Source organism: Nocardioides salsibiostraticola (genome assembly GCF_054783655.1).
The window spans coordinates 341537-399207 of sequence record NZ_BAAGQD010000026.1 but is presented as its reverse complement, the minus strand read 5'-3'; the positions used below and the strand labels follow the sequence as shown (position 1 = coordinate 399207).

The 57671-nt window shown below is 65.0% G+C and carries 31 protein-coding genes, 3 tRNA genes and 1 pseudogene (2 of these 35 running past the window's edge); 11 read left to right on the top strand and 24 right to left on the bottom strand.

Going from position 1 to position 57671, the window contains the following annotated elements:
• Positions 1 to 1204 carry the 5' portion of an ADP-ribosylglycohydrolase family protein gene (locus tag ACYVLV_RS16330; protein ID WP_460811464.1) on the bottom strand. 365 nt of this gene lie to the left of the window's left edge, so the window shows 1204 of its 1569 coding nt (coding positions 1–1204); the start codon lies at positions 1202 to 1204; its stop codon lies beyond the left edge, outside the window.
• Between the two features lie 49 nt (positions 1205 to 1253).
• Positions 1254 to 2102, bottom strand: a complete 849-nt coding sequence (locus ACYVLV_RS16325) for an ARPP-1 family domain-containing protein (RefSeq protein ID WP_460811463.1) — start codon at positions 2100 to 2102, stop codon at positions 1254 to 1256.
• A 204-nt stretch (positions 2103 to 2306) separates the two neighbouring features.
• Here ACYVLV_RS16325 and ACYVLV_RS16320 point away from each other — a divergent pair, with 204 nt between their 5' ends.
• Complete coding sequence (locus ACYVLV_RS16320) at positions 2307 to 3050, top strand: NrtR DNA-binding winged helix domain-containing protein (RefSeq protein WP_460811462.1); 744 nt, start codon at positions 2307 to 2309, stop codon at positions 3048 to 3050.
• 35 nt (positions 3051 to 3085) lie between these two features.
• On the top strand, positions 3086 to 4639 hold the full coding sequence (locus ACYVLV_RS16315) for an SIR2 family protein (protein ID WP_460811461.1): 1554 nt from the start codon (positions 3086 to 3088) through the stop codon (positions 4637 to 4639).
• An 84-nt stretch (positions 4640 to 4723) separates the two neighbouring features.
• Here the strand turns inward: ACYVLV_RS16315 and ACYVLV_RS16310 are convergent, their stop codons facing one another.
• From ACYVLV_RS16310 to ACYVLV_RS16265, 10 genes are all read right to left on the bottom strand, one after another.
• Positions 4724 to 6949 carry a 3'-5' exonuclease gene (locus tag ACYVLV_RS16310; RefSeq protein ID WP_460811460.1) on the bottom strand — a complete coding sequence of 742 codons (2226 nt, stop codon included), beginning with the start codon at positions 6947 to 6949 and terminating at the stop codon, positions 4724 to 4726.
• A complete protein-coding gene (locus tag ACYVLV_RS16305) occupies positions 6949 to 13281 on the bottom strand; it encodes a DEAD/DEAH box helicase (protein WP_460811459.1) in 6333 nt (2110 codons plus the stop codon). Before ACYVLV_RS16305 ends, ACYVLV_RS16310 begins: the two co-directional genes overlap by 1 nt.
• Positions 13274 to 14491, bottom strand: coding sequence for an McrC family protein (locus ACYVLV_RS16300; protein ID WP_460811458.1), 1218 nt, complete (start codon positions 14489 to 14491; stop codon positions 13274 to 13276). The genes ACYVLV_RS16305 and ACYVLV_RS16300 overlap by 8 nt, the downstream gene beginning before the upstream one ends.
• On the bottom strand, positions 14475 to 17345 hold the full coding sequence (locus ACYVLV_RS16295) for an McrB family protein (protein WP_460811457.1): 2871 nt from the start codon (positions 17343 to 17345) through the stop codon (positions 14475 to 14477). The genes ACYVLV_RS16300 and ACYVLV_RS16295 overlap by 17 nt, the downstream gene beginning before the upstream one ends.
• Complete coding sequence (locus tag ACYVLV_RS16290; RefSeq protein ID WP_460811456.1) at positions 17345 to 22198, bottom strand: class I SAM-dependent DNA methyltransferase; 4854 nt, start codon at positions 22196 to 22198, stop codon at positions 17345 to 17347. The genes ACYVLV_RS16295 and ACYVLV_RS16290 overlap by 1 nt, the downstream gene beginning before the upstream one ends.
• Entirely contained in the window at positions 22198 to 24789 is a 2592-nt protein-coding gene (locus tag ACYVLV_RS16285) for an SNF2-related protein (RefSeq protein WP_460811455.1), read from the bottom strand. Before ACYVLV_RS16285 ends, ACYVLV_RS16290 begins: the two co-directional genes overlap by 1 nt.
• A gap of 462 nt (positions 24790 to 25251) precedes the next feature.
• Positions 25252 to 30228: a DEAD/DEAH box helicase gene (locus ACYVLV_RS16280; RefSeq protein ID WP_460811454.1), complete on the bottom strand. Its 4977-nt coding sequence runs from the start codon at positions 30226 to 30228 to the stop codon at positions 25252 to 25254.
• Entirely contained in the window at positions 30225 to 33521 is a 3297-nt protein-coding gene (locus ACYVLV_RS16275; protein WP_460811453.1) for a hypothetical protein, read from the bottom strand. Before ACYVLV_RS16275 ends, ACYVLV_RS16280 begins: the two co-directional genes overlap by 4 nt.
• A gap of 379 nt (positions 33522 to 33900) precedes the next feature.
• On the bottom strand, positions 33901 to 37308 hold the full coding sequence (locus tag ACYVLV_RS16270; RefSeq protein ID WP_460811452.1) for a TM0106 family RecB-like putative nuclease: 3408 nt from the start codon (positions 37306 to 37308) through the stop codon (positions 33901 to 33903).
• A 331-nt stretch (positions 37309 to 37639) separates the two neighbouring features.
• Positions 37640 to 38524: a GIY-YIG nuclease family protein gene (locus ACYVLV_RS16265; RefSeq protein WP_460811451.1), complete on the bottom strand. Its 885-nt coding sequence runs from the start codon at positions 38522 to 38524 to the stop codon at positions 37640 to 37642.
• A gap of 202 nt (positions 38525 to 38726) precedes the next feature.
• Here ACYVLV_RS16265 and ACYVLV_RS16260 point away from each other — a divergent pair.
• Together ACYVLV_RS16260 and ACYVLV_RS16255 are read left to right on the top strand one after the other, a co-directional pair.
• Positions 38727 to 38978, top strand: a pseudogene (locus ACYVLV_RS16260) (DUF2510 domain-containing protein); the annotation flags it as partial.
• Positions 38979 to 39098: 120 nt separating this feature from the next.
• Complete coding sequence (locus ACYVLV_RS16255) at positions 39099 to 39782, top strand: LURP-one-related/scramblase family protein (RefSeq protein ID WP_460812237.1); 684 nt, start codon at positions 39099 to 39101, stop codon at positions 39780 to 39782.
• A gap of 26 nt (positions 39783 to 39808) precedes the next feature.
• Here ACYVLV_RS16255 and ACYVLV_RS16250 read toward each other — a convergent pair whose 3' ends face one another.
• The 4 genes from ACYVLV_RS16250 to ACYVLV_RS16235 form a co-directional block, all read right to left on the bottom strand.
• Positions 39809 to 41431: a DUF726 domain-containing protein gene (locus ACYVLV_RS16250; protein ID WP_460811450.1), complete on the bottom strand. Its 1623-nt coding sequence runs from the start codon at positions 41429 to 41431 to the stop codon at positions 39809 to 39811.
• Between the two features lie 36 nt (positions 41432 to 41467).
• Positions 41468 to 41878: a hypothetical protein gene (locus ACYVLV_RS16245; RefSeq protein WP_460811449.1), complete on the bottom strand. Its 411-nt coding sequence runs from the start codon at positions 41876 to 41878 to the stop codon at positions 41468 to 41470.
• A 190-nt stretch (positions 41879 to 42068) separates the two neighbouring features.
• Positions 42069 to 42791, bottom strand: coding sequence for a hypothetical protein (locus ACYVLV_RS16240; RefSeq protein ID WP_460811448.1), 723 nt, complete (start codon positions 42789 to 42791; stop codon positions 42069 to 42071).
• A gap of 707 nt (positions 42792 to 43498) precedes the next feature.
• Positions 43499 to 43571: transfer RNA gene (locus ACYVLV_RS16235), tRNA-Arg, on the bottom strand.
• A 207-nt stretch (positions 43572 to 43778) separates the two neighbouring features.
• Here ACYVLV_RS16235 and ACYVLV_RS16230 point away from each other — a divergent pair.
• From ACYVLV_RS16230 to ACYVLV_RS16220, 3 genes are all read left to right on the top strand, one after another.
• The gene (locus tag ACYVLV_RS16230) at positions 43779 to 45620 is read left to right on the top strand and encodes a phosphoenolpyruvate carboxykinase (GTP) (RefSeq protein WP_460811447.1); all 1842 of its coding nucleotides are present in this window, start codon (positions 43779 to 43781) and stop codon (positions 45618 to 45620) included.
• A gap of 341 nt (positions 45621 to 45961) precedes the next feature.
• Positions 45962 to 47803 carry a phosphoenolpyruvate carboxykinase (GTP) gene (locus ACYVLV_RS16225; protein ID WP_460811446.1) on the top strand — a complete coding sequence of 614 codons (1842 nt, stop codon included), beginning with the start codon at positions 45962 to 45964 and terminating at the stop codon, positions 47801 to 47803.
• Positions 47804 to 48021: 218 nt separating this feature from the next.
• A complete protein-coding gene (locus ACYVLV_RS16220) occupies positions 48022 to 49041 on the top strand; it encodes a LuxR family transcriptional regulator (RefSeq protein ID WP_460811445.1) in 1020 nt (339 codons plus the stop codon).
• A gap of 605 nt (positions 49042 to 49646) precedes the next feature.
• On the opposite strand, the gene ACYVLV_RS16215 is transcribed toward ACYVLV_RS16220, so the two are convergent.
• Together ACYVLV_RS16215 and ACYVLV_RS16210 are read right to left on the bottom strand one after the other, a co-directional pair.
• Positions 49647 to 49735 (bottom strand) — tRNA-Ser (locus ACYVLV_RS16215).
• Between the two features lie 90 nt (positions 49736 to 49825).
• The gene (locus tag ACYVLV_RS16210) at positions 49826 to 50299 is read right to left on the bottom strand and encodes a hypothetical protein (RefSeq protein ID WP_460811444.1); all 474 of its coding nucleotides are present in this window, start codon (positions 50297 to 50299) and stop codon (positions 49826 to 49828) included.
• A 111-nt stretch (positions 50300 to 50410) separates the two neighbouring features.
• On the opposite strand from ACYVLV_RS16210, the gene ACYVLV_RS16205 reads away from it, so the two are divergent.
• Positions 50411 to 50498: transfer RNA gene (locus tag ACYVLV_RS16205), tRNA-Ser, on the top strand.
• Positions 50499 to 50542: 44 nt separating this feature from the next.
• Here the strand turns inward: ACYVLV_RS16205 and ACYVLV_RS16200 are convergent.
• Positions 50543 to 51589 carry a hypothetical protein gene (locus tag ACYVLV_RS16200; protein WP_460811443.1) on the bottom strand — a complete coding sequence of 349 codons (1047 nt, stop codon included), beginning with the start codon at positions 51587 to 51589 and terminating at the stop codon, positions 50543 to 50545.
• 22 nt (positions 51590 to 51611) lie between these two features.
• Complete coding sequence (locus ACYVLV_RS16195) at positions 51612 to 52421, bottom strand: carbon-nitrogen hydrolase family protein (RefSeq protein ID WP_460811442.1); 810 nt, start codon at positions 52419 to 52421, stop codon at positions 51612 to 51614.
• A 55-nt stretch (positions 52422 to 52476) separates the two neighbouring features.
• Between ACYVLV_RS16195 and mobA the strand changes: the two genes are divergently transcribed.
• From mobA to ACYVLV_RS16180, 3 genes are all read left to right on the top strand, one after another.
• Positions 52477 to 53094, top strand: coding sequence for a molybdenum cofactor guanylyltransferase (gene mobA / locus ACYVLV_RS16190; RefSeq protein ID WP_460811441.1), 618 nt, complete (start codon positions 52477 to 52479; stop codon positions 53092 to 53094).
• Positions 53095 to 53161: 67 nt separating this feature from the next.
• On the top strand, positions 53162 to 54136 hold the full coding sequence (locus ACYVLV_RS16185; protein ID WP_460811440.1) for an NAD(P)H-quinone oxidoreductase: 975 nt from the start codon (positions 53162 to 53164) through the stop codon (positions 54134 to 54136).
• 71 nt (positions 54137 to 54207) lie between these two features.
• Entirely contained in the window at positions 54208 to 54840 is a 633-nt protein-coding gene (locus ACYVLV_RS16180) for a bacterial proteasome activator family protein (protein WP_460811439.1), read from the top strand.
• On the opposite strand, the gene ACYVLV_RS16175 is transcribed toward ACYVLV_RS16180, so the two are convergent.
• The 4 genes in view from ACYVLV_RS16175 to ACYVLV_RS16160 are tightly spaced (at most 37 nt apart) and all read right to left on the bottom strand, a layout consistent with a single transcriptional unit that may run on beyond the window.
• Positions 54837 to 55496: a hypothetical protein gene (locus ACYVLV_RS16175; RefSeq protein WP_460811438.1), complete on the bottom strand. Its 660-nt coding sequence runs from the start codon at positions 55494 to 55496 to the stop codon at positions 54837 to 54839. The two genes, ACYVLV_RS16180 and ACYVLV_RS16175, sit on opposite strands and share 4 nt — an antisense overlap.
• A 37-nt stretch (positions 55497 to 55533) precedes the next feature.
• Entirely contained in the window at positions 55534 to 56373 is an 840-nt protein-coding gene (locus tag ACYVLV_RS16170; protein ID WP_460811437.1) for an HAD hydrolase family protein, read from the bottom strand.
• The gene (locus ACYVLV_RS16165; protein WP_460811436.1) at positions 56366 to 56920 is read right to left on the bottom strand and encodes a GNAT family N-acetyltransferase; all 555 of its coding nucleotides are present in this window, start codon (positions 56918 to 56920) and stop codon (positions 56366 to 56368) included. The genes ACYVLV_RS16170 and ACYVLV_RS16165 overlap by 8 nt, the downstream gene beginning before the upstream one ends.
• Positions 56921 to 56923: 3 nt before the next feature.
• On the bottom strand, positions 56924 to 57671 hold the 3' portion of the coding sequence (locus ACYVLV_RS16160; protein WP_460811435.1) for an HAD family hydrolase. Its footprint extends 95 nt past the window's final position; the window shows 748 of its 843 coding nt (coding positions 96–843); its start codon lies beyond the right edge, outside the window; it ends in the stop codon at positions 56924 to 56926.

The following is a 57671-nucleotide window of genomic DNA, read 5'->3' as shown; positions in this document are numbered from 1 at the left end:
AGTTGATGTGCTGCATCTGCGTCGGCACCTGTGTGAGACCGGTCAAACAGAGCGACACCACGGCAGTGACGTCCCCGGGGATGGCGTCGAGTGCGGTGGCACCCGCGAGCCAGACACCGGGGTCGTGCGGGTGACGTGCCAGCGCAGGTTTGCCGTATTGCAGGCCGGTGTACTCGATGTGGTCCACGGTGGGCCAGCCGTACTTCCCCGGTCTTCCTTGGCGGACGATCAGGCACGCGAGCCGTTCCAGCTCCCTCCCGTCCAGCCCCGGGTAACCATGCAGAACGCGTCGCCATCCGGCGGGGATCGCGGACATCCCCCATCGCGCGCCGAGGAGTGCTCCCGCGATGGAGGCCACGGTGTCGGTGTCGTGCCCGATACGAATCGCCGTGCCCAGGGCGTCGACGAGGTGTTCGCACGCGTAGCGGTCATCCGACGACGGGACGGCGGTCTGACAGATCGAGGACCAGGCCGCCATCAGGGCAGCGACGGCTCCCCCGTTGGGGTTGAACGAGCTAGGGGGTGATCCCTCGGCCTCGTCCAGACGCTCCTGCCACTTGGCTTGAGACCGCTCGGGCAGGTGGCGTAGGCCCCGGCGAAGGTCGAAGTCGCCGTCCCACACTGCGTGGCGGATCCCGAGGCACCACAGGGCGCATGCCTCTTGGGCGTCGGTGTCGTAGTGGGTCAGCGCGCTGACCGCCATGGCTGCTTCCACCAGGCCCTTGGGGTTATTGAGGTAGGCCAAGGCGACAGGGGCGGTGCGCATCAGGGAGCCGTTTCCTCCCGTGCGGCCGGTGCGCTCTTCGCGGCTCTTCGCGGCCGTTGTCATCGCCGTGCCGCTCGGGTTCGGGCCAGCAGCGGAGAGCACGGCGCTGGTGTTGATCCCGATGTCGGGTGGGCGCGTTTCGTACCAGTCGCGGAAGTTCCGGGCGATCGCATCGAGCGCTGCGGGGGTGTGTAGGTCCACCCCGGTCGCGGCGACCTGGGCGATACCCCAGGTCATCGAGGTGTCGTCGGTCCACTCCCCCGGAGCGAAGTTGCCGAGCCCGCCGCCGATCATGGCGGGGACGAGGTCCTCGTCGACGTAGGCGAACTCGTACCCGGCCCCGAGCGCATCGCCAGCGGCTGCCCCCAGGAGTACGCCGCAGGCTCGGTCCAGCTGGGCCGCGGAGAGGCGAATGCGTTCATCTGATTGGTGTTCCATGAGGTCTGCGTTCTCTGCGCTAGTGATGGTCGGGTTGCTGTCGGACATCTCAGGCACCCACCAAGATGGGGTGCCGCAGGTAGGTGGCGCGCAGGTGAAGTCGTCGGTAGGACTGCTGCAGCGACATCACATCGAGTTCGGCGGTGCGGGCTCGTCCGAGTTTCGAGCGCTGGCCGATGTCCGGCTCGTGGTCGAGCGTGGTCCCTTCGAGACGCTCGACCAGCCGGCGGGCTCGGCGCCCCGGAGTCGGGAGGGCGGGGCGTCCCAGGGCGTCGAGGCAGGCGGCTCGAATGATGACCTCAAACTGCTCGTGCAGGGTCTGCGGGTGGTCGAAGACCTCCAAAGCGAGGGGTTGACCGCCGATGCCGACGATGACGCCAGTCTGGCCAGGGAGTGGCCGGACTCGCTTGAGCATCCACCCCGCCTGGTCATCAGGCGCTGAGAGCCGATCAGCCAACGACCCCGTCGCGGACGATCCTCCGTAGCGCTTGACTCGTGACCACACCTCCGACTGCTGTCCGACCTCGTCGTAGCCGTGGCGGACGTACGTCGTGGCTCGACGCCCCTTGGTGACCTGGGCTCGCTCCCCTCCCCAGCGGTGCTGCTCGACGCAGGCGACATCGAGCAGCGCTCGGGCACCTGCTCCGACCAGGGTGGAGCGAGTCGCCATCCGGTGCTGCCAACCTCCCTCGAAGAGTTGACCGTCCAACACCAGCACCGGCTTCGCCCCGGTGTTGGTCGCGACGAGTTGCGGCACGGTGGGTCCACCCTCGGCTTCTTCGATCTGCAGGGTCTCCGGGTTGGTGTCGTAGCGGCGTACGCCCGACGAGGTGCGGTTCTGCCAGACGGGGAAGACGGTGAGGCTTCCTACCGTGGTGCCTTGTCCTACGTGGAGCATGTGCTCCACCTCCTTGGGTGACTATGAGTGAATGTGCGCTAAGTGTGGTGCTGCAAAAGGAGCCGATATGTGCCTTGGCTCCCGAGATGCCAACACCTAGGGCTCGGGCCCAATTGTCCAAGCCGACCGACACGAACAACACTTTGTGATTATCTGCGATAAGGATACCACAAGATTGCGCACATTCGCGCTAAGATGCGGCTCGTGACGAATCTCGCCGACTATCCGCGCCCTCATCTAGCGATCGACCTGGTGATCCTCACTGTCGGCACCCCCCGCTCGGCTGACGAGCATCCATCGCTAGGGGTCGTAGTCCAACGGCGCGACGACGGCACAGCCGTGCTCCCCGGTCGCTTCGTCCGCGAGCGGCACACCGTCACGCAGACGGTGCGTGAACTGATGACCGAGAAGCTCTCCTATCAGCCCCGCGGCACGACCTACCTCGAGATGCTCGGGGTCTACGACGCACCTCATAGGGACGAGCGCGGCTGGGTGGTGTCGGTCAGCCACCTCACGACGCTGCGCCCCGAGGAGGTCGACCTCCTCTCCCCCGGCACCGTGGAGACTCTCCCGATCCGTGGCGACGCCAGTCGCGGTCGTCGCGTCACCCGCGAGGCACTCGCCTACGACCACGGCGAGATGGTGACCACCGCGGTACGTCGGACCCGGCGCCGCTACGAGCGCTCCCCGGATCCCCTCCACCTCATCCGACCGCCCTACACCCTCAGCCAACTGCGCAAGGTCCATGAGGCGGTCCTCGGGGAGCCCCTCAAACGCGACACCTTCAACCGTCGGATGCAGCCCTATCTGCAACCCGTCACCGACGCGCGCGGCGAGGTCCAACTATCCGACACCGGCGGGCGTCCCGCGCAGCTGTTTCAGCCTTTTAGGCGCAAGGACAGCGACCCGGAGGCGGGGCCCTTCCCGCTACCCCGCACCACGCGCTGAGTTCGAGGCCAGCCCAGCGGCGGCATAATCATCCGATGACCGAACCTGAGGGCCACCTCTTCATCGTCCACGGACGCATCGACTCGGTGATCCACGACGCCGCGCTGGTCCCGGTGGATCAGGCGTACCACTTCACTTCCGTCTGGACCTCCCTCGTCGGGCCTAACCCTCCCTTGCCTCTGAAGTGGAAGGAGCGCGGCTACGGCCGGATCAAGCCCGCACCGGACCGGGTCTGGGCCGTGAGCATCGGCAACGGCATGGACCCCTACGACCAGGTTCTCGAACGGATCATCGGAGCGCTGCGCCGGATCGAGATTCGACGAGATGCCTACCCACCCAAGCGCGGCCCAGATTCACTGCCACTGGTGGCCGTCCCCGTTATCGGCATAGGTCGCGGGGGTTACTCCGCCGACCGCGGCGACGTGCTGCGCATGCTCGTCGAGGGACTCACGGACGCAGCCCGCGAGCTGCGTCTCGATGTGGTGCTCGTGACCCCCGACCCGGCGGTCTTTGCCGCAGCCCAGTACGCCAGGCGTGGGCTCACCGTTACGCTCCCACCCCGGCTGGAGGAGTTAGCCCGAGAGTTGGGCACCGCAGCCCGGAACGGGCAGCTCGCCCTGCTCCTCGGTGCGGGCGTCAGCGCAGCGGCAGGGCTCCCCACCTGGCAGGGACTGCTGGACATGCTGGAGCAGGATCTGGAAATCAGCTATCCCGATAACAAGCCAAGTGAGATTGATCGAGCGGAATTGATCGAACGCAGGGACAAGGAAGGCTTCCAGCGACGCGTCGCAGAGCGGGCCCGAAAGGCCGACCACCCATCGCTGCTCCACGCTCTACTGGCAAGCCTGGACTGTCATGAGGTGGTCACCACTAACTACGACCTCCTTTACGAGCAGGCGGTCGAGGGCACCGGGCGAGAGATCGCGAGTGTGATGCCGTGGAACTCGGCACACGGCGCCGACCGCTGGATCCTCAAACTCCACGGAGATATCCACCCCGACCACGTGAAGCGCATCGTCCTGACCCGTCGCCACATGGTCAGGTATGACGCTGCCAACCGTCCCTCCGCCGCTGTCCTCCAGTCCCTTCTCCTCACCAGACGACTGTTGGCGGTAGGCGTCTCGATGACTGACGACAACGTCATCAGGTTGGCCCATGAGGTGCAGGCCTATCGCGAGGAACACCAAGGGGGAGAGCACGGAACCTACGGCACAGTCCTCGACACGGACGGGGACGACATCCGTGCGGCCCTCTGGGAAGGGCAGCTGGACTGGGTTCAGCTCGAAGCGGCCTCGGGGATGCCCGGTCGACGCGCGCAGGAACTTCTCTTAGATCGAGTGGCCGACCACGCGACACGCGACTCCTCGTGGCTGCTCGACCAACGGTTCGAAGGCCTGCTGGAAGTCGACGAAGATCGCCGCCTGGCCGCGGCTGTCCGTGACCTCTATGAACGCCTGCCCAACAGGCAAGGAAATAAGTGGACGCCACTAGTCCAAAGGTTGGAAGAGCTAGGGGCCACATCGGGCGGCGACTCGAGGGACCTCCTCGGGGACGAGTGCGCAAGCGATTATCGGCGAGACCGCTTCTGAAGCTCAGCCTCTGCGCGCTCTATCTGAAGAGCCCAACTCATTGCCCAAGAGGCACGGGTGGTCAGCAGTCCGCGGACACATCTCTCATTGGCTGGCTCTCGCTAGGAACTCACTGCTGTCCCCCGACCACATGACCACCAGCTCGTCCCTGGCCCGTGTAGCAGCAACGTAGAACAACGACCGCTCGCGCTGCAGCAGGTCCTCACGGTCACCTTCTGGCACGCCCTTCAGTAGATACGCCGCCGGAACCAAGTCGGCGTCGGCTCCGAAGATCAACACCCGGGAGAACTCCATACCCTTCGCCCGGTGCATGGTCATCACCTGAGGCGCCTTGGCTTCCCCCTGCTGTTTGGTGATCTGTCGGACCTGCACACCACGGTCCGACAATCCAGCTGTGATCTGGTTCGAGACCTGTTGGTCGCGAACCAGGATGCCGATCGTTTCGGGGACCACGTCGTTCGCCAGCCAGTCCTGGATGCGCGTCGCTGCCGCGTCCAACTCTTCGGTCAGCGACTTGGCCCCGATCTTCTCGGGTGCTGGCCCACTGCGCGCCGAGCGATATCCCTTGTCGTCGGTGTCCTCTTCCTCAAGACCCAGGTCGTGAAGTCCCTCAAGAACACTGGTCGCGAACTGGAGCACTTGCTGAGTGGTGCGGTAGTTGAGGGACAGCCGGCGAGAGCGACCGACGATGTTAATGCCAAGGCGACTGAAGACAACGCGTTGACCATAGATGCGCTGCTGTAGGTCCTCGGCGATGAACAGATCGTCTGGCCCCTCGGGAGCCAGCCCCCGCAGCATCTGCCATTGCGACGGTGCGAGGTCTTGGCCTTCGTCGACCAGCACATGGTCGGCCCTCGGGCCTGAGGCGGCGAGGAGTTCGGCCGCGATCGCCGCCACCTCGGGGAAGTCGACCACACCCTCTACTGCTGCTGAGGTTCGGAAGTGGCTAATTGTCTCCCACACTGCCTCACGGTGGCCCCGCGAGAGCGAAACCCCACGCCCGGTACGGCGAACCTTGAGGTATTGCTCCCGCGTGGTGATGCGGGCGGGCAATACGACCGCTGCGTACTCAGCCTCGAAGAAGCTTGGGTTGCGAAGATCAGCCGGCAGTTTCTCGCCCGTTGCCTCAATCGCCTCGCGCCAGCCGCTCGTGGTGGCATCCGGGCGTTTAGTGGCTCGGTTCCCGCCCACCCCTAGCACCTTTTCGACAGCGGCATCCCTCTCCGACGCCGATGCGAAGGCCAGGACCCGGCCGGCGGCAGCATCGACGCCCGTGACGTAGATGCCCGGTTCTCCCAATGCGTTGGCGATGGGGAGGTCCGGGTCGAGGAGCTTGAGGTTGCGACTCAGGTCAGCAGCGAGGTTCTTCGTATAGGTGGTGAGCACGATGCGTGACTTCGGACTGCGCTGCGCCAACTTTCGCGCCCGGTGCAGAAGCACCACTGTCTTTCCTGTGCCCGCCCCACCCGACAATCGGTAGGGGCCGTTCCAGGAACCATCCACATACTTGCGCTGCTCGGGGTGGAGGAACACGCGCCACTTGGCGAAGTCGCCCTCCTCGATGATCTCGCGCAGTTCTTCTTGGTCCTCGATGAAGGCGAACTGCATCTTGGCCGCGGGCGTCTTCATACCCTCGATCAGCTGGTCGTCCTCGTCCAAGCTGTCGTCGACGCCGGTTAGCTTGTCCAAGCCGAGGGTGGTTCGTGCTTCGTCGATCGTCTTGCCTGCCGCGAGGTCCAGCAGCGCCATGCCTTGCCATTCGACAACATGCTCGGCGATCTTCAGGATCTCGTCGTCCGAGGATGCTGCCATCGCTCGTGTTGCCAGGTCCGCGTCCAGGCCGAGGGCCTCGACGAGTGAGTCGACCGTCGTTCCTGCGCTCACCGACTCAAGCAGCGAGTGCTTGTCCTGTGGTGCTGGCGCCGTCGCAGGTTCAACCGAGAAGTCGTCTTCTTTCGGCTTGTCGAGCTCCGATTCAGATTGGATGAGCATCTCGGTGATGCCGTTGACCGGGTTGGACTTGAGGACAGCTGACTGGGCGATCGCGATCGCTTCGTCGTGTGGCCACACACCGGTGAATACGTAGTGGGCCTCGGGTCCTGAGCCTTGGACCTTGAACAGAACCGCCCGATACATATCGTTCACGCGCCCGGTTCTGACGCGGCTGTCTACCGAGTTCATGATGGGCTCGATGTGCAGACCGGGCTGGGCGTCGTTGACCCCCAGCTTGTAGAGAAAGCTCATCGTTTGTTTGTGGATCGACCCGTCGTGCTGGCCGTCCTTGACCGTCGTCAGAATCACTTGTGGCATCAGGTGGTACTTCCTTCCAAGGCGTCACGCAACTGGTCAATCTGGCCGGGGACGATGGTCCACCCGTGTGCTCGAACGTCTACGCGGTCCTCGTCTGTGAGATCAAGGTCAAGGACGATCTTCTTGTCGGGCCAGCTCACAGACAGCGGGAGTCCGTCGACCTCGAATCCCAACTTCGGTTGCTCCAGGGCGTGCTCGGCCAGGAGGAGCAGGACCTCGCGCTCTGCGTCGGTGGCAGCCTCCGTCAGGGCGACCCAGGAGCCCCTGAGACCAGCGGGCGCCTCGCTAGCGGCCTCCGCCTGCGGAGCTCGTGCGCCTCCTGCGCGACTCAGGGTGGTCACCGTTGTCCCGGTCTTCCGCAACGCCAGCAGGTTGCTGACTCGCAGCCAGCTACGCCAGGCATTGCGAGAGTCAGGGCCTAGAGAATCATCGCGGTCGTCCAGGAGTACGGCGATCTCGGTCGTTTTGTTCTTCGGGTTCAGCCGGGACATCACCACCAGGCCACCCTCGCGCCAGGCCCACACCGGCACTCCGCTGCCGGCCGGGGGGTGACCCTCGAGGATGTCTGCCGCAGCCTTGGCCAAGTCAGATCGTTGACCTGATAGGCCCTGCGTCTGCGCCTTGGGCGCGAAGAGGAATGGCAGCGCCCGGCCCAGGTCGGCAAGACCCTCGGGGTCCGGGTTCTGAATCCAGCTGAGCAACTGGTCGAGGGGCCCGGAGCGGACCAACGCGACCAACGCGGGTTTCAGGGAGATCCCGGCGCCCTTCATCACTTCGGGCACTGACTTTTCGAGGAACCAGTCCGGTGGCGTCGGGTCGGTATCCAGATCTGCCCAGGCGAATCCGAGCACCAGAAGTCCTAGCTCCCGTAGCTCCTCCCGCTTACGGGCGTCCTCGGAGAGGTTGTTGTGCTGGGGGCTGGCGTGGAACTTCCAGCCGTCGCAGAAGATCGCCGTCTGGGGCACATTGGGGTCGGTGCAGCGCAGCACGAAGTCGGGCTTGCTTGAGCCCACATTGACTTGTGGCTCTAGCGACCACTGTCGTCGAGCGCCTAGGGTGATTTCTAGACGCACCCCCTTGGCCTCCGGGTGCTCTTTGATCGTGGCTCCGAGCTTGTCGAGCCGCTCCTTGAGGACCTGTCGGAACTTCTGCTCCATCTTGGATTCGGGGTCGAAGGCGAGCCCCGCCTCTTCGGTGACATCCCATCCCCCAGAGACGTCCGGCTCCTCGTCGCTCGGGACCCCGGAGCGCAGAATGTCGAGCAGCACGCGTTCGGCTTCGACCCGCGAAACGAGTTTGCTCTGGCCGTAGCCAGCGAAGGGAAGCAAGCAGAGGTGGCAGGCGACCCTCCCTTGCGCCGCGCATTCACAGTCCCGGATCACCCAGTAGGCGCCCCACAGGATCTTGTAGAGGTTCTCCGGGTCGCTGAGGTCCGCCAGGTAACCCGTTCCCCCCGGTACTAAATCGTGAATCAACAAGGCGTCGGCGTTCTCAGTGCCATCCGAGAGGTGTGGGTCGACGATCATCTCCATCGCCAAGTGGTCAGGCGCTCCACCAATGTGTTCCCGCAAACCCAGTTTGATCGCTGCAGCCAACGAGGGCACCGCGAAACTCGAGCCAACTGACACCATCGGGGGAAGTCGTAGGACCAACCCCTCGGTGTGCAAGGTCCGGCTCAGTGCGATCGAGACGTCCACTTCTTCTGGCGCTTCACGTAGTGAGCACCAGGGGCGGTGTTCGTATTTCGAGTTGCGGTTGGCGGTCCTATCGACCTGGCCGCATTCCGAGCAAACTCGGAACAGCTCCGGGCCGATTTCGTTCCCCGCGATGAAGCGGGTGAAGCCGTGTCCGGCGGACCGGCCGACGTTGAGCCAGGTAAGGCGAAGATTCGTCACGTGCTTGGCACCGAAGCCGTGGGACTTCACGAACCATTGACTCTGCACGTCCGATGGCATGTAGTCCGCGGTGGTGATGACCTCGAAGGCTTCCCGCACCCGATCGTCGCGGGAGTCGTCGATGGCCGCTTCGTCGCGCCTCATCGAGGAGGAGACCCGACTGAGTTCGACAACCGAAAGCCGCTGAGCGACGTCGGCAATCGCGTTGTTCCCGCAGCGAGGGCACGAGTGGGGCACCTGGGCCCCATCGGTCAGGTCAAGGCTGTAGCCGCAAGTCGGGCAGAACACCCACTCCCGGACGGCTTCGCCGCCGTTGCCGAGGTCAACTGTGTTGATCTCTGCTCGGGTGCCTCCTGCGTAGAACGTGGCGCCGGGCGCGAACTCTCGAAGAGCGAGTGCCGCGTTGCGTGAGTAGGAGACGTTCTCGGTGGCGTACTCCCCGGAGTCCGGGTCGATCCAGGACAGCCCGATGTCGAGGGTGACGCTGTCGTCGAGCAGCGTGTAGTTCGGCAGAATCCCTGCCTCCTCAAGCGCACTGATCCAGTACTCCGACGTCAGCTCGGCTCGCTGCTTCTTGGCGAGACCGAGGGATGCCTGAGCGCTGCGATAGGCGTCTTTGTCGTCGTCCGAGGCCAAGGGCAACTCGGCTGCCGCCAGCAGGCTCGGGATCGACGCCTCGATCTGCGTGATGCGATGCCCGAGCGTTTCGAGGCGCTTGTGCCAGCGTTGGGACTCAGCGATAAGCCGCTGAGCCATGGGGCTGGTCAGGGATGTGTCGCCAACCGGGGTCACCCACTCACGCAGGGAGTTGATGCTCGTCTTCGCAAGGCTGGGGAAGCACGCCAGGAACTCGGCGAGATGCCCATCGTCCTGAGATGACGACGCCTCAGCGTCCGTGGCCAGCGCGTAGAGATAGCTCTCAGGCTCCATCGATCCCAACGCAGTGGACGTGCGCTCGGGGTGGACGCCGGCTGAGTTGCGGGCCTGCCGGTCGGCCAGGGCGGCGACGTACTGTCGGCGCAGAATCTCCTCCGCGTCGAGGTACGTCGCAGGGGGACGGACCTTCCCGTTGATCATCGAGGTCGGTTGTCCCAACTGAGGCAGCTGCTCGCCGCGACCCGAAACGAACGCGAGGTTGAGTGCACTGCCCGTGAGCCGTCCGGCGCGGCCCACGCGCTGGAGGTACGACGCCACCGTCCGAGGCAACGAGGCCAGCATCACCGTCGACAGGTCCCCGATGTCGATACCCATTTCCAGGGTGGGGGTGGCCACCAGAACGTTCGGGGCGGCCGGGTCGTCGATGCGCTCCTTGAAGCCATCTTCGTAGCGCTGACGAACCACGTCGTCGAGCAGTGAGGTGTGCTCGCGAGCGACAACGCGCTGGATCTGCTTGGCGGCGAAGAATCGGCGGTAGAAGTTCTTCGGATCGCCTTCGTCGCGCTCGAGGACGCCCTGACAGCGAGTGACCAGACACGGTGCGCCGTCCAGTTGATTGACCACGGTCGTGGTGCCAGGCACCACCCCTTTGCAGGTGCGGCAGATCAACCGGGCTCGGCGGTCCTGTAAGTCGCGGTCGGCGATGGGAGCGACGACGACCTTGTCCTGCGGAATTGAGTAGACCTCGGCTCCGCCCTTGTTGGTGACGCTCAGGATGATCTCCTGCTCCGCAAGTCGCTTCAGGAGCAGTCGGGAGAGCACCGCTCCTTCACTGGCGTTGACGTGCAGGACGCGCATCGCCCACTGTGCGTACCAACCTTGCGGTGCGGTGACCGGGTCGAGGACGTTCTCCTTGATCGCCGACTTCGGCCCGACTCTGGGGAAGGCCGGTGCGGTTCGGCCGATCGGGAAGGCGGGCATGCCCTGCGACTTCGGTCGCCCCCGCCAGATGAAGTGGCGGGCGCCGTCCTCTTGAATCAGCTTCTGCAACCAGACGTGCTCGATCGAGCCGCGCTCCCGCATCCTCTCCAGGACGCCGCGCACCCACGCCACCAGGCGGGTGTCGTCGGCTTCGACCGGGAGTGCCTCGCCGCTACCGTCCTTGATCGCCTTCTTCGCCGCGGCGAGCATGAACCCTCTGCTTGCTTCGACCTCGACAGCCAAGCTTCCTGTCATCTCGAGAGTTCGGCCCAGATGCGACTGGAGTCCGAACTCCACGACGGCGTCGAATGAGATCCTCTTCCGCACCCGGCTCAGGACGGGCTGGGGGACCTTTTTGAGGGTTTTCGCTTGCCAGAACGGTCGGAACTCATCCTTGTCGGCAAGGTCGGGCGGCAGGATGCGGAAGCGTAGATCGGCGCTGTCTCCTGCCTGTTGGATGACGCGCTCGGCCAGGAGGTCCAGCGATCGTGGCTCATCGCCGACGGCTTGGCGCAACATCGAGCGGACCGTCAGGCTGTGGGAGCGGCTCTGTACGAACCCGGCCCGATGGGCGGCGTCTTGGACACTGTCGGTGAACACCAGCGTCTTCTTCTCGGACTGATCGAGGTTCACACTGCCGAAGAGTGTGGAGAGCCCTACGGAGAGTTGGGTGGCGACCGCCGAGCCGAGGAAGCGAATCCCGTCCCGTTGCTGGCAGGCTGGGCAGAAGTCCTTCTTGGAGGCTTCATCGGCTTCTGAGTCCACGTGTGTGAGCACGGGCAACACCGAGCCGTCGCGGCGGGTTTGCTCATCGGCGGGAGGTTTGGCCAGGAGTCGTCGTTGGTTCACGTCGAACCAACGCAGGTTGTCGAACGCTGGCTGGGTCGCGTCGGTGCCGTGGTCCTCTAGGGCTTGGTCACCCTCCCGGGAGGCCAACAGCAGGGGACGGAAGCGTGCTTCCCCGTTGGCGTGGCCGCGACGGATGTCGGTGTCGCTGGTGTCCAGCGTGCTGACATCGGCTGGAGACAGTGCCACGCCCCAGCCCGAGCGTCCACAGTGTCGGCAGTAGACCGCGGGGAACACTGAGCCGTGGCTTCGATCGTCGTCGTCGACACCCAACGGCGCTGAGCCATCGTCGGACCACCAGAACGTGGGGTCGGCCGACACGGCTTCCCGGTCGATGCGGGTCAGCTCCCGCACCCACAGATGCACTTCCACGGAGGGCATCGAACGCCCCGCCACCTTGCGCACGTGGCTCAGTGCCCCTGCGTACGCCGAGAGGAACTGGGTGCGAAGCTCCAGGCTCATGCTCGACGCGGGGAACAGCGTCTCAGCAAGGTCTCGGAGGTCAACGGCATCTTGTGAGTGCTCCAGCACAGCGCGCGTCATCGGGTGCGATCGCAGCAGGTCAGCGTCCGCGCTTCCCTCGACGACTGGGTCGTACAGCCGCTCGATCACCGCATCGGAGAGCTTCTCGGCTTCGGGATCCGGGCCCAACGCTTCGACCGCGGCGTTGACGTCGTCGATGAGATCGCGACCGGTCTGGGGCCTCGGGTTTCCCTCCGGAGGCCTTGCTTGGGCAATCCACTCCTCGATGCCGAGTCGAGACTCAGTGACCACCGCTTCGACAGGAAACTCTTGACCGAAAACAAGGCTGGCGAACTCCAGCATCGCAGCCGGGTCACCCTTGTCTCCGAGGGTCGCGGAGGTGGCGATCGGGGTGACCTGCGCCAAGGGCGTATCCCCGCTGGCACCGTGTGCTCGCAAGGTGAGTCCGAGACGCCGCAGGAGCATGGCAACGTCGGTGCCCTGGGCTCCGTCGTAGGTGTGGAACTCATCAAGCACGAGGTACTGCAGCGACGTCGCGCTCTGCTCCCAAATTGCGGCGTCGGCTCGTCGCAACAGCATCTGGTCGAGCATCTTGTAGTTGGTGAGCAAGATGTCCGGGGCACTGCTGCGCATCACATGCCGGTCGGTGATCAACCCGTCTGCCGTCACCTTGGTCCGCTGAGGTCCCTGCTGGCCGGTGAACAATCCTGCGGTGACTCCCCCGAGTGCGGGCAGGGATGTGATCAGCTCAGCCAAGCGCTGCGCCTGATCGTTCGCGAGCGCGTTCATGGGGTAGAGGATCAGGGCCTTCATCCCCCCGACTCCGCTGGCTTTGGCTCGCAGCACGTGATCGAGGATCGGATAGAGGAAGGCCTCGGTCTTTCCTGATCCGGTGCCCGTGGTCACCAGGGTGGGCAGCGGTGCAGGTTTGTCGTCTCCCAGGTTGGCGGAGCTGAGTCGTGCGAAGGCTTCTGCCTGGTGCCCGTAGGGCGGGAAGCTGCCCGGAGCTCCGGGCTTCGCTTCGTCGATCGGGTGCCACCCCAGGGTGTCGCGCCACCCCTCGGCGGCCGGCCTAAAAGGCAACCGGGTGCGTAGATAGGGGCCCTTGAAGATGCCGTCGCGAGGATCCCGAAGGAACTCTTGGAGGGCTAGCCGCGCGTCGTCGTCGGAGAGGGCGAAGGTCGTCTCCAAGAAGTCGAGCAGACCGGACCGCACACCATCAGCTGCCAATGACGGCAGGAGTTCACCCATGGTCGGCACCGTAACCGCTCAAGCTCGCGAGATGCCGGATCGACGTGGCCAACTCATCCAGCCCAGCCTCTACAGCTGTCCAAGCTCCGGCTAAGGGGAGCGAGTGGGTGTGGAGGTGCTGGCCGCCCCCGGCCACGGTGATCTGTCGGTCAGGGGTCTCCTCTGACTGGCAGTAGATCAGCAGGCCCCGGTTGAGCCGGAGGACCGTCGCGTAGGCCAGCAGTTGGTAGTAGTCGCTCCCCTTCCCGATTCCGCTGGCGGTGAGTTTGTACTTCAGGTCGGCCACGAAGACGATCTGGCCGTCCCGCCGGAAGACCAGGTCGGGTTTCATCAGGACGGTGCCCTTGGTGCTCAGGGCGGTGCGGTCCTGCTCCTCAACTTCCAGGTCCGGCCACAAGCGTCTGGTGAGTTCGGCACCGACCCAGCGTTCGTAGAGGTCGTTCATGTTCACCAGGAACGAGCGTCCTTCGAGTCCACCTGCCGCGTGGGTGAGGCCCAATCCTTCGAGGACCAGACGACACAGTTTCAGTGCGGGCCCGTAGTGGTCGTTGAGCGGGGACTCTTGGATGAGGTCGCATTCGAGGAGAGGCACCGCTGAGTCCCCCACCTCTCCGAAACGCATCAGCAGCTGGCTCACGCTGCGACGGATGGCAGGGTCCGCGGCCCAGCGTCCAATCGTGCGTACTGCGGCGAGCATCACCCTGTTCTCGGGGACGTCCGCGGTGAAGTCATCGAAGCGGCATGGGACCGGCCACGCCTCCCACGGACGGGCGGCGATCTCCTGGACTCGCAGCCGCCCCCTCAGGACCGGCAGGCGTTCCTCGGTCTCGCGATATCCGTGGACCAACCCACGTCGCGTGGCGGCGTCGCTGGATCGAAGGACCAACTCGGCGATGCCGTCGACGAGGTCGGCCCCTGCGTAGCCGACATCGTCCAGACCCCAATCCACCAACCCTGCCGAGGCGGTGAACATCATCAGCACCGTTCTCAGGTCTTTGACCTTGGGTCGCACCCGGACGGTCAGACCGGGCAGCACGATGGTGCCGACGTACGACGTGGCACGGAGGCGATAGCTGCCCGCAGCACCCGCGGACCGGACCTCGATCTGCCCCGGAGGTAGGCTCGTCAGGAGAGCGAGATGAGCCTCATCCAGATCCAACGGATCGGAGGATTCGTACTCCGCCAGGCTGACCTCAGTGGGCGGACTCATCGACGCTCGTCTCGGCCAGCTCTTGTTCAGCTTGGGCGTCCACCCCGCTCGCGGACGCCGGCCCGAAGTCGGCATAGACCTTCGCCCACCCGAATTGGGCCAGATCGTTCGGTCGTCCGTAAAGCTGGTCCTCGATGAAGGGATAGATGTCGTAGTCCCAGATCCGCTGAAGCCGCTGATCGGTCAGTATGGTCGTGGCGCCGGCCTCCTTACGGACCATGAAGTGACTGTGCCCCACTTGGAGGTGCGGTCCCTTTAACAGGTGCCGAAGACGGCTGTTGACCTGATCGACGAGGCCCGCCACCCAGGCCGGCTCGTGGTGCTTGATCAGCCAGTCCGACAACAACGACGCCATCTCGCCCTCATGCGGCATGAACGGGATGAAGTGGAACCTGCGCCGCAGTGCGGCGTCGACCATCGCGATGGAGCGGTCCGCAGTGTTCATCGTGCCGATGATGTAGAGGTTCTTGGGCAGTTGAAACGGCTCATCGGGGCGGTAGGCCGTACGCACGGCCTTGTTGCGGTACTCCAGCAAGTACAGCAGTTCACCGAAGACCCGAGGCAGGTTGGCTCGGTTGATCTCGTCGATGATCAGCACGTGCGGCAGGCCCGACGACTTCTCGGCCATCTCCGCCATCAGCGCTAGGGGCCCCTTTCGCAAGGTGTAGGTGAGTTGGCCTCCATCACCGAGGTCGGGACGGTAGCCCTCGAAGAAGTCTTCGTAAGACATGGAGGGATGGAACTGCACCACCATCCGACGGGTGGGGTCGGGCTGCAGCGCTTCGGCGAAGCGGTCTGCGATGAAGGTCTTCCCGGTGCCCGGCGGACCGTAGAAGATCAGCTGCCCCTTCTCCCTGAGCAGGGCATCAATCTCGTGCAGGAACGTTTCGGACACGAGTAGATCAGCCGCGGCAGTGGCGATCCTGTCCTCATCGTCGACCGACTCATCCTCGTGAGAGTTCTCGAGCAACCAGTAGGCGAACTGCGTCTGCCCCCAAGGATCATTCGGGAGCAGCGGTTCCAGGGCAGCGCGCAAAGCGTCGTTGGCCGCCACATGACGCTGGCCGACGCTCAACGCTGAGTCGGGTTCTTCCAGTCCTAGGCGCCTCAGCATGGCGAGTTTGCCGCTATTGCCGTTCAGGGGGAACGTTGCGAGGAAGCGCTCGGGTTGGGTGATCGCGAAAAGCTTCAGCAGCATGGTCTCACCCAGGCCCTTGACGCCTAGATCGTTCGAGTCGAGTCCACGATCGATTCGCTCAACGAGATCTCCCTCGCCCCACAAGATTTCTCGTAGCTTCTCGGCAAAGGTCTCGAACTCGACAGCATCCATGGCGCTCAGGGTCTTGTTCAACCCGGACTGATTCCCGGTTCCGCCATAGCGCGAAGCGATCATCAGACGCATTCGCCCCAGCTCAAGTTCGCTGAGCGCTTCCGCAGCGAGATCTTGTGCGAACTCTTGGCGCTGAGCCTCTTGCCACGGGTCCTTATCATTGGGGTAGGGCCGCTCGACCTTGTATCGGGCCAGCTGTTCCACGATCTCGTTGCTGAGTTCAGGTGGGACGTCCGACGCCGCGCTTCGCTCGTCGATTACCGCCCTCAGGACGGGTAGGAGCTCCGCGGCGTGTTCGGTGATCGCGGTGCGAAGCGTGAGGCCCTCGGGCACATCGGCCCAGTTCCACAGTCGGCCGGCGAAAACCTCTCCGCCGGAGAAGCTCGCGGTCGATTGGAGTCGATCACCACTCTTGTGCGGTCGAACGTCGAAGAAGTTGCATGCCACGGGGAGTGCTTCTGCCATCTTCGCCGCCGTGACTTCGGCGGCTTGGGTTACGGCCTTCCCGGTCGCTGCGCTGTCCCATCCCCCGTACACCCCGATGGCCAACCCCGACTTGGTCGCCCACAGGCGGAAACCTGGTGCCGACATGCCGCCCGGAAGCGTCCAGGCGGCGTACCCGTCTGCCCGGTAGGGAGCGTCGGAGTCGAAGGAGATCCTGGTGGAGGACTTGGGCACCTCCAACTCCATCGCCACGATCTCGTTGAGCTCCTGATGCAGGCCTTCGGCCGCCAGCACCAAGTCGCCCTTGATCTGCTCCGCCAGCGACCTGGCCCTCTCCCGCTCCTCCTCATCTCGGTAGCCGGACCCAGACGTCGCCGCAACCAGGAGGCCAGCAGCTTCTTGGCACATCTCTCCCAGGGTCGGGTTGACTCCCACGAAACGATGATGCTCGGTGAGTACCCACATCAACCGGTCAAACCGATCTACGTCGTCCGGACAGAACGTCCTGGCCGCCTCCACGAACGGCGGATAGCGCTCGGCGTTGTTCCACGAGGAGACCCAGCCGAGTTGGGACATGCGCTCGGGAGCACTGGTCCACAGGCAGGGCCAAGCCGGGTCAGCCGAAACGTCCATCGACCAGAAGAGCGACAGCACGAAGGGGATGCGACCGACCGCGGGCTGACCTTTCGATGAGAGGTCCCGGGTGACCCGAGCGACGTCTTCGAAGCGTCGCATCGCTCCCTCGATGGACTCGGGAGTGGTGAAGGCGCGCACCAGCACATCCAGAACCTCGGGGTCGTCGGGCATGTTGGCGCCCACCTGGTTCAGCCACATCTGCCCGTAGCCGCGGAAGCCCATGTAAGGCTCTCCCTCACGCGCCCAGGCATCCGTGGCCGCCCGGAAGGCGTCGAAGTCTCGGGAGGCGATGAACTCTTCCACAATCGCCCGGGCTGCAGCCTTGCGAGCCGGCCGGTTCCGGTCACGATCCGCCCAGATCTCCTGGATCTCAGGGTCAGCGAGCGCCGCGGCCTCGATCTGATCGAGCTTGGCTCTCCATCGCTCCACATCGGAAGGGTGCATCAAGATCCTGCCTCTCGGTCCGCGAGGACCTGTTCGAAGTGGGAGTACGCCGTGCGCATGTCGGCCTCGCGGTCCAATGTCACGAACGGCAACTCGTAGACGTAGGAGTTGCCGGACGGGTTGATCGCCGTCCGTTCCTCCTCCGGCATGCCAACACTTGGTTGGTCGAGCTTGTCGAGACCACGCTTGCGCCAAGCCGTGAGCACCGAGTTCGGAACCTCTCGCCCGTTCGCGTCGAAGAGATACTTGTTGCGGTCGTAGCCGTAAAGGACCGCGAATTGAGTGCGGTAGATCGTGCACAGTTCGTCAGCGCTTAGCCCCAGCATGAGGGCGACCAGCGCGTCGATCTCGACGAGGGCTTGGCGACGATCTGAAGCGCGACGTAGAGGGACCTCGGGCGTCCAGGTCGGCGTCACGTCAGTCAGTTGCGAGCGTCCCGGATAGTCCGGCCCGCCTGTCCAACCATCGGGGGGATCGACGTCGGTCATGACCTCGGCCCATAGATCCGCGTACGCGTCCGTTAGACAGTTAAGGCGCAGGGTTCGAAGTAGCAAGTGACCGCAGAGTCCGTGATCAGTCGGCACCATGGCAAGGCGTTCGAAAGAGCCTTGATAGATTCCGCTCTTCGGAACAGCCCGCACGAGGAAGTCGCTAAGCAGGCTGCCCATCACCCCCAGCACCAGCCCTATGGATCGGTTGCTCTCACCACCACCCATCGAGAAGACCCCGTTGATGTGGGCTGTTCCAGGCGGTATGAGCGCCGGAATGAGCGTGCGCTCACCCGTGTTGGCGGCCATACCGCGCCAAGCCACCCGGTAGTGATCCCGAGCCGGGACGTCCCGGTCGTCGCCCCAGTGGGTGTAGTCGCGGTCGTACTTCGCCCGATCTCCACGCGGCTTGTATGAGGTCACCGGAATGGAGTCAGGGGACAGCCGCTCTAGATCGACAGCCGCCCAATCCTGATTGTGCAGCATCGTCGGATTGGGTGACTTGTTAAAGGGGGTCGCTACATGGAAGTTCGGACCCTGCAGAATCACCTCCTTCCACGCTGCGGGCTGCCCCCATTCGCTCACGAAATACCCCTTGGCGCGATCCCCCTTCTCGTGCCACCCCGACGAGAAGCTCATGCCCATGCTTGAGACCCTCGCCGCGGACGACAATTTTCCTAGTGCAGCGGCTGCCGCCGTGTTCACCGTGTAGACCATCGCGGCTTCCTCCGGCGACGCATCTTCATCGTCCATCAGTGCATGCCACGTTCTCAGGGTGCCGGCGTCTACACGAACGATTCTGTTCCGATGCGGCCTCAGGTCCCAGTAGCCATCCGCGTCCTTCGTTCCTGGTTCACTACCTGAGCCATCGTGATCGAATGACCGCTCCACGGTGTCCGGGTGATAAAGAGACGAGGCAGTCAGAAACCTTGCGGCAGAAAGTCGCCCGGCATAGACGTGGACCCCGTACTTCACATGGTCGCTTACCTCGAACAGTTTGAGAGCATTGTGGAAATACCAGTGTCGTCGAATGCGAAGGTAGGTTTCTCGCCTGAGCGGACGCGCCTTAGCATCGGTGAAATGTGAGTCTGGATGAATCAGGGCGATCGAACCACTCGCTGATTGGTGGCGCCACGTCTGCTCCATGAAGCACCGGTACAGGTCAGGTTGCAGTCCCTTGAGGTGCGGATACAACTGCACTGAACCCACGAACTCAGATGTCACGTTGACATCGACCGTTCCGTCGACGACTAGCGCGCGGATTCCTGGAAGTGTCAGCGTTCCTTCCATGCGTTTCTCGATAGTGGCTTGACTTGGTCGCGCTGCGAGCTGCCACCATGGGTCGCCCTCGGCCAAGAGCGCCGGAACGTCTGCGGTCGGGCGAACCCATGGCGGGTTCCCGACCTGGAGGTCGAACCCTCCCCGGTCGAAGACCTCCGCAAAGTCGAGATGCCAGTGGAAGAAGCCTTGCTGCACGGCGATGTCACGACAAACATCGAGCCAAGGGTGCGCAGCGTCGACCTCCTCCAATCGCTTGGCTCCAGCGTAGATGCGGTCATTGTCCTCGAGGTCACCCAAGGTGTCCCAGGTCGTCGCTGAGTCGAGGGTGTCGTCGCCCTTCTTGGCTTGACCCTTGCTCATGGTGTTGCCGCCGAGGATCTGACCTAACGCGTCGTACCACTCCTCCAGGGTGGGTGGTGCGACACCACCGTCGTCCGGGTCCTCGGTGAGCGGCCAGAACCACAGGGCACACCATGCGTCCATGACGAGCCGGAGTCGACGGTAGGCGCCGTCGACGTCGGCGAGGGAGGCTTCGATTTCTTCGCGGGTGACGTGGCGGGGTTGGCTTTGTTTCTGCGCCTCAGGGGTTTCGAGGTTCGTCGCTGGCGCTCCTCGCACCTCAACCATCGGAGCAGCGGGGTTTCCCCAGAGGGGGATGTCGCGGCGAATCTGCTCGTTGGCGATCTCGAGGCGCTTGCTGGCGATCTCCCAGAGACGTTCGACCCGCTCGCCCAACTCGACGAGACGATCAACCTGCTTCTTGGTGGGCTTCGCCCACATGGTCTTCCGCCAGTCTTTTAGGCGCTTCACCGCGTCGGGCACGAGGACCTTGATGTCCTTGCCGACTTCGGCAGCCGCACCCCATCCGTCGGCGGGCAGGAGGAAGTGTGGGATTCGACCGGTGATCGCGGATGCTTCGTCCGGGGAGGCCGATCCCCGGACTACCGGCTTGGGGACCGCCTTGAGCCAGGACTTGTCTTCTACTTGGCTGCGGGTGAAGACCGCTTTGCGTGCTCCGATCAGAGAGTTGCCGCGGCGCAGATGCAGTCCGAACCAGGGGGCTTGTAGTCCCTCCACCATCGTGTCCAACCACAGGGATATCTCCGCCAACTCGACGGCGGTGGCGTTGAGGTCGACGCCGTAGGTCTGGTGCAAAGCCAAGTAGGCCTTCACATTCTGCAGTTCCCGAGGGTAGGCGTCCGGGTCGATTGGTCGCCCAAGCTCGGCCTGGCGTCGCTTGAGGTATTCCTCGGCGAGCTGACGGACGGCCTCGATCGCGAAGGCGCCCGAACCCAGGGCAGGCTCGCAGATGGTGAGTTGGAGGATCTCCGCTGCGGAGGTCGTGTGGCCGTCCTGGTCGAGCAACTCTTCCAGAGCCTGAGAGACAACGAACCGGGTCAACACCTCGGGGGTGTAGTAGGACGCCGATTGTTGCCGCTCCCGGCCGGCCAAGCGGAAGACGAAGGACCCACGCTCGTGCAGGATCGGCGTGACCTCGCCGGTGACGTCGTCCTGCTTCGTGACGTAGTCCTTGTCCGCGATGCCGTCGGCCCGGTGGACCGGGACGACCCATGAGCCTTTCTCAGCGTTTCCATCCTTCGCCACCTCGTAGAGATCGTCCTCGGCGAAGAAGCCGGTGTAGGACATCAGTCCCTCATAGACCGCTCCCAGCTGGTTGATCCCCAGCTCGGCATAGGAGATGAAGCCACGGTCGCGGCCCTTCGTCTCCTTGCTCAACAACAAGTGACGCAACACCTGTTGCAGCGCCGCATTGCCAAGCCCGACTTCGTTGATGTGGGCCGTGGCCTGGGGTGTGAAGAGGTCCGCCCGCAGGGAACGGAAGGTGAGGCCCGGAATCGCGGCTTCTAGTGGTTTCGGGTTTTGTGGGTCGGCTTGAGAGCCCTCGTCACCAGGTTTCGAGGCTCGCTGCGCTCGCACCTCAACCAACGCGTTGGATGGGTCGTGGCCCTGGTCGACCAACCGGAACAGAACGGCGAGAGATTCGTAGAGGTGGCGACCGGATTGCGAGCGCTGTGTGGGCAGATCCACGAGGGTGAGTTCGCGAAGCCGATCCAAGCTGTAGCCCTGGTCGTACTCCGGGGCTCCCGCAGGCAGCACGCCCAGCTCAGGAGAAGCCTCGGCGTAGAGCAGGAACAGGATTCGGTAGAGGAAGCGCAGGGATTGTTTGGCCAGCGTTTGCGCCTCGAGGCCGGGCAGCGGCTCCAGGCCTTGCGCCGCACGGCGGCGGACGACCTCGTTGGCGATGATCTCGATCGAGAGTCGGACCCCCTCTCGCAGGTCCTTACTGACACCCACGGTGTGCTTCACCGACTCAGAGAGGATCTCGGTCCACCAGATATCGCCGTCGGCATTCGGCGCCAGCGAGTCGGCGCTGATGCAGGCAAGTGCACGGTCGACTTCGCCCCCAGACTTGGCGTCGTTGCGCTCACACACCAGTTGCAGGTCCAGGGCCAAGTAGCGGCCCTCAGGCCACCTGCTGCGTTCGGCAATGAGCAGAAGGTGGCCGGCCATCACCAGAACGAAGTCCGGTTTGTGGTCGTCGGAGACGAACAACGTGGAGAGTAGCCGGGCGACGGAAGTGATCTCCGTCTTCTCGTCTAGCCAGAAGGGTTCGGCCAGCGTGGAGGCGTTCTTGTCGAGCAGGGCCTCGATCGACTGAGCGGGCTTGGCATCAACGATCGCGAGGCTGTTGCCTTCAGGGAGCGTCGCGGCGCGCACGATGGTGAGGGGTCCCGTCGTGGTGTGTGCGCGGCCGATGCGGTGATACCCGAGGATGTCCCGAAGCCGGGCAGAAACCTCGCGCGCCATGACGGTGGCGCTATCTGCCTCCGGGTCGAGCCGAGCAAAGGTGTTGAGCAGTTCGGCGCGAGCGGCGGTGAATCTGCTGCGCGGTGTCTCCTCGCCCTCGGACTTTGCGGCATCCCAATCCTTGCGGCGGGCGATCACTCGCGCCTTGAAAGATTCTTTCGTAGCGTCGGTGGTGAAGTAGTGCTCGCTGATCCAGCTCTCGCCCACCACGATCGCGTCGGTCTTGGTGGAGGTGCTGGGACTGGTAGCAACCATCAGGCGTTTCCTTCCTCGACGGGGACCACAAGCAGCAGCGGCCGCACGGATCGTTGGTCGGGAAGCATGGTCTTCACCATCGACTCTTCCTCGTCCACACGCATCCGGCGGGATTTGATCTCGAGTCGCTGAGCTAGCTGATCGGCGTTGGCCTGCCATTCGTGGACTCGGTTGTTCCACTGCTCCACCCGGGTCTCGACGTCGGTCGCCGCAATGTCCGCCAGGTTGTCCAGGGCTCCACGGGCGGCCCGGACTCCCGGCTTGATGAACCGGTCCAACTCGACGTGGTCGAGCAGCGCGTTGCGGTTCACCTGGTGATCCAGGGCTCCGATGGACTTCAACGCCTCACGCATAGACGTGTGCTGTTGAGCGAAGGCCGTTTCGAACGATTGAGCGTCCAGAAAAGTGGCTGTGATGTAGCTGGACGCCACTACCTGGCCACGCTTGTTGGTGAGCGTGCCTTGAAGCAGGAGAGCGATGTCCGATCCGGACCCTTCGACGGCGTACACCTCGTTGCGGCCCAGGGACTCCAGGGCTCGATCCGCTGCCCACTCCAAGCAAGGGTGCAGGGGTGAGAGGAAGTGCGCCTCGGGCCACAGGGAGGTGCTCTCCGCAGAGCGGGCACTGGTGAGAGCTCGGTTGCCGCTGAGCGGGGTGGTGGCCAGTATCAACTTCTCGGTCACCTTGCGGTCCCGCAGGTAGGACTGGGGCAGGACCTCAAGGCGTTGTCGCAGGTCTGCGCTGGGCGCGAACTCAACCAGCCCCTGGTTGGGGTGAGCACGCCAGGAGACACCTCCACCCTTCGGTGTTGCCGAAGGGGTGGTGAAGGCCAGCGCCAGAGCGTCCTCGAGGAACGCGACGTCATCCGTGTAGACGGCCAGATGCGAGTCACCAACAACGGCAGTCGCATCTTGGGAGGAGGCGTCCTCGGCTGTACCCATCGCCATCAGGCGGGCCAGCATCCCGTCCAAGCCATCGTCCTCAGCGACGTCGTCGACGCTGCGCACGACGTCATCGAGGTTCTTGCGTCCGGCTAGCACCTCACGGATCGCGTCCTCTTCCGCCTTGACCGTGTATTCGCCCATCAAGGAGGCGCTGTCGCCGAGTGCTTGGTGAGCTTCATGCTCCTTGGCGACGAGCCGTTGCAGGACCCGAATGTCTCCGCCGAACTTCGTGGTCGAGGGGTTGAGCAGCAGGGTGGTGATCTGCGGGTTGTGCTTCTGGCCGTAACGGTCGATGCGGCCGTTGCGCTGCTCGATGCGGATCAGGCTCCAGGGGATATCGAAGTGGATGAGCTGGTGACACTGCAGGTGCAGGTTCACGCCTTCGGAGGCCACGTCACCGGTCACCAGGATCCGAATCGGCGAGGACTCCTGCTTGAACGACTCAACGATTACTTGCTGCTCGACGTCGCTGATGCCGCCATGCAGGATCTCGAGTTGCCCGTCCTTCAACTTGAGATCGCGCGTGAGGCAGTCGCGCAGCCACCCGAGGGTGCTGACGCGTTCGGCGAAGATCACGGCCCGCTCGGTCGACTTACCGTTCACTCCCACGCCCTTGAGGTGCTGGAGGAGTGCGTCGTACTTCGCGCTTCCTTGGGCCAGGTTGTCGACAGCTAGATCCCCCAGGGTGGCCAGTGCGGCACGTTCCTTGGCTGAGTCGACGTGATCGTCCTTCTCCAGTCGCTTCAGCCGCTCACTCACTGTGGTCTGCAGAGCGGCCGGACTGCTGAGGAATGCTTTGGCCAAGGTCCAGGGGAAGAGGCGCGAGTTGCTGCCGGAGTACGGCGATGCGCCGGCCTCAGGATGCAGCCAGGTGTGCTCTAGCTCCTCGGCGACGGCATTCTCGGCGGGGTTGGCATCGACCAGGACGTTGTTAGGCTCCAGCCGCTCGGCCCAGTCGGCGCCGACGACTTCGGCGACCTCGGGGCTGTGCCGGTGTCGCCGAACGATCAATCTCGCCAGCTCGGACTCGATCAGGTCGTTCTCCGGGGTCACGGCGCTGGGCTCCAGCATCCGGATGAGTTCGGCGAAGGACTCTTTCTTCCCGTTGTGCGGCGTGGCGCTGGCCAGGATCAGCGCGTCGCTGCGGCTGCTGAGCAGACGAGCAAGTCGGTTGTTCTGGGTCGCGTCGTTGGTGACGTTGTGGGACTCGTCGATGACCACCGCATCCCAGTGCTGCTTCTCCAGGTGGGCGAGATACCGGTCGCTCTTGAGGGTGTCGATGGAGACGATCGCCCGCTTGAAGTAGGTGAAGGGGTTGCGGTTGGCCGGCAGTTTCTGCTGCACACGCTGGATACCGAGCGAGTCCAGGCGCACGAACGGCAGAGCGAAGCGGGTCCACAACTCAAACTGCATCTGCTCAAGAACGTGGCGGGGCGTGACGACGAGGATGCGCTCGCCACGGCCGCGGCGCACCAGCTCGGCCAAGATCATGCCGATCTCCAACGTCTTGCCAAGTCCCACGGCATCGGCCAATAGAATCCGGGGGCGGAGGTTGTCTCGGCTCAGCGCCTTGCGGACCGCGGAGAGTTGATAGGGCAATGAATCGGCGAGCGCCTCCGTGGAGACGGTGAGCCCCTCTTCACTCATCGGAACGGCCGTCTTTCGAGCAGTTGCCTCCAGCCACAGTCGAGATTTTTTGAACCCAGGGCTTGAGTCGATCGTGACCGTCGCCTGCTCCGGGTCAAGGGGCGTGATCGTGTCCAGCGCCGTGGAGAACGTGGCTCGAGTGCCCCGGACGAGTTCACTCAGACCCTGCACCTCGACGAACCATCCGTCAGTGGCGCGCTCGGTACGCGTGACCAACCAAGTCTCGTCGCGAATCTCGAGCACTGACCCAGGTGCCGCGAATTGGTCAGCAGTAGCCATGTTTTCCGAGGTCATCACGATGCCCGACCATAGCCCTGAGAACGCTGGCGTTCGCCCATTCGTCTCATCCCGCTGGGATGCATGGTCGACCGCCAAGTACTCATATCTTCCTTCGGGTTTACGGATAGAGCGTTCGGCAAAAGGTGCGCGGCCGCGACCGCCATCGGAGGCGAGGGCAGGTCCTTACTCCCGGGGCAGCGACAAGGCCTCCACCACCTCCGCAGCATCAGGGCCAGCGATGACCCAACCCTCCTCGGCTAATTCGATGATGTCTTCCTCCACGAGCCCATGACCCAAGGCGATTTTCTGCTTCGGCCAGCTGATCGAAATGGGGATGCCATCCGCCGATTCGACTCCCAACGTCGGCAGCGGCACACCGGCAATAGCCAGGTCCCGCAACAGGTCTCGCTCTGAAGGCAGTGCCCCGTCGTAGGCCTCTCGCCACTCCCCCGGCAATCCGCTGACCTCGGCGCTCGGCAGCGCCGGCGAAGCGCCGGTGGGGTCGATGAGTCTGGCAAGCACCGCAGCGGCCGCGCCACGGGAGAGCACGTCGTGATCTCGTTGATTGCTGTAGCTACGCAGGCAGGCATAGCAAGAGGTCTCGGGTCCGCACTCGCAATTCTCAACCCGCTTCAGAGCCGCCTCGATCACACGCTCGAGGTTGGCCTCCACCATGAGGACGTGCCCCGCGCCTCCTGGAACGGAGTCGTACAACACGAGTGACCACGCGTTCTCGCCTGTTGGGCTCAGCGTTCCGCCGATGTCGTCGCGGGCCAGCTCAAGGGTTTCGCACGCGGCCTCTAAGAGTGCGTAGACAACGGCCTTCCAGGCGTCCTGGGTGGTGGGGAGTCCTGGCACCTCGATCTCGAGGGTCAGCAGGTCCGTTTCGTAACTGTGAGCCAGGTCCAACAGATCGGCGGGTCCGTGGCAGGCCGTGTGCCGCATCGGGTGGTCGTGCTTGGGAGGCTTTTTCGCGTGCTCCATCCGTGAGGCACCGTGGCCACACCACTGGCAGATCCAGTACCCCATACCACTGGGCCCGTCGGCCACCGCGATCATCGTCCCCCGAGGGCCGACGTGGGTCCTGACGGTCCCACCGGGGCGGGTGACGACACCTTCGCGCACCTCCGGCGAGGGTTTGAGGACGTGCACCGCGCCGCTGAACGATCGCCGCGGGGGACGTGGTCCCGGTCGAGCTGTTTCTTTGGCCGCGACGAAGCCGTACTCCGGGACTGTGAGCCGGCGCGCTACACCCGTGTTCGGTTCTTGGCAGTGCGGGCAGTCACCTGAGAGCCCCGCCAGCGCATGCCAGAAGCCGCTACAACGCGAACACACCCGGTACTCGTATTCGACCAGGTCACGTCCTGGTAGCCGGTAGATACCCCGCGAAGTCCACAGCTTGCCGCCCGCGACAAGCGTCGCGCCGGGCGCGTATTCAAAGATCGCCTGGGCCAGGTCTCGCGACAGGTCCAGCAGCTGGCCGACTCCGTGCGACTCGTCGCTGTAGGCCGTGCGCAGCTCAACCGAGTCCACGGGGAAGCCGTACTTGGGCAGCAGGTTGTGATTGGCGAGGTAGCCCAGGAGGTCTCGCTTCTCGAGCGTCTTGGAGACCTTCTGGTATCGCTCGGCCAGCTGATACTTCTTCCCCTCTGCTGCCTGATCTCGAAGATCCGCGAGGAGCTTCACGTCTTCGGACAGTTGGGCCTTGACCTTGTCCAGTAGATCCTTGAAGCCAAGCACCCATCCACCGTCTTCCACACCGATGGCACTATGCACTTCTAGCGGGAGGATCCGCATCAAAGATGCTGTGATCCCGGCCGGAACAGGCGTGAGGTAGCCCTCGATGAGGTCCACCACGGGTTCAGAACCGTTGTCGCCCGGGAGGAAGAAGTCTGCAGCCGACCTGCAAATCTGGCCTGTAGTTTCGAAATGACTTCGAAAGAACGCGGACAACGCGACGGAGTAGGCGTGTCGGCGATCGATCCGCTCATTGGTGAGAGGGACGTACGGCGATCGAATCGACCCGGCCATCATGATCTCCGGCTCGGCGTACCGCGTCAGATCGTGGGAGCGCCGCTGCGCGTAGGTGACGACCAGCGCCGCAGCACCCGCACGCCGGCCCGCTCGCCCGGCGCGCTGGACGTAGTTGGCAGTCGTGGGCGGCATGTTCCGCAGGAACACCGCCTGCAGCTCGCCTACGTCAACGCCCAACTCAAAGGTCGTCGAACACGACAGGGCATTGACCTCGCCCTTGATGAACTGGTGCTGGATCTCGCCGGCGCGCTCGGTGCTCCACTGCGCGGTGTGTTCCAGAGCTGAAAGCGGCACCGGGTACATCGACTGGTAGACCGCTCGATAGTGGTCTGTCTCCTCCTCGGGCGGCACTATTGCCAGGACCTGCAGCTCTCCATGACAGGCCAAAGCCGGGCACACCCCGCGAACACTGACCGGAGCCACCCTCCGGCAACGGTCACAGCGATACACCGGTTCGTCCGGACTCACCCAGCGGAATCTCAGCAGTCGGTGATCGATCTGATAGGTGGTCCCCAAGGCCTTGTGGGTGGTGCGCTCCAACCACTCGACCGGCGATTGCTCGGCTGTCAGGAACTTCCAGACACCCCTGAGTAGCTCATGCGGATCCGCATCTGAATTCAAGGATGCGAGTACCCGCTTCGTGTAAGCGATGCGCTTGTTCGTTCCCTTCCCCGGGAGCCAGGAAAGTACCTTCTTCACCGCTTCAGGGCCCGTTTCCCGAGCGCGGATCGGGCCGAGTCGCGGCTTGAAGATTTCGTGATCTGGCGGGACCTCATCGGGCATGGTCATGGCGCCCTGCTGCCGCAGCGTGCGCAGCAACTCGGAAACGAAGCTCCACGCTTCCTCTCCAGTCAGGCCAAGCGCGAGCAACGGCGGCGGAGCCGGCCAGGCGGGGTCTCGTGCGAGGTCGATCCTCACCAGACCGAGGCCTTCGAGTGATTGCCGGTCATCGGTGGCGAGCGCCTCAGCCATCACCCAGGGCGCCACACGTCTCGCCTTGTCCTGGGCGGTCAACTTCCAGGGGAACTGTTGAACGGCATCCGCTGCGGCGCGAGTCTGGAAGACCACGTCCTCGACCGAAGCAGGACTGTGGGTCGCGCCAGCTTTGGCCAAGCCCTGCACCATCAGTCGTCGCTGTTGAAGCTTTCCGTAGGAGTCCTCCAGGTAGGGCGCGAAGTAGGCCGCAGCCTGGCGACTGTCGCTGAACATCAAGAGCTTGCGACCTGCGCCGGGAAGGGCGGCCTCGGCCGGCTGATCGCTGGTTGGCAAATTCTGGTAGAGCGACGTCGTGATCACAGCGCCACTCGCGTCCGGCCCGGTCTCAAAGATCCGCACCGTCCCGCTCCCACGAGCTCCACACACGACACAGCCAGCGATCTCCTCGCCACGCTTCTTCAGTCGCCGAACGGGGCGGACGGCAGTGGACCCGCACGCTTTGTCCGGACACGAGGAAACACCCGCTGGGCCGAGGGCCCCGCACGCAGTGCAGAGGACACCTTCGTCCCCGTCAAGGTCGGTGGTTTCGTCGGTGACGGCTTCTTCGTCTTCATCGATCTCACCCCGCTGGTCACCCAACACCAGCCAGGTGTTGCCACCGGTTGGTTTGCGAGGACGCAGGCGGTAGTGGCCGCCCTCTGCTTGGACCTGACCTATCAGGTGAACAGCGGCGCAGCGTTTGCATGACCCCATCTCGAACGCTGGAGCGGCACACTCCGCGCATGAATCGTGACGGGCCAGGTGCACGTGCGGTCCCTGCGGCGACAGGCAGGTGAATGCACCCTCAGTAGCCCGGAGGAAGAGGTGGTACCGAGCTGAGAGTGCGGTCGTCCCGTCGTGCGCGGTGAAGGTGCTGGCGAGATCCACCAGGGCGGCGAGCCCTTCCCGGGCCGTTGCTTCTCCCGGGAAAACCTTGGCCGCGACGATGTCGAAGCCGAGCGGCAGCCCGGAAAGGACCTGGCGAAGGGTCACGACCGATCGCTCATGTAACAGTGCTGTTGCAGCATCGGCGACGCTGAAACCGGCTCGTGTCGCAGCGGCGGTGATCGCCTGCTCAGGATCGCCGGCAGCCGCGAGCGAGGTGTAGTCCTCGGAACTCAACGGTCCCCAGAGTCGCTCGGATGGAGACGCTTGGCGCTCGGCCAGGATCAGGTCCTGGCGCTGCGGATCACCTTCGACCCACTCGAACGTCTCGCCGAACAGGTTCGACGCGAACTTGGTGACCTCGTCCGGATTGGTATCGCCGCCCACCGTGGCAGAAGTGGCGATGCACTGGAGGTTCCGATCGGGCGCGACCCGGTCACGAACGCGGCGCAGCAACATGCCGATCTCGGCACCCTGCGTTCCGTCGTAAACGTGCGCTTCGTCGACCACGATGAATCGCCATCTGTCCCGATCCTGACTACCGAACAGATCAAGGTCCAACGGTCGGATCAGCAAGTACTCAAGCATCGCGTAGTTGGTGAGCAGGAGGTGGGGAGGGGCCTGGCGCATCTCCTCGCGGCTCAAGAGCTCATTGGGCAGCATCGGCTCGCCGATGTTCAGATCCTGGAACCGCTCTCGGGCCTTCTTTGGATCCTGAGCGGTGTCGCCGGTGTAGCGACCGAACGTGATCGCGGGGTAGTTCGCTAGAACCTGTCGCAAACGCTTCATCTGGTCGTTGGCCAGGGCATTCATCGGGTAGAGCAGCAAAGCTCGGACGCCCGGGTCGAGGCCACGCTCGGCCTGCTCCCTCACCAACGAATCGAGAATTGGCAGCAGGAACGACTCGGTCTTACCGGAGCCCGTGCCGGTCGCGACGATGACGTTTCGACCCTCCGACACCTTCCGGATTGAGCGTTCCTGGTGGGTATAGAGCGGACGGTCCAGCGGCAGCGCCGCGCTGTCGAGTCCGGCAAACCCGGGAGCCATCACCCCGTCATCGATGAGTTGGCGCAGGGTTCGCCCGTTGGCATAAGGCGGCGTCGCTTCTAGGTAGGGGCCCTTGTCGAGCATGGGCGACTCATCGATGGCCGTGGTTAACGCTTGGGCGATGGCGGGGTCCCGAACCGCGAGCAGGCTCCGCAGGTAGCGCCGGTAGGTGTCCTTGATGTCGGTGGCCGTTCCGACAGCGTTGATGTTGCCGCTCATTGGACGCGTTCCTTTGCGTGGAGAGTCAACTCGGCAACGATCAGATCGATCGTTACGAGATCTGGCGCGACGGCAGCAAGATCCGCCCATGGACGCAGTTGGTTGCTCATCAACCAGTGTGTGGCGGCTTCATCTCCGCGAGATGCGAGCCGTGCTGCGAAGGCCAAGCCAATGGAGACCGCCGGGAACGCGCGCCAACCGCCGGAGCTCGTTGGGTGCCGTCGGGCGTTGAGCGCGGCGATGCCCTCGGGGCAGTCAGACAATCCCGGCGAGAACAGTCTGCCGGCCTGCTCGACAACCTTGTGCGCATTTACTCTTATCGAGGCCAGCCGCTCGTCTTTACGTGCCTCGAAGAGCTGCATTGCTGCAGTAGCTCGGGAGTCGCTACTCAGCAGGCCGGAGGGAACAAAGGCCGCAGCCTTGGTGAGGTCTCGGCGTTGCTCCGCCGACATCAGCGCCATCATGTCGGCGCTCTCGGTGAAGGCACCCACCTCACGGAAGGGATCGGATCCCTCCATTAAGTGCTGGTAGATCTCTCCCAGGGTCGCTTCGGCAGCCTCCCGTGCCGAGGGAGCCAACAGCGCCGACGCCAACATCTCTCTCCGGGACCAGGCAGTTCCATCGCGGTCAGGGTCGGTGTTCAACGGGGCACACACCAGGCCCGTTTCAATCATGACCCGCGGTTGTAGGTCGACGTCCAACTTCCCTGCTGCCAGCGCCTGCATGGATGCGGTCGGATCCCGACGGAGCAAGCGTTTCACGTCGTTGTGGATAACATTCCGGCGTTCTTCCAGGTGCAGCGAAGAGAGAACGCTGTGAACAGTCCATAGGCGCGAGAGATCTCGGATCGCCTCCGGCAACGGCGCCACGCCAGCGAGGAAGGCTGATAGTGCCACTTCCTCCTCATCGCCATCGGTGAGCCATCCCTCCGAGTCGCAGAAGCGGGCACTGCCAAGCTCTGGCCAAGCGAGGATCGGCTCGGGGACCCATGGATCATCGACTCGCAAGCCAACCCGCAGGGGCCCTGAGTTCTGGAGGGCCGGCGGCAGAGCGGCCCGACCGTCGATGACAGGCAGGGAGTGACCCCCACGCCAAGGGGCTCGGGTCAGGTAGACAAGCGCAGTCAAGCCGGGCACATCGACGGCGTCGGAGAACACCACACAGGCGTCATGGATCTCAGCTCCGGACGACAACCGGCGAGGGCGGATCGTAGCCACACTCAGCAGTCCCGCTTCGTCCAAGCTGACGGTCACCTGAGGATGCTGGCCGAGCGTGTCGACCAGTCTGGCGAAGTCGAATCGATGCATGCCCTGGCGAGCGACGGCGGCGGGTTCGACCGTTTGGAGATGCTCAGTGCCCGACCTCACGTGGAGCCGTGGCTCAGCGTTTGCGCCAACGCTAACGATGAAGGTGCCGGGACCGTCACATATGTCTTCGGCGTACAGGGCGATGGGATTCACCGCAGGCCCCAAGTTCGTGCTCGGAGTCTGGTACATCACAGACATATGCGGGGGTTCTACAACGAAGGACCGCCAGCCGCCCTGACTCCTCATCCGCACCGATGCCTTGGCCCGATCGCTCTTGAGTTCGATAAGCCGACCCTCAATCTGCAGGGCCTCCGGACCAGTCACCTCGACCGAGGCCGTGACCAATCCGCCCTCTGCCAGCCGACGCCAGGGAGGGCTTATCTGCGTCTCTAGGCCCTCAACGAGGGTGAACGTTCGAGTACAACCCTTTCCCCAAGGGCCGCGTACTCGAACCGTGTACGTCCCGAGAAGATGTCCCTCGATTTCGTCCCAGATGTCGGTTGCGTCGCCGCCTCCGAAGTACTTGGCGCTGGCCAGCACTGCCCCGGTGCCATCAAGGATCGAGACCTGCCACTCCGCATCAGGCCCAGCCTCCTCGGGGAGCGTCACTCCTGGAACGATCGGCCACACAGCTTCGCCCCCCTCGGTCTGAATTCCAGGGACTGGCTCAGCTTTGTCCAGCTCAATCGACGCCGAGAAGTTGCGTCGAACTTGCTGTTGCCTGACCGATCCCTCCACAGAGAGAGAATCAACTGCAGAGAGATCAGCCAGGACCAGCGACCATCCCGCCCATCCTGGGGGCAATGTCCCCCGATAAATTTCTTCCAAGTCACCGCTGACGACAAGGCGCTGCTCAGCTTCTGGGAAGAGCAACCAAGCAGACTGAGCCCGCCAAGCCAACCCCGGCGGAAGCTGTGCGCCGCTTGTGTCGAATGCGAGAAGGGGAAGTTGGTCATCCACGACCCGAAGCCGGGTGACCAGGTGCTCCCAACCCTCAAGAGTCGTTGTGGCTTCTCGGACCGGGGAGGAGATCGACACGGCAGTGGGGGGCGCAGGCTCGAGGGAGCCCGGCCAGAGCGCCTTCGTTTCGACCCTCGTGCTGTGATCATCCATGGTCACTGACCACACCGCTCGACCATCGGGCGCCTCACTGACCGCCGGGAGTTTGAGGAAGACCCCGCGGCCGTAAGGATCGAGTGAGAGGACGGGTTGCGAGTCGGCCTCTGCGCTGGAATGGCCGCCACGACGTCTTGCTGCTCTGACAATCTGCCCGCGGAGGTGAAGCTCGTACGCCGCCTCGCGGAACCGCTGCGGCAGCAGTGCGTCTTGACCGGTGCCTCCGCTAGAGACCATGTCGAGAAGTTCGAAACTCCGGTCGACGACGTCGACAGCGTATTCGCCGCCGTATCGAAGGAATCGGACTACTGGCTTATCAACGTTGTATAGCTTCGCTGTGCCCGACCACCCGACGAACTCTTCGGAGGTCAGCCCAGGTATCGCGCTGCGCTGCTCGCTCAGGGTGCGAAAAAAGTCTCCAAGGCAGACGGTGGGAATGCCCGAGTGCATGAGCACCCGACCCACGTATCGCGAACCAGCGTCATCGCTGTCTGAAAAGGTGGGCAGCCCGAGCGTCCTCAAATTATCGAGATAGGCACCGCCCCATTCTGATTGCATCGCCTGGGTTTGCTCGATACCAGCCATCTCAGCCAGCGTTGGCCAGAACGAGCCGTCGTAGTAGGAGGTCGCAACCATGGTCGTCGCCATCACGTGCACAGCCGGCCAGCGGCGAAGCAGCCGGCCACGTTGAGATCCGGTCCGCTCTCGGAAGAGGCTTCCCATGACCTCGAGGGTCTGTTCCGTCTCCTCCGCATTGGCGATGCATTCAGCTACCAAGGAAACAGAGGCGAGCGGCTGGCTCCAGGACTCCTCTCGGATCGTCAACAACTCAGATCGCGTCACGTGCTGGGCTTCGCCCCCGTCGGTCATCCGTCCCCATCCGTTTGTCACTAGCGACCAACCCCGCGCTGGCCCCGCTAACCGTAGAAGAGCCCGCCGACACTGACCCGCAGCGTGGTCGCGTCCGATCTCTACCGTGCACGACCGCCCGCACACGAACTCCGTCGCCTGACTGACCTACTGCCTCAAACGCCTTAGTTCGCGAGGGTAGACGGGACGGTAACCCGTGTCTCGCATTCGGCACCACTGGGCTCAACTTCTCATCAGCCCAATGGCGCATTCACCATTCCCCATGCTCCAGCAGCTCCGAACCGCTCACTGCAAGATCAGATCGACCTGCTCCTACTTGCCTGAGATTAAGGCCCTAATGGCTGCAGCCTTTGGTGCGAACGCGCGGCTGCCCTCTTCGTCAATGTCGCTCGCACAGGCCGATGAAGCCACCCAGCTCCATCAATCGTTCGGGCGTGGCGGGCATGTGTGCCGTGAGAGCTTCGGAGCGGATCAGAACGGCGAGCCATTGGGCTCGCGAGACGGCCACGTTCACTCGGTTCCGGTTGAGGAGAAACTCCATGCCTCTCGGGACCTCGCCGGAAGAGGAGGCAGTCATAGACACGATCACCACCGGAGCCTCTTGGCCCTGGAACTTGTCGACAGTGCCCACCTTCACCGCACCCAGACCAGCGCGACAGAGGCACTCGCTGATCAGTTTCCGTTGCGCGTTGTACGGCGCGACGACAAGAAAATCGGCTTCAGTCAGCGGGCGCGGTTGAGGGGATTCGCTTGGGTCGTTCCAGATCGCACCCATCAGCCGCTCCACCTGCTCGACGACCACGTCAGCTTCCTCGCGACTGCTGACACTGTTGTCCCGATGATCAAGGCGCACCACTTCAAGACCAGGCGCCACCCCGTCCAGGGACCGCATCGACGCTGACGGAGCGCTGACCAGTGCGCCGTCGTAGGAGAGCTGGGAAACCACAGAGCAGACTTTCGGGTGCATTCGGTAGGACGTTTCAAGGAAGTAGCCGAGGCGGGCTGGCATGGTCGCGCTATTGCCGATCACCCAGGACAGGGCTGATTGGTCGACCGGTTCACCGTGGCAGCCCTGGCTGACCTGGGGCAGTTGCTGGGGGTCGCCCAGGAGTAGCAACCGTTGGGCGGCGACTGACGCTCCGACGGTGGCGGCCAGCGCGAACTGTCCGGCCTCGTCGATCACCAGGAGGTCCAGGCTGTCGGGAGGCACTCCGGAGCCGGTGAACGTCCAGGCGGTGCCTCCGATGACATAGCCGCCGGGCCGGTCCTCGCAGAAGTCCGTCAGGTCCGTGTTAGACCCAAGACCGACCCACCCACTGTTGGGGCCGTCGGTGCGTTTGTCTCGCTTGCCGACGAGGTCCTCGTTCAGACCCGCTTTCACGACCGCGCACAGCAGGTTCTCTACGACCGCGTGCGACTGCCCGACCACACCTACCTTCCAGCCGTGGTTCTCCACAAGATCGCGAATCACTCGGGAGCCAAGGTAGGTCTTTCCCGTGCCCGGTGGGCCCTGCACGGCTAGATAGGAGTGGTCCAGGTCGCGCAACGCGGCGACCAGATCCTGCTGCCGCGAGTCCGATTCGGAGTGCGGCAGGGCAGGCAGTGTCCTGAGGCGTGGTGGGCGTCGAGCGAGTATGTCGAGCGCTGGGGTCGCGGTCAGCTCTCCGGCCGCCTCGCACTGCTCGGCAACCGACCGAATAGCCGCCACGATGCTCGCAGTGGGTGGCGGAGCTGAGGGGGACGCGGCCATGGGGAGATGGTCGTAGGGTTCCTGTCCCCGCTTGAGCTTCTCAACAACGACGGCTCGCACGGTGCCGTCGTCGAGTTGCTCGAGTTCGACGAGGTCCGCGCGGGCTGCGGCTCCGCGTAGCCCGTGGACGGGAACCGCGACCCCGTCGGGGGCGGGCAGGTCGTAGAGCAGCGTCACGGTTCCGGGCGCCTCCAGGGTGCTACCGGGACCCGGTGTTCCGATGATCGACACGGTGCGTCGTGGAAGTCTGTTGCCGACCTTCTCGGTCCAGGGCTCCGCGGTCGCTCTCGTGAACTGCAGAACGTCCTTGGTGTCCGCCCACTCATCAGGTGGCGTGAGGAGCCGATCGAAGTGCGCCCACCAGTACGGCCGGTCCTCGCGCTGGTAATAGCCCAAAGCTCCTTCGAGCATCGCCCAAGCCTGCTCGTCATCGGTACGCTCAGCGCGCGCGACCGAACCGGACCGGTCCAGCAACGCAGCCCGTAAGCGGACTAGCTCCAGGTCCTCTCCCCGGGGCGTCTGCTCCTCTACCTCCTCATCGGCCTTAGTGTCAGCAGACTGCGAGGCGGGGGTGCCTTCGACTCGCCCCAGCAACCAATCGCGCAGTTCCAGGGTTGATACGCAGTCGTAGGCGTTGTAGTCGAGGAGAGAAGCCTTGAGTTTGTCCGCTTCCTCCGCATCCGTGTTCGGGCCCGAGGAGAGCTCTCGGTAGAGGTGGTACTGCGCGATTGAAGCGTCGCCCTGGGTGACGTCACCCTCACGACCCTCCTCACCCATGTAGAGCGGCTCCAACTTCTTGATGCTGTACGACGGTTGCGAGACCCGGACCGAAGCCCGGACCACGGCATACAGGTCGACGAAGACACCGTGCCGGAGCAGATCGTCAAGCTCCGCCTCGTGGGTCTTGTGTTCGGCGACCAGCCTCTTCAGGGCCGTGATCTCGTACGGCGCGTAGTGGTAGATGTGCATGTCCGGGTGGGCCGCTCGCACAGCAGCAACCTCGTCAAGGAACTCCACCAAGGCAGCCCGCTCCTGCTCACGGTCATCTGCCCAGAGCGGCCAGAAGTCACCCCGTGAGCCATCAGCCCTGCGGGCTCGGAGTACCCCCCAGAGGTACTCCAGGCCCCAGCGGCCGTCGTTGCCGGCGCTAAACATCGGGTCGCCTTCGAAGTCGAAGAACAGGTCTCCATCACTGGGTGTTGGCAACGCTTGGAGTGGCTTGGCATCGAACACTTCGTAGGTGATTTCGAGTGTTCCCGCGCGTTCGGACTCGATCTGCTTCCACTGCAGAGCGGCTTGGGCCTTCAGTTTGGTGAAGGTCCTCGCGTTGAAGCCCTCGGGGGCTGCCAAGGCCAAGACCAGTTCGGGGATGGTGTGGATCGGCGATTCGGCGTCCTTCAGCTTGCGTCGCTGGCTCATCCTCATGCCGGCGATCAGGATCAGATCATCTGAGGCTGCTGCTGCTCGACCGCAGTCCCCGCAGGAGCCACACGCACCGATCCCCGGCTGATCCCACAGAGCGCTCTCCCCCGAAGCCACGTGATCCTTAATCAACTCCCGCAGTCGGCTGCGGCGCTCCCGGAACACCGGGGCGATGTCGGCCAGCGGAAATTCCTGGATCTCACCCGTCCCGAGAATGAGTTCCGCATGCGACGCCAGCGGGAGACCCCACGCCTCGAGTTGGTCGGCATAGGCAGCGACCTGCAGCAACGCTGACGTCTTGGCTGTGCGCGCGATCTTCGTGTCCGCGACCACCCAGCCGTTCGGGGTTCGTCGGATGAAGTCGGCGTACCCATGGAACTCGCCATCGAAGAAGGCAGCCTGCACCACCAGGTCGGGGGAACGGTCGAACGCCGCACGGGTCAGCCCGGCCGCAACGGACAGGCCCTCCACCGTGCTCGATTCGGCACGGCCCATCACCTCGACCCCGCCACCGGGCCGCGCGGGACCGAACTCAGACAGATAGTCAGCGAGCACCCGGGCCTCGTGCTCATTGCCCAGCTTGGCGATCTGGTCAAGCAGAGGGTCCGACTTCACGACCACCGCCTCGTCACGACCCAACTTACGGTCCAGCGCCTTCAGAAAGCCGTACTCACAATCAGCCGCCGACGTTAGATCCGTCGGGCTCCAAACGATGACGTTGCCGTGACTGATCATGAGCCTTCAATCTGTTCGGTGAAGTCGGAAGGCTGAAGGTACGGGAGACCTCCGACATATTTCCGGAAGCGAAAGCGGCGTTAGCGATCAACCCAAGCCCACACCTCGAGGATTGGTCGAGTGGTCGGCATCCCCCGCCCGCCGATAACGATGCTCGATTTGCGCAAAGCACAAGACCTGTCGGTGTGGATGCCGGTTTCAGTGCGCTAGTTCATGGCGCCTGGACAAGTTGCTGGTCGAGCCAGCCGGCATAGGTCATCTTGGTTGCTTCGATCCGCCATTCAAGCCGGCCGTTCGAGTTGCGCCCGAACACGACCGCTGCTGCCGCACTCGGACTTCCGAAGACCTGGTCGTGGGTGAAGGTGAGATCGCCATCGGCGGAAACCAAGAGCGTTCCGTCAGCAATCAACTTTTCCTGGAGGGCCTGGTAGGCGGTTTCAACGCCCTTCCACCGCTTCGCTCTTGATCCGCTCAGGACCGTGAACTCGCCGTCGATCTCCTCCGCGGTCGCCCACGTTTCGCCTTTCAACCCAGCCACGAACCTCGGCGATGTGGCTGCAGTCGTCGGTGCCGTGCCAGTCGGAGTCGAGGGCGTCCGGAACACGTTGACACTCAAGACGGGAAGGATTATCTGGACCTGTGTGAGGTAGAAGTCCATGTCTGATGCGTCCGCCTCGGGGAGCGGAGGAGGGCTCGGCGCCGTCCCGTTGGTGACCTCGGATCGCCGGGCGTTCAAGGCGACACCGATCAGTCTGCTTTCCAGAAACCTGACATGCGCCTTGGTCAGGTTGGAGTCCTTGCTAGTCAGCACGACCACCTGGTCCCAGAAGTCCTTGGACGCTTCGTGCGACTTGAGCCGCGTGGAAACGTCGTCGCCTTCGCCCACGTAGATCTTCTTCTCGCCGACGCTGGCGGGGTCGTCACCGATGAGGATGTAGACCCCAGTCCTGCGCGACTCCTCCCGTTTGATCAGCGCACTCAGCTGGGATCGCGGAGCCATCAACACATGCCCCGACCAGTTCATGATCTCGGCGGTGACGAGCCCACCAGGAGTACCGTCAGCGAGAAAAAGCCGGACACTCCTACCGATACTCACGAAGCGCCTCCAGTCAAGGCCGCCAGTGAAGGCCGGCTCCTCATCCCATCCCAGACATTGAGGGACCGGCGGCGCGGGCCATGGAGAAGTCTGCAATGAGGAATCAGCACAATTCGCATCCTAGTCGCGCGAGTCACCGGTCAGAGATTGACTCAAGGGGCTGCATGATCCTCCGGAAAATTCGCGCTGCTAACTTTGGCCAATGAACGGGCCCACTCCCGCAGGTTGGTACCCCGACCCCTATCGCCGCCACGAGAGCCGTTACTGGGACGGCTCCAGCTGGACGGACCATGTCTCGTCACAAGGACGCCCAGGCGCCGACCCGGTTACACCCGAACCGCAGCCGCCTGTCATTAACACAGCGCCCGTCCCTGCGGCGTGGCATGCCGACCCGTTCGGTCGCTACGAACTTCGCTACTGGGACGGCACCCAGTGGAGCCACCACGTCAGCTCGCAGGGCACCCCGGGGTACGACCCGCCAATGGGTGGCTCGGCACCTTCGCGCGACCCGCTACGGCCGACCCCGGCGTCGACTCCGCACGTCAATTCCACACCGCCGCCAGTAGTGAACCGAGTGACCAAGAAGATCCAGCGGCAGGTTGCCCAGTCTGGGGTCCCCGATCACGGTCAAGTCGGGCAGCGAGCGCTCTTCACCGAGAGGATTCTGGTCGTCAACCAGCGCGCCAAGATCTTTGGCATCAACACCGAATACGCTGTCTACGACCAATCGGGCCAGCGAATCGGCGCCTTCCAAGAGGTTGGCCAACGCTTGATCAAGAAGGCGATAGGGGTTGGCGGAGAGCGCGGAACTCACCGATTTCGGGTGGTAGATCCCACTGGCAGGGTGCTCATTGCTCTCCACCGACCCGCCAGGTTGCTGAAGTCCAAGATGACCATCATGGGAGCCAACGGCACGCACGGCGAGATCGTTCAACAAAATCTAGGTGTGTTCGGAAAAGTCCGTTTCAGTCTGGAGTCCGGGGACCAAAAGGTTGGCTCGATCAACGCTGAGGACTGGCAGCAGTGGGACTTCAGCATTCGGGATGCGGCGGGGGCTGAGGTCGCCCGCATCACCAAGACGTGGGCAGGGTGGGCCAAGGAGAGGTTCACCAAAACCGACAACTACGTCGTTCAATTTCACCGACCGCTGGAGGAGCCGCTGCGATCGCTAGCGATCTCGGCTGCCTTGGCCGTCGACACCGCTCTCAAGCAGGGCAATCAAACCAGCAAGCCGGGCCTCACTCGCCGCTACGAGTAGGTGTCAGGTTCCCGAGCCCCTCGCCGCTAGGCCAAGGTGACCTTGGTGACGTACTCAGAGTGGCCCGCCACCTGTCGTGACACGTTCCGGTCCTTCACCCGTGGGAACTTCGAAGCGAATCCCGAGTGGCCCACTGCTCGCTTTCCGCGTTCCGCGGTTGAGAAGAGCAGTCTTAACACGCTGTCGCGCGTCGAGTAGTAGTTCCAGATAGTGCCACTGACCGCATCGTTCAAGGTCCGCCAATCACCTGCTTTTCCAACTGCTGCCCCAAGAAGATGCATGGACTCGACATGCGGGTCACCGGGTCGAGTGCCGAGAGCCTGCGCTGCCGTGACCATCGCGCGAGCACCCAGGCTGTGTCCCACAAGAATGACGGGGCCTTCCTCCGTCCGGGCGATCAGGTCGGCCAAGACGGCGCCAGTCATCTCGGCTCGGTTCTTGGCGACGCTCCAAGGGTTCGCGATGATGTCGTGGGCCGAGAGCGCCGCTCCCAAACCAGGCAGACGCCCGAGACTCTTGCTGCCCCGCTTGGCCAAGTTTGTAAGTACCACGCGCACTGCCGTCTTGCTCGAAGACAGCGCGACCAGCGCGGCAACGTCCTTGAGTTCCTTCGCACCCCAATGCACTCGATAGACGGGGGACTCGGGGAATCTGGCGTCGATCATCGGCTGCCAGTGCCCCCAGCCGTCGTCGTTCTCGGTGAGGAAACCCGACGCCAGCAACACGGGGGCACCTACTCCGTCCCGGAGCAGCTCGATCCGGAACGACGAGTCGGAACCGACGTAGGCCGCGGCAGTTCCAGCGCCAAGGATCCCACCTAGGGCCGTCCCTGTAGCGGTCACCACCATCGTGCCCCCGGCCATGCCGAGACCACCAGAGGCGATAGCTCCACCGCCAAGCATCGCCAGACCGTGGCTCGTAGCCGCAGCACCCGTCAGGCTTCCGCCGAGGAACGAACTGCCCAGTGCTGCGCCCGCCACGGGAGCGGCTAGTAGCGCCATCGGCGCGACTACTGCAGCGGCGGCGATGGTCCCGCCGGCGACGGTCGTGATGCGTTTGGCATTGCGCGATTCGAACGTGAGCCACTCTTCGACGGCGGTCAACCTTGGCAGTCGCTCAGTCATCTTCTCGAAGCCGGCAATCTGGTGATGGTGCTCTGCGCAATAACGCAGCGTGAGCAGAGCGGAGGGCTTCACCACGGCGAGATGCGGACATCTAGGCACGGCGCACTGGGTTGTGGGGGTGCCACAATTGGCGCAGAGGTATTTGCGCCGAGGTCGATCGTGGCCCTTGACGTGGCGGTGAGCAGTCTTCTCGAAACACCCCGAGCACCACCCGGCCTTCTCTGTCAGTTCGAGTCGGAGGATCAGCTGAACCAGCGCGACTGCATCTTTGGCAGCTGCCGCAGACGCCGCTTGATGGCTGGTGCGCTTCTCTGGCGACCTCAAACGTCGGTAGGCGAGTTCGTTGGCGGTGAACGCCAACACAAGGCTCACCAGGGCGAGGTTCTCCAGCAGCTCAGGCGAGCCAACTACCTCTGGAGCCGGGTCTTCCAGCCCGGCCGCGCTGACTCTCAGGTCGCCGGATCCCTCACACGCGAGTCGAACCTCGCAGCCCCGGCCCCTCGCGGTGTAGGTCAGTTCAGGCATCGTGACCGCCCGCGACTGTTGACGCCGCCGACGTACTCACGCCGACGTACGAGACTTCGTGACGACCCAGTCACCGAGGATCGAGTCGAGGACGGCGTTGTCCAGGGTTTCCTGGCAGTCGGTCAAGACGAGGATGACGTCCAAGGCGTTCACTGCCACCGCAAGCAGGGTCGCGTCCGGGTCCTCGATATGCAGATCTCCCGAGTCCGCCACCTTACGGAGTCGCTCGGCACAGGCCAGAGCCTCGCCTTCGAGGGGCAGACGAGGCTCAACAAGCGCGAACCCTGCCATCAAGTGGCGGGCAGAGAAAACGTCTCGCTGCCTCAGCCGCACGACCGAGCCGGCGTTGTTGAGATTATTGAAGATGGTGATCTCCGACCCGCCGCTGAGGTGCTGAGCGAAAACGGCGACATCCCTTGGTTTCGATCCATGGGGTGCTCTACCCATCCGAACAAACTGAGCGGTGTAAGCAAGTGATGACACTAGGCCCCCTAAATAGGTGCAACGTGGATGGCGACGGAGACCCGGCATGGCGGGCGTTGCTTGGTTGATCGGCAAGTTCGAGATGCCCGGCGTGGACGTCTACCCACGACGCCTCAGGCTTCGTCGGGCACGTGTGCCCTGAGTTTGGTTTGGGTCACCTTGAACTGACCTTCGCCCTGGCAGCCTCGTCCTCCTCCAGCTCAAGAGCGTCGCAAACCAAATAGTCCTTGGGGAACCAGGATCTCTTGAATCCGGCAGCATCCAGGATCTGCTCGCCATCCCGCCCCGTCAGGGAGAGGTCCGGCGGTCGAGCGACTTGAGGACTGCTACCGCGACGCAACTCAGCCAAACCACGAAGAATGCAGTCGGCCCAGCCTGCCATTGCCTCATCTGCGGCCTGCAGAATGCTGTCGTAACTGTCACTACGTTCGTAGTGCCAACCGTAGGCGTCCTGGCGTGAATGCTCATCTCGTCCGGCCGCTGATAGGGCCGCATCGGTGAACAAACAAATCTCAGCAGCAAGACGTTCGGCCGCGTCGCGATATGGGCGCCCATCCACCGCTAGAGCGCTTGAGTGCGTCCGGGAAATACCCGCCCAATCAATTACATCACCGGGGGCCAGTGCCAGTTCGTGCTCGAAGTTGTCCGCGAGGACCGGATCGAACTTGTACCGCAGTTCCACAAGGGCTATCGACAGGTCCTCTGCGGACCTCAACATCGCCTCCTCGAAGGCCGCGCTGCGGTGGGCGCGCTCAGTTCGACGCAAAGAGTAAAGGGTGAGAGTTGTGGAGACAAGCACTGCGCCGACCACTCCAATTAGCGCTCCCATTAATCCGTTGTTAAGTGTCGTCAGATCCCATGCCGAACTGCTGGCCACGTTGACCCCTTCTTCGCTTCAATTCGATTCGCCCGTTGGCTCGATCACTGGCGGCGGCGAGAAAGTAGCACAACGCGTCGTTACCAAACGGCTTGCGGGTTCTCCTCAGGACTCCGCGCGGACCCGCGCCATCTCCCAGCCTTTGTCCATCGACGTATGAGCGGATCTTTTTCAAGGGACGTGACCTCAAGTCACGCGCCATTCCACCGTACTTTGGTGGCGCTCTGCCTAGGGCAAGAGACCTTAGTTACTCCGGTTTGTACGTCGGGTACTCCTCGGCCGTCGCGGCGATAAGCTCAGTTGGTCAAACACGGCACCGCCAAGAACGGCCCCAGAGTCACGTGGAAGCACAGATCGCTCACTGTAGGACGTCCCCCTAAGTTGACGCCTTCAACAAGTCAAAGTCAGCAGGACGACCCTTGGCCCCACCCGCTTGGTATTGGCCTTTTGCTTTGGCCGGATCCATCCGGGGGCCGGTGGCCCTCAGCAACCCGCCTCCCCGACCACCGTGAGCCTTTCCACCGCTTTCCGGGCGCCTACGCCGTGGGTTGCGCAAGTTGCTGAGCGGCCCTTTGGAGCGGGCGCCCTCTAGGCTCACAACCGCGGCGACCCACTCCTTCGAGCACAGGATCCGCAATTCCCCCGCCAACCGCTGCAGAAAAAACAAAAGCCGCAGGTCAGCGAACTGACCTGCGGCTTCGGATCTGTGCGCCTGTAGGGATTCGAACCCCAAACCTTCTCATCCGTAGTGAGATGCTCTATCCGTTGAGCTACAGGCGCAACGTCCTCCCCGAAGCGAGGACCAGAAGAGACTAGCCGACTGTTCGACACACGCGAAATCAGAATGGCGTTGGTCCTAAAAACGCTGCGCCCTGAGACCTAGTGTCAGTCGCCAGGCGGGATGTGGGAGCCTCTGGGACACGTGCGTTTCCATTGGCAACGACAAGTTCGCCCGCACATCCGGTCCACGATAGGGAGCCCAGACACATGGCAGATGTTGAGGCGGCACTCGATGCCGCTGGACTGACCAACCCGAAGGTCCGCGAGTTCGTCGCGGAATACGCCGCGCTGACCGGCGCCGAGCGGATCGAGGTCGTCAACGCGACCGACGACGCCCGCTTGATCGCTGAGGCACTGGAAGCCGGCGAACTCGAGGACGCCGGCGAGGGGCTCTACTACTCCCGCAGTTACCACAAGGACACTGCTCGCTCCGAGGAGCGCACCATCGTCGCCACCAACGACGAGAAGGACAAGGGCGTCTACAACAACTGGCGCCACGCCGATGAGATGAAGCCGATGCTGCACGACCGCATGAGCGGCGCGTCGGCCGGCAAGACGATGTACGTCATTCCCTACCTGATGTCCCCTCCGGGCAACGACCTCGCCCCGTGGGCGACCGGCGTGGAGCTGACCGACGCTCGCACCGTCGTACTCCACATGATCCGGATGTCCCGCGTGGGCGTCGAGTTCCTCAACGACATGGAGGACCCGAACCAGTTCGTCCGGGCCGTCCACGTCACCGGCGACCTGGAGAACCTGGGCCAGGGCACCCCCGAGGACCAGCGCTACTTCGTGACCGTCGCCGACGAGCGCACGATCCTGCACTTCGGCTCGTCGTACGGCGGCAACGCGCTCCTGGGCAAGATCGCCCACGGCCTGCGCCAGGGCGCGTACGACGGTTGGGCCTCCAAGAAGTTCCTCGCCGAGCAGTACATGCTCATCGGGATCCACGACAAGGAGACCGGGAAGACCCACCACATCTGTGGCGGCTTCCCCAGCGCCTCGGGCAAGACCAACCTGGCCATGATGCTGGCCCCCGACGCCCTCGGGGACCGCTATCACGTCTCCTTCTACGGCGACGACATCGCCTGGCTCTGGGTCAACGAGGCCGACGGTCGCCTCTACGGCATGAACCCCGAGTACGGCGTGTTCGGGGTCGCCAAGGACACCAACGAGTCCACCAACCCCACCGCCCTCGGCTCCATCGAGCCCGGCACGCAGGCGATCTTCACCAACATCGCGTACAACGCCACGACCAAAGAGGTCTGGTGGGAGGGCCGCACCAAGAACCCGCCCGAGGACACCAACGGTTGGGTCGACTGGCTCGGCACCCCGATCTCCGACCGCAAGGACGGCGACACCTCCCCGTGGGCCCACCCGAACAGCCGGTTCACCACCACGCTGGCCAACGTGCCCAACATCGCGCCGGACTTCGACGCCGCTGCCGGCGTACCGATCGACGTCATCATCTTCGGTGGTCGCACCCGTGACCGCGAGCCCCTGGTTCGCGCGATCACCGACCTCGCCGAGGGCGTGTACGACGGCCTGACGCTCGGCGCCGAGGCCACCGCCGCCGCCGAGGGCAAGGAAGGCGTCCTGCGCTACGACCCCATGTCGAACCGCCCCTTCATGGCCTACGGCGAGGGTGACTACGCCCAGCACTACATGGACATCGTCGGCGCAGCCAGCGACCAGCCCCTGTTCGCTCACGTCAACTGGTTCCAGCGCGGCGACGACGGCCGCTACCTGTGGCCCGGCTACCGCGACAACCTCCGCCCCCTGCTGTGGCTGCTCCAGCTCCGCAACGGCGAGGTCACCGGTCGCCAGACCGCGGTCGGCGTTCTGCCCCTCAAGGAGGAGCTGAACCTCGAAGGCGTCGAGATCACCGAGGAAGACCTCACGACGATCCTGTCGATCGACAAGAAGCGTTGGCAGCAGGAGATGGGCTACCGCGCCGAGCACCTCGAGCAGTTCGACAACATGCCCGAGGCGATCTGGGAGGCCCACCGTCGCGTAGCCGCTGCGGTGGACGAGGAGCCTGACGCCTGAGGCTTGGTCTGCGATGAGGCTTGGTTTCGAGGTTCAGGCCTAGCGGCCTTCACACCTCAACCAGCGCAGTCGTGGGTGTGAGACCGCTCTCACGGTAGGCCTGAGGCACACGACCCGCAGCACCCGAAAACCCCCGATCCCCTTGAGGGACGGGGGTTTTTCGGCGTACCCGCTCTTGAACGATCCAATAGCCGACCCCCACGGTGCGGGTTACCTTCGCCAGACGTCTCGCGGCAATGGCGCCCGGACAGAAGAACTCCACGACACCTCCGTCGATACGCTCGACGGCCGGACGCCGGTCCACCCGCGCGCCGGGAAGCGCGAGAGGGAACCTCATCCACATGACGTCCGACAGCACCAGCACGAGCATGGCCACAGATCTCCTGAGTGGAGCGCCCACGACCCACCAGGGCATCCTCGACTTCGTCGCCGAGGTCGCCGCCATGACCCAACCGGCCGACATCCACTGGTGCACCGGGTCCGATGAGGAGTGGACCCAACTCACCGACGCCTTGGTCGCCTCCGGCACCTTCACGCGGCTGAACCCGGACATCAAGCCCAACTCCTTCCACGCCGCCTCCGACCCCATCGATGTGGCCCGCGTGGAGGACCGCACCTACATCTGCTCGGTCGACGAGAAGGACTGCGGGCCCACCAACAACTGGATGGACCCCAGCGAGATGAAGACCCTCATGCGCGGGCTGTACGCCGGCTGCATGAAGGGCCGCACCATGTACGTCATCCCCTTCGTGATGGGCCACGCCGACGCCGAGAAGCCGATGTTCGGCATCGAGGTCACCGACTCGGCCTACGTCACCGCCTCGATGCGCGTGATGGCCCGAATGGGCACCCCGATCCTGGACAAGATGACCGAACTGAACGCCGAGTTCGTCCCCGCCCTGCACTCGGTGGGTCACCCTCTCGAGCCCGGCCAGGCCGACGTCTCCTGGCCCTGCAACGACACCAAGTACATCGTCCAGTTCCCCGAGGAGCGGGCCATCTGGTCCTTCGGCTCCGGGTACGGCGGCAACGCCCTACTGGGCAAGAAGTGCTACGCCCTGCGCATCGCCTCGGTAATGGCCCGCGACGAGGGCTGGCTGGCCGAGCACATGCTGATCCTCAAGCTCACCAGCCCCGAGAAGGTCGTGAAGTACATCGCCGCGGCCTTCCCCAGCGCCTGCGGCAAGACCAACCTGGCCATGCTCGAGCCGACCATCCCCGGCTGGAAGGTCGAGACCCTCGGCGACGACATCGCCTGGATGCGCATCGGCGACGACGGCCGCCTGTGGGCCGTCAACCCCGAGAACGGCTTCTTCGGTGTCGCCCCCGGCACGAACAACCACACCAACCCCAACGCGATGAAGACCATCGACAAGGGCAACTCGGTGTTCACCAACGTCGCGCTCACCCCCGAGGGCGACGTGTGGTGGGAGGGCCTGGAGAACACCCCCGCGAAGGCCACCTCCTGGAAGGGCGAGCCCTGGACGCCTGAGAGCACCGAGCTGTCCAGCCACCCCAACAGCCGTTACTGCACCCCGATCAAGCAGTGCGACATCCTCGCCGAGGAGTTCGACGACCCGCGCGGCGTACCGATCGACGCCATCCTGTTCGGCGGTCGCCGCAAGACCACCGTTCCGTTGGTCTTCGAGGCCCGCGACTGGACCCACGGCACCTTCCTCGGCGCGACCCTCTCCTCGGAGACCACCGCCGCCGCGGTGGGAGCAGTCGGCGTCGTACGCCGCGACCCGATGGCCATGCTGCCCTTCATCGGCTACAACGCCGGGGACTACTTCAGCCACTGGATCAACATCGGCAAGGACAACGACGCCGCCAAGCTGCCGAGGATCTTCTACGTCAACTGGTTCCGCAGGGACGACGAGAGCGGGTTCCTGTGGCCCGGCTTCGGTGAGAACAGCCGCGTCCTGAAGTGGGTCGTGGAGCGGATCGAGGGCCAGGCCTCCGCGGTCGAGACCCCCATCGGTTACGTCCCCACCGCCGACTCCCTCGACACCGACGGTCTCGACATGACCGCCGAGGCGCTGACCGCCGCCCTCGACGTCGACCCAGAGGAGTGGAAGGCCGAGATCCCGCAGATCCAGGAGTGGTTCGAGAAGTTCGGCGACGACCTGCCGGCCGTGCTCTGGACCGAGCTCGACGGCCTCAAGGCCCGCCTGGACGCCTGACTCCCCCCACGAAGTACGCCGAATGGCCCCTCGAGGTTCGGCAAATGGCCCCTCGAGAGGCGGCCAGGGCCATTCGGCGTACTTCGGAGGGCCATTTGCCGGACTTCGTGAGAACCGTAGCGTCGGGCTGAGGGCCTGTCGTCGGTGTGGGATCATCGACCCCAACCACTCGGGGGGCAGGACGCAGCGAGCGAGCGAACGGCCGGAAGGGGATCTGCGTGTCGAGGTATGGCCCGCACGACCGCGAGTTGTTCCAGTCCGGCGCCTCCGCGCTCTACGAGAGCATCGTGTCCACCGGCGGTATCTCCATGCGGGACAGCCGCATCACCGCCGACGGCACCGATCGCGCCGCTTTCGACCTACTCGTCGAACTCGGTCTGGTGCTGCTCGACAAACCCACCGAGACCTGGCAGCCGGAGGACCCTTCAGGCATCCAGTCCCGCGTGGTGTCGCCGCTGAGTCAACAGGGAGCCAAACTGCTCGAGGAGTCCTCCTCCTGGGCCCAGGCCTTCCACGGGCTGGCGCAGACCTGGCGCAAGTCACCGCTCGCGCAGGCTCGTGGCCCCTTCACCTACCTCCACGAGGAGGCGATCGGGCCGTTCATCACCGGGTTGGTCGCCGACACCGAGGAGGAGATGCTCACCGCGCAACCCCAGACGGGACGCAACGCCCAGACCCTCGCGGTGGCCGCACTGCGCGACACCAACATGCTCGACCGCGGCATCTCGATGCGCACGCTCTACCAACACAGCGCCCGTCGCTCCTCGATCACCCACAAGTACGTCGCCGAGGTCACCTCCCGCGGCGCCGAGGTCCGCACCCTGGATGAGTTCTTCAACCGGATGATCATCTCCGACCGCCGGATCGCGATCATCCCCGGCGGCGACGATCTGTCGGTCGCCCTCGCCGTGCGCGAGCCCTCGGTCATCGCCTACCTCCTCGACGTCTTCGAACGTGCCTGGGAGCGCGGTCGACCCTTCACCGACTCCCAGAGCTCCATGCTCAAGGAGGTCGCCGCCGAGCAGCGGGCGATGACGATCCGGATGCTCGTGGAGGGCCATTCCGACCCGATCAGCGCCAAGCGCCTCGGCGTCAGCCCTCGCACGTACGCCGGCTACGTCGCCGACCTGAAAACCGAGTACGACGCCCAGACCCGTTTCCAGTTGGGCTACGTCATGGGCCAGCGCGGCATCTCCGGCAACGAGGTGCCCCCGGACGAAGAAGACCCCCAGGACTGAACGTCCTGGGGGCCCTGCGAGTTCTTCGTCCCTGTTCTGTGCCCGTCCTTGACACTCCCTGTCCCGGAGTGGAGGAGCGGTGTGTGGGCAGTGACTCGACGCTCCATCGAGTCACCGCCCTCCGCCTTCAAGACCAGCCGGTCTATCGGCGCGAGGACCCGACAAGTTGGGGGCTGGGGGTCAGGTCCCGGTCTCGAGCTCAGGGGTGACTACCAGCCGGGCGTGTTTGGAATCACGTAACCCCAACTGGTGTCCTTCGCCTCGGCCGGGGCCGAGACTCCGAGGAGTCCCAGGCTGACCGCGGTCGCCGCGACGGTGATGCCGACTTTACGTCCAAAGTTCTTCATTGTGTTTCCCACCTTCTGTGTCCCGGAGCCCCGAGGAGGGCGCCTGATAGAAGTCTCACGGCTGGCTGCCGAGGTGGGGAGACATAACTTGGCTCATAAATCTGCATTGCATTTATATGCAACTGACGGCAGGACGCATCGCGTCTTGGGCCCACAGGCCACGTAGGCCCCGCACACCCCTGCTGTCACGCAATCGAGAAGTATCTAATCAGACTTCTGGAGCCCGGCCTAGGGGCCGGGCACCAGAGTCAGGATCTGCGGAGGCGGCGAGATTTGAACTCGCGAGAGGTTTGACCCTCAACCCGATTAGCAGTCGGGCGCCATCGACCGGACTAGGCGACGCCTCCTCCGCGCCTCGGGGATCGCTCCCCGGGACGCGCGACACAGGCTACTAGTTGGCGTCTGCGGGTTCCACCGGAGGTCGGGAACCGGGCCACTCAGAGCGGCTTGAGCCCGTGACCCGACTGCAGTCGCTGCTGCAGATCGCGGACGAAATCCTCCCGATCAGCCGCCAGGGCTGCCACCGGGACGATGGTCTGCGCCTCCTCCAGACGCAGCACGACGCACGCCACTCCCCGGGGACTCGAGGTGACCACTTCGCGTACCTCCGGCCATGACGCGGACCGGACACCGCTCCCGCGAAGCAGGCGCACGGCGTACCCCTGCGCGGTGAGGGTCACCACGCTCGCTCGGGACCGCAGCCACCAGGCCGTGCCGGTGAGGGTCAAGATGCCGAGCAACGCGATCATCACGGGTACGACGGCCGGCAGGTCGACCAGGGCGCCCACCGCGAAGACCCCCAACAGCAGCACGCCGAGCGCGACCGCCTGCGCCCCGAGGACCCGCAGGACCAGCGCGTTGGCGAGGCGATAGCGGGTGTTGGGACGGGTGGACGGGTCGGGAGCGGACACGTGAGCATTGTCCACCTCCGGCCCTCGACGACCTCAGAGGACCCCACCGCAGACAGGTACGCCGATTCACGCCTAGAATCCCTTGCGTTGCCTCGACCTGTCGGGGCCTCAGGAGGGGTGCCGGAGCGGCCGATCGGAACCGCCTTGAAAGCGGTCGTAGGGAGACCTACCGCGGGTTCGAATCCCGCCCCCTCTGCCAATGCAGTGCTGCCAGGTCACAGCAGCCAGGTCACAGCAGCCGGGTCACAGCAGCGCTTCGTGGCGTCGCGGCTCCGGCCGCACCGCCGTCGCCTCCTCGGCCGCGATGCTGCGCCGGCCCTTGGGGCCGGTCAGCGCGAGATCCAGGCGGATCAGTGCGTAGCCGAGCGCCAGTCCGACCACCAGGCCGTAGAGGATCGAAAGGAATCCCTCGGTGACGCTCACCGACGGGTTGGCCAACGAGTTGGCGACCGCCGAGGTCCCGGCCACACCGAACGCGCACAGCCACCATCCCTGCCGGCGCCGCGCCCGCATGTGACAGCCCCAGGCCAGCGCGGGGATGCCGAGCACGGCGACGATCGGTCGAGGGAACGCTCCGAAGGTGTCCCGGCTCATGGTCACCACGTCCTCCAGCGAGGACACCAGGCCTGGGGTGCCGTAGCGACGCAACAGCTCGGCGTACGCCAGCGTGACGGCCAGCATCACGCCCCCGACGACCACGATGGCCGCGCCCCGCCGCCCGAGGCCGTGGAGCCCGGCCCCGAGGCGGTACACCACAGCGAAGGCGCCCATCAGGGACAGGGCGAAGGTGGCGTACTCGAAACGGGCGACGGTGATGGTGGGCTCGAACCCCACCGTGGCCAGGGCGCCCACGCCGGCGATCGCCACCGCGATCGCGCATTCACGCACCGCTCCGATCGCCCGGACCGCGGGCACGGTCGTCATGACAGCCAGCACCGCGCTGACCACGCAGGTCATCACCGCGGCGCCCGTGCGCAACCGGTCGGCGTCGCTGATCAGCACGATCAGTCCCAGAGCCAGCGCGAGGCTCCCGAACACCACGGGCCGGCCACCGGTGCGCGCGGCCAGGGCCCACGAGAACGTCGTCGCGATGAGTACCGAGCCCACCCGTCCCAACCAGTCCGGGCCGAAGCCGCCGGTGGCGACGACGAGGGCGATCACGCCCGCGCTGACGAGTACCGCGAGTCCCCGCAGGGGCAGGCGGGAGGCGCCGATGTGCAGGACTCGCTCGTTCAATCCTCCGAGGAGGTCGCGTCGCGCGGTGACCAGGGTGGACTCTGACTTCGGCACGTCAACCAACGCTACAGGCGGATCATCGCGATTCGGGGGATGGGAGCAGCCTGCGGTTGGTCAGGGAGGGGTTGGTACGCCGCGACGCATCCAGCACCTCGCGCTCGAGGGTCGCGTCCAGGCGGGCCGGCCCGTCCGCCGCCTCGGCCAGGACGTCGCCCAGCGGATCGACGATCAGGGAGTGCCCGGTGTAGCGCGGCCCAGGCTGCCCCACCGCCGCGACGTACACCGTGTTCTCGATGGCCCGGGCTCGCACCAGGGTGCGCCAGTGCTCGACCTTGCGGGGACCGGCGACCCACGCGGCGGGGATGACCAGCACCTCGGCGCCGGCTTCGACCAGGGCCCGGGCATGCTCGGGAAAACGCAGGTCGTAGCAGGTCAGCAGGCCAACCGCCCACCCGTTGAGGTGCACCACCGTGGGCGTCAGGGTCCCGGCCAGGAGCCGGTCGGACTCGCGGTAGCCGAAGGAGTCGTAGAGGTGGATCTTGCGGTAGTTCGCCGTCGCGGCGCCCCGCACGACCAGGGTGTTGTAGGGCCGGGCCGGGTCCTCGCTGGTCTCGAACATGCCGGCAACGACGGTCGTGTTCGCGGTCTCGGCGGCGTTCTGTACGGCGCTGGCGAAGGGGCCGTCGGTGGCCTCGGCGTACGAACTGACGTCGGAGCCGGCCTCCCCGAAGTCCCGGGCGAACGCCTCGGGAAGAACGACCAGGTCGGTCCGGGGGCTGGTCTCCGGGCCGGACACGAGCTCGGGCAGGCGCGCCCGGTTGGCCTCGGGGTCGAGCGAGGCGGCTTCCTGGATCAGGGCCAGGCGCAGATCCGTGGACGAGGGCATGGTCCCAGGGTGCCAGCCCAGCGGGGGGCGGTCGAGCCGGTGACACACTGCAGTCATGAGTGATGCGGCCATGAGCGATGCAGCCCAGCCCCTGTTGACCTCGTTCAGCGCCGTGATCCTGGCCGGCGGCCAGGGGACCCGCCTGGGTGGCGTGGACAAGGCCTCGGTCGAGGTGGACGGCCGCACCCTGCTCGTCCACGCCCTCGACGCGGTCATCGACGCCACCGAGGTCTGTGTGGTCGGCGACCCGGTGCCGACCGAGCGGCCGGTGACGTTCACGGTGGAGAACCCGAGGTACGGCGGCCCCGCCGCCGCGCTGCTCACCGGCGTCGACGCCCTGTTGCGCACGACCCCGACCGTGGCCGTCCTGGCCGTCGACATGCCCCGGTTGACCCCCAGCACGTTCCGACGCCTGCACGAGGCGGCCGCGGCGGAGGGTGTCGACGGGGCCGTTCTGGCCGACCCCGAGGGCCGCCGCCAATTGGCGATGGTGGTGGACCGGGAGGCCCTGCTCGGCGTACGCCCGGACCTCGAGGGACAGCACAACCTCCCCCTGCATCGTCTGCTGGAACCCCTGAACCTCGTCACCGTCCCCACCGACGATCTGGAGCACCGCGACATCGACACCTGGGCGGACCTGCGTGACCTGGCCGACGGTCCACCGCTGGGGTAGTCCCTGACGTTTGTGCGACGACACGCCGTCGTTCTTCGCACAAACGTCAGGGACTACCGTGACGGGCATGAGAGCTGTTGTCGCCGACGGGGCCGGCGGGCCCGAGATTCTGTCCGTGCAGGACCTGCCCGATCCGCAGGCCGGACCGGGCGAGGTGGTGATCCGGGTCGCCGCCACCGCGGTGAACCGGGCCGACCTGCTGCAGCGCAAGGGCTTCTACCCGCCGCCGGCCGGCGTCACCGAGACGATCGGGCTCGAGTGCAGCGGCACGATCGCCGCCGTGGGGCCGGGCGTGGAGGGTCACCAGGTCGGGGACGAGGTGTGTGCGCTCCTCGCCGGAGGAGGGTACGCCGAGCAGGTCGTCGTACCCGCCGGGCAACTCATGCCGGTGCCCGAAGGGGTCGACCTCGTCACCGCGGCCGCCCTTCCGGAGGTCGCCTGCACCGTCTGGTCGAACGTCTTCATGGTCGCCGGCCTTCGCCCCGAGGAGTCCTTCCTCGTCCACGGCGGAGCCGGCGGGATCGGCACCTTCGCGATCCAGATCGCCAAGCAGTTGGGCGCCCGGGTCTTCACCACCTCCGGCACCGCGGAGAAGCTCGACGTATGCCGTGCGCTCGGGGCGGAGGTGGCGATCAACTACCGCGACGAGGACTTCGTGGAGGTGGTCCGCGACCAGACCGACGGTGGCATCGACGTCATCTTGGACAACATGGGCGCGAAGTACCTCAGCCGCAACCTCGACGCCCTCGCAACCGAAGGGCGCCTGGTCATCATCGGCATGCAGGGCGGGACGAAGGCCGAGCTCGACATCGCCCAACTGCTCGGCAAGCGTGCCGCGGTGATGGCGACCTCGCTGCGGTCCCGACCCCCTGAGGAGAAGGCCACCATCTGCGCCTCGGTCGTCGAGCACGTCTGGCCACTGGTCGCCGAGGGACTCGTCCGACCGATGGTCCACGGGACGATGCCGCTGGACGACGTCGTGGCCGCCCACCAACTCATGGAGTCCGGCGACCACACCGGCAAGATCGTCCTGACGACCTGAGACCCCCACGCCCGAACGGCCCCCTGGGGAGCTAGCGAGGTGCTCTCGGGGCACCGGATAGTGTCGCGGCCATGGACCAGGAGCAGCCCGAACAGCCCCAGCAGCAGCCCGACGAGCAGCACGTCGTCGTGGTGGGACCCGACGGGCAGCCTGTCGGCACCGTGCCGGTGTCCGCCCTGGCCGACGCCGGGGTCGGCCTCACCGCTGGTGGCGACAGAGAGGCGAGCGACGACGAGCGCGCGATCACCGATCTGGTCGAGCAGCCCGCGAAGGTGATGCGGATCGGCAGCATGATCCGTCAGCTGCTCGAAGAGGTGAAGGCTGCGCCCCTGGACGAGGCGAGCCGGGTGCGTCTGAAGGAGATCCACCACGCCTCCATCAAGGAGCTCGAGGCCGGGCTCGCCCCCGAGTTGGTGGAGGAACTGGAGCGGTTGTCCCTGCCGTTCACCGAGGACTCGATCCCCTCCGAGAGTGAGCTCCGCATCGCCCAGGCCCAGCTCGTCGGCTGGCTCGAGGGACTCTTCCACGGCATCCAGACCGCGATCTACGCCCAGCAGATGGCGGCGCGGGCGCAGTTCGAGCAGATCCGCAAGGCGCTCCCGGCGGGCATGTCCCCCGGCGGGATGCCGGGCGGGCCGGCTCCTGCACCGAGCACCCCGGAGGACATGGACAACGGCGGAAGCGGCGGAGGCATGTACCTCTAGGCGCGGGGGCGTCCCACGCGGCGTACGACGACCAGGCTGGCCAGTGACACCAGGACCACCGCGAGGCCGGGTGCGGCCGCGCGGGTGATGGACCGCGGCGAACCGGGCTGGTTCTCAGGGGCGGTGTAGGTGACCTCGAAGGGTGTCGGCGGCACCGGCGAGGTTCCGGTCCCGAAGATCGACTCGATCCGATCCACCAGGGCGTCATCGGCCGCGGCGGTCCCGGCGCACCCGCGAACCTTCAACGGCTCACCGGTCTGGGCGAACACCATCACGCGGGCGCCCGCGCTGAAGACCCCGTTGCACTGACCGAAGACCCGGTCGGTGCGGACGGTGGTCTCGATGGTCGACAACTCGCCCTTGTAGATCGACTCCACGGTGAGGGTGTAGGTGTCGTTGAAGACATTCGGGTTGTTCGCCACGGGGTCCCGCTGGACGTCGCTGACGACGCCGGCGAAGATCTCGTCGGCCGCGCGGGCCTGGCTGGCGACGCTCGCCTCCTGGCAGGTGCACCGGGGCTCCTCGACGGCACTGGCGGGTCCTGCCAGACCCAACAGGGTCGTCAACGCGAGGACGGTCACCAACAGCAGCAGGGCGAGGCCGCGGCGAGCTAGGTCGCGGGGCGACGAGGCGTTGGGGTGGGTCACGAACGTCATCACACCAGATCACCCCATGACGCCGCTAGCGGGCCGTTCACGGAGCACCCACCACGTGAGCCAGATCAAACAGGTCGACCAGCACGCGCGCGACACCGTCCTGGTCGTTGTGGCCACCCGACAGGTCGGCGATCGAACGGACCTCGTCGATCGCGCCCTCCATGGCGTACGCCGACCCCGCCCAGTCGAGCATCGGCAGGTCGTTGGGCATGTCCCCGAAGGCAGCCACCTGGGAGGACTCGATCTTCAGGGTGTCGCAGAGTCGGGCCAGGGTCGCGGCCTTGGTGACCCCGACGGCGCTGATCTCGGCCAGACCCGGCATCGACCAGGTCGGGGTCGCGAGTCGTCCGACCGCGGAGGTGACCGTCGCCTGGAACGCGGCGTGCTCGGCCGGCGCGAGAGGCGCACCACCCTGATGCCGGACCAGCAGTTTCACCGCTTCGACGTCCCACAGATCCGACAGCGGACCCTGGGGCGTGCCGGGCGGCACCCGGTCGACGTCGATGAAGCCCTGCTCCATCCGGATCCCGCTGAGGCACTCGATGGCGAACATGGCGTCGGGCAGTTCGGCCCGGATCTCCTCCACGATGGCCAGACCCGTGGCTGGATCGATCCCCCGCAGGTCCAGCACGGATCGTTCGCGGACATCGAAGAGCACCGCACCGTTCGAGACGATCGCCCGGCCCAACTCCCCCACGTGCTCCCACAGAGTGTCCATCCACCGCAGCGGCCGACCGGTCACGAAGACCACCGGCACCCCGAGCCCCTCGACCGCCGAGAGCACCGACCGCGTGTACGGCGACACGGTGCCGTCGCTGCGCAGCAACGTCCCGTCCAGGTCGGTCGCGATCAGCCGCGGTAGGGATGGGTCAGTCATCGGATCGGTCCTTGCGGCCCGTGCGCAGGGGGCGGCCCATCACGAGGTGACCGTCCTCGTTGCTGCCGCGCAGGTCGGTGAAACCGCAGGAGGCCAGGACGCGTACGGCGGTTCGGTTCTCGGGGGCGACGCTGGCTCGCACCCGGACGCCCAACCGGTCGGTCTCCACCAGCAACGCCGCGAGGGCCTCGGCGGCCAACCCTGATCCGCGTATCGCGGGCACCAACCCGAACGCCACCTCGGCCTCGCCGTCGACCGGGGCACCGAAGAAGCCGATCGAACCGACCGCCTCACGACCGACCACGACGTGTCGCGGCCCCCAGGTCGCCGAGCCGGCCTGGTCGTCGACCGACCCCCGACCGACCAGCGCCACCGCATCCAGGTCCTCCCGCCGCGGGTACTCCCGATGCCAGCGCGGGTCACTCTGCCCGGCCAACATCCCCGCGGCATCCTGGGGCGTCACCAGGATCATCCGGATTCGCTCGCTCGTGATCGCCACGGGCAGCGTCGCCTCAGCCTGCGGGTCAGAAGTCGGGGAGTCCTCCACCAGTCAGCCGAACCAGCGTTCGATCTCGACCGCCGCACCGTCGTCGTACACCGAGTCGGTGACGGCGTCGGCCGCCTCGAGGACCTGTTCGATGGCCTGGCCCATGGCCACGGACAGCCCGGCCCACTCGAACATCTCGAGGTCGTTGCGACCATCACCGATCGCGAGTACGTCGGCCGCATCGACGCCCAGTCGCGCAGCGACGTGCTCCAACCCAGAGGCCTTGGAGACGCCCACGGGGGCCAGGTCGAGCCACGCGGTCCACCCGACGACGTAGCTCGTGCCGTGCAGACCCAACTCCTCGGCCACCGCCACGAACTCGTCCGCGCTGGAGTTGGGGTCCCGGATGATGACCCGGCTGACCGGATCGGCCACCAGTTCCTCCACGTCGGTCACGATCATGTCGCCGGTCAGTTCACCGTCGGGGAACGGTCGGTTGAGCCGGTAGCCCACCCCGCGTTCCTCGACCGCGACGAGCGCCTCGGGGATCCGCTCGAGGATCATTCGGACCGCGGGCGCCGCGTCGAAGGTCTCCTCGTGCACGACCTCGACCTCCCCGCCGACCTCGTAACGGAAGATCACCGACCCGTTGCTGGCCACGACCCACAACCGCTCGCCGTCCTGTCCCGACAGGTCCAGGAGGTCCGCGATCCCGGTCATCCCGTGCGCCGAGCGACCCGAAGCGAGCACGATGTGTGCCCCCGCGTCCATCGCCCGGTGCACCGCGTCATGGACCCGCGGCTCGACCTTC

Excerpts from the sequence above, each read along its gene's own strand:
- ACYVLV_RS16275 (WP_460811453.1), bottom strand. The coding sequence starts at position 33,521 with ATGACCGACGGGGGCGAAGCCCAGCACGTGACGCGATCTGAGTTGTTG.
- ACYVLV_RS16305 (WP_460811459.1), bottom strand. The coding sequence starts at position 13,281 with ATGGGTGAACTCCTGCCGTCATTGGCAGCTGATGGTGTGCGGTCCGGT.
- ACYVLV_RS16325 (WP_460811463.1), bottom strand. The coding sequence starts at position 2,102 with ATGCTCCACGTAGGACAAGGCACCACGGTAGGAAGCCTCACCGTCTTC.
- ACYVLV_RS16315 (WP_460811461.1), top strand. The coding sequence starts at position 3,086 with ATGACCGAACCTGAGGGCCACCTCTTCATCGTCCACGGACGCATCGAC.
- ACYVLV_RS16300 (WP_460811458.1), bottom strand. The coding sequence starts at position 14,491 with ATGAGTCCGCCCACTGAGGTCAGCCTGGCGGAGTACGAATCCTCCGAT.
- ACYVLV_RS16285 (WP_460811455.1), bottom strand. The coding sequence starts at position 24,789 with ATGAGTGAAGAGGGGCTCACCGTCTCCACGGAGGCGCTCGCCGATTCA.
- ACYVLV_RS16250 (WP_460811450.1), bottom strand. The coding sequence starts at position 41,431 with ATGCCTGAACTGACCTACACCGCGAGGGGCCGGGGCTGCGAGGTTCGA.
- ACYVLV_RS16310 (WP_460811460.1), bottom strand. The coding sequence starts at position 6,949 with ATGCCACAAGTGATTCTGACGACGGTCAAGGACGGCCAGCACGACGGG.
- ACYVLV_RS16195 (WP_460811442.1), bottom strand. The coding sequence starts at position 52,421 with ATGCCCTCGTCCACGGATCTGCGCCTGGCCCTGATCCAGGAAGCCGCC.
- ACYVLV_RS16245 (WP_460811449.1), bottom strand. The coding sequence starts at position 41,878 with ATGGGTAGAGCACCCCATGGATCGAAACCAAGGGATGTCGCCGTTTTC.
- ACYVLV_RS16290 (WP_460811456.1), bottom strand. The coding sequence starts at position 22,198 with ATGGTTGCTACCAGTCCCAGCACCTCCACCAAGACCGACGCGATCGTG.
- ACYVLV_RS16170 (WP_460811437.1), bottom strand. The coding sequence starts at position 56,373 with ATGACTGACCCATCCCTACCGCGGCTGATCGCGACCGACCTGGACGGG.
- ACYVLV_RS16225 (WP_460811446.1), top strand. The coding sequence starts at position 45,962 with ATGACGTCCGACAGCACCAGCACGAGCATGGCCACAGATCTCCTGAGT.
- ACYVLV_RS16185 (WP_460811440.1), top strand. The coding sequence starts at position 53,162 with ATGAGAGCTGTTGTCGCCGACGGGGCCGGCGGGCCCGAGATTCTGTCC.
- ACYVLV_RS16280 (WP_460811454.1), bottom strand. The coding sequence starts at position 30,228 with ATGAGCGGCAACATCAACGCTGTCGGAACGGCCACCGACATCAAGGAC.
- ACYVLV_RS16230 (WP_460811447.1), top strand. The coding sequence starts at position 43,779 with ATGGCAGATGTTGAGGCGGCACTCGATGCCGCTGGACTGACCAACCCG.
- ACYVLV_RS16295 (WP_460811457.1), bottom strand. The coding sequence starts at position 17,345 with ATGCACCCTTCCGATGTGGAGCGATGGAGAGCCAAGCTCGATCAGATC.
- mobA (WP_460811441.1), top strand. The coding sequence starts at position 52,477 with ATGAGTGATGCGGCCATGAGCGATGCAGCCCAGCCCCTGTTGACCTCG.
- ACYVLV_RS16180 (WP_460811439.1), top strand. The coding sequence starts at position 54,208 with ATGGACCAGGAGCAGCCCGAACAGCCCCAGCAGCAGCCCGACGAGCAG.
- ACYVLV_RS16175 (WP_460811438.1), bottom strand. The coding sequence starts at position 55,496 with ATGACGTTCGTGACCCACCCCAACGCCTCGTCGCCCCGCGACCTAGCT.